This window comes from Lysinibacillus sphaericus, assembly GCF_006864135.1.
Taxonomy (GTDB): Bacteria; Bacillota; Bacilli; order Bacillales_A; family Planococcaceae; genus Lysinibacillus.
Genome location: NZ_SADV01000017.1, coordinates 1 through 57296 on the forward strand (window position 1 = coordinate 1; position 57296 = coordinate 57296).

Here is a 57296-nt window from a genome sequence, read left to right on the forward strand (position 1 = left end):
ACCGTCTTTCAGTATTTCACCATGAAGTGAAATAGATTATTCGGTATTAGCCCCGGTTTCCCGGAGTTATCCCAAACTATAAGGTAGGTTGCCCACGTGTTACTCACCCGTCCGCCGCTAACGTCAAAGGAGCAAGCTCCTTTTCTGTTCGCTCGACTTGCATGTATTAGGCACGCCGCCAGCGTTCGTCCTGAGCCAGGATCAAACTCTCCATAAAAAGAAATTTGATTAGCTCAAATTGTTTTGCTGGCATCATGTTTGATGTCCAAAATTTTGTTTCGTTCACTAACTCAAGGTTAGCTAGTAAAAACTTTATTGATTACGTTTTGCTTGTTCAGTTTTCAAGGTTCATTTTTTCATTTACTGCGTCACCTCTTGGCGACTTATACATAATAACATCGATTATTCATGAAAGTCAACACTAAATCATAAGTTTTTTTAGGAACTTATTTTTTCATATCAATTATGCCTCGGCTAATTGCGTCCGGAATCGGCTTTATGCTTAGGTCTGCAAATGTTTTTTGTGCGAAAGTGTAGCGTCTGTAGCACCGATGCAGGTCAGTTAGCCGTTATCGCATGGATGCGACGTGACAAAGCTTTGGGTCAACACGATGTTCTTAGACGTTTTCACAGGTAGTAGCTGAGATCCGCATTCATCTCACCGCCCAGGAAACATTTGTAGCTGACGTTTCACTTTCGCTACGAAAACATTTGCTGAAAGAAGTTAAAAATATAGAAACGAGGTCGTTAAGATGGTTCGTAAAACGTTGATTTCACTGTTTTTAATCGTAATACTATTTGTCTTTATAAAGCCGATAAATTCTACTATGATTTCTGTATTCAACATTGCTGATGCTCCAGCAGTTGTAACAAAAGGACATTATGGTACATCACTTATTGTCGAAATTTCTTTCTCTGATGACACCCTGTTGGACTGGCTTAAAACTGTAAAAGAACCTTATCCGCTTCTATTGTTAGATGCTGCATGGATTGAACGTTCACCTGAGCACCTAAAAATCATTCAAGAGCGAAAACTACCTACAGGATTATTAGGACCTGAGGATTCAGTAGATAAGCCAATTGATCTTGCCGTCGTTCAAAAAGATATTAAAATTTACGAAAAGCATTTTCAAAAAACACCACTTTGGTTTGCAACACGAAATCATCAGTATTCGCAGGATTTACAAAACAACTTATTTCAACAGCAGATGAATATACTTTCTCCCTCTCTCATCTGGAAAGGTGAAAAAACACCTAAATTACAAAAGGGAGATTTTGTTTTTATGTCTTTACACCAAAATAATAAGATCTCGTTTAAAGAGCTGAATACATTTCTACAACAAAATAAATTTATGTCGATTGAAGAAAATATATTCGGCTATAAAGTTCAAACTAAAAAATCACCATAAAAAAGAAGTTGCCTCCAAAAATAGAGGCAACTTCTTTTTATTATGCATTTTTAGCTTGTTCACGACGACGTGCTTTGCGGCGCGCTTCTAATTTTTGACGATCTTCTTCGGATTTTGCATTATATTTTGGTAATACTAATAATTGATAAGCATTTACAGCGAGAAGTGGGAATAGTAAAAGTGCAACATACTCGTTAATATTTTCATCACGACCCATTAATGCAATTGTCCATTCAAGTGTTGTAACGACAATCATAAAAAATAATGCCGAAATGAACACATGTTTTTTCCCTGTTAATTTTACTTTTTGAATGGCTGTTGCAATAGCACCTAATAGTAATACAATTAACAAACCAACATAGAATAACCAATTTTGACCATCTTTTACACCTGGTATAAAGCGGAAGAATATAATATCAAAAATAGTAATAGCAATTAATAACAGCTGTACCCAATTCCATAATGTAAGTGTTCTAAAAATATTTACTCCCACTTGATGAAGCGTTAAATAAGCAAAAAAGCCCGCTTGTGCAATAACACTCATCGTAAATCCTAAGAAAACCATCCATAAAAGCCCGGCAAAAAATTCGCCCCAGTGACCGTTTGTTATGTATGGTTGAAAGAAGTCCCATCGAATAAATAAACTGCAAAGTCCGTTGACTGCGCCACCAACGAGCATTGCAAAGAAGAAAAACTTTGCCCAATTTCGTATCGTCACAACTAAAAGTCCCCCAATTTCTAAATGTACATCTGTACTTATTTTAACAATGCATTGTTAAAAAAGCTATTTCTCATCGTAACCAATACATAAAGTCATCATAAATGTGAACAATAATTGAAAGAGTCTATTTATAGAAAGGACTGACGATTGATGCAAAAATTCTTCTTACTACTAATCCTAATGCTTTTTCTTTCTGCCTGTTCTTCACCAGATAAAGCCTCTACCATGTCCTATGATGAAATAAAAAAAATAATGATCGACTCTTTACAAACCGAGGATGGTAAAAAGGCGTTGCGAAAGCTTTTAGAAGAACCAAGTTTCCGTGAATTATTGGTTTTGGAGCATGATGAAGTGAAAAAAGCTACCGAAGCTACACTGCTTTCCAAAGAAGCAGAAGACTTTTGGAAGAAAACATTCGAAGATCCAAAGTTTAAAGAAACTGTAGCTAAAAGTATGCAAAAGCAGCAACAGGATATTATGAAGGAATTAATAAAAGATCCCTCTTTCCAAAAAGATATGGAAGCTTTCTTTGGCCAGCCAGATATGCAAAAGCAGTTAGAGACTATTTTAAAATCCTCCAATATGAGAAAACAAATGGAGGAAGTCGTCAAGGAAACGATTGAAAGTCCGCTTATGCAAACGAAATGGCAGGAGCTTATTAAGAAGAGCGGTGGCGAGACAGGTAAAGCTAGCGGCGGTAAAAAAGAGGCTGGTGGCAGTGGTGGAGGTAATGAGCAAAAAGGCTCTGAGTAACCACTCATATATGAAAAACGGATTTCCTCCATTGTTCGAGGAAATCCGTTTTCATTATTTATTTAATTTATTAATGATGTTCATCGCGATGTCTAAATAAATTTGTCCTGTTGTGTGTTTTTCAGCATAAACAGAAGGTGCAAAATCTTCCTCTGACCAGTCAGGCTGACCAAGAGGAATTTGACCAAGTAGCTCTGTACGTAATTCTTCTGCTAACTTAGGACCTCCACCTTGACCGAATACGAATTCACGATCACCTGATTTCGATTCATACCATGCCATGTTTTCAATAACACCTAAAATTTCATGATCTGTTTGTAAAGCCATTGCACCTGCACGAGCAGCAACGAACGCTGCAGTTGGATGCGGTGTTGTTACGACAATTTCTTTTGAAGAAGGAAGCATTTGGTGAATATCTAATGCAACGTCACCTGTACCTGGTGGTAAGTCCAATAGTAGATAGTCTAGTTCACCCCATTCTACATCACGGAAGAACTGATCTAACACTTTCCCTAACATTGGCCCACGCCATACAATCGGTGCGTTATTTTCAACAAAGAAGCCCATTGAGATCATTTTCACACCTAAACGATCAACAGGGAAAATTCGATTGTCTACCACTTTAGGCATATCTGTAACACCCATCATATCAGGCACACTGAATCCATAAATATCAGCATCAATTAAGCCAACTTTTTTACCTAGACGAGCTAATGCCACAGCTAAGTTAACCGAAACTGTAGATTTCCCTACACCGCCTTTACCAGAGGCAATTGAAATAACTTGGACTGTGCTAAGTGGAGATAAAATATCTTGTGCCTCAGCCTCAGTTGCTACACCACGGAAGCTTTGTAGTTTTTCTGCTGACAGCTCTTCGAAACGAATACCAACTGTACTTGCACCTGCTTCTTTCAGAGTTTCAACAATTTTCATTTGTAGCTGTAATTGTTCAGGTGTATTAGTTTTAGCAATCGCAATTTTTACACTGACATGATTCTTCTCTTCTTTTATTGCTACGTTTGTAATGCCGTCTGTTTCTGCAAATGATTTATGTAAAAATGGATCTTGTAGTTGTCCTAGTATTTCCCGTACTTGTTGTTCAGTTATCACGACGAACACTCCCCTTATATTATCTCAATGTTAGTATATCATATATGATTTGATTTACGTTGTGTTGTTGCTCTATTCAATTTTAGCTAATAAATACTCTTCTATACCTTCAACAATAGCATCTCCCATTTTTTCTTGGTATTTCTTATCAGTTAATAGTGCACGTTCCTCATCATTACTTATAAATCCTGTTTCTACTAGTGCAGCAGGTACCTCAGCTTTTTTCAGTAAATAGATTTGTTGTATAGACATTGCTTCTCGATCTGTATTTTTCAAATTAGTGCGAATGGAATCTTGAATGCTCTTTGCTAAAAATTCACTTTCAGCATGTCCTTCTTTATGATAAAACACCTGAGCTCCACGCCATTTTGTTTCAGGAATGGCATTTGCATGAATTGTAATAAAAATATCCGGTTTTTCTTTTTCTACTATGTCTTTTCTTAAAAAGATGTCCTGCTTTTTTCGTTCTCTCAATGTTCCAAACTTTTCTGATGTCGCGTGCTCATCAATAACATCGCCATCTTTTGTTCGTGTCATTACGACTGTTGCGCCTTTTTTCTTTAATTGCTTCTCCACATGCTGCGCAATTGCAAGTGTAATATCCTTTTCAATTACTTCGCCCTTTGAAGCACCTCCATCCTGACCTCCGTGTCCCGCATCAATGACAATTTTTATGCCACCAAGTGGGTTCGGTAAGAAGAAGTTACGGTTCGAAGCATTCGTTTCATATGCCACGACCACTATACTCATTAGCATAATTACTCCTAGTGCAAGCCAGCGCTTCACCCATATCCACCACCCTTTTACAGATAGTGTACGAAGTTAGTGATTGAACTATGCCAGAAAGTAAAAAAAACTCTCAAGTATTAAAGTTGAGAGTTTAAACTTGTAATGGAAGATACTTTATTAGTAATACTAAAACGGCATTACTCCATTAATAATACATGGACTAAAGCCGTTAATTTTTATTTTAGTGTAAATTCTGGTTTATACTTACCTGCATAAGGTTCATGCTCAACAAATACTGTTATATCCTTACCGTCTTTATCTTTACCAGTTCTGATATATGTGAATTTCTTATTATTTAGTTCAGTAATTTCGAGTACAACCCCATATTTATTTTCACCAATTGAAACATGAGCTCTTAATTTATTTCCATCGATCACATTAAAGTATCCATAGTCACCACGACTTTTACCTGTTTCAGGATTGAAAAATTCATATTTATTCGTATTAGCATCGTATTTCGCAATGCTAATAAAATTTGTATTATATTGTGTTACATCATTTTTACTTGTATCTAATACAACTGTTCCTTGCCAAAGTGTACCAGCTAAAATTTTATCTCCATCAACGTCCTGAACAATAGAGCCTGTAGAATTATTTAATTTTTTATCTGGTGCAGTAAATGTTAAATGTTTTTCCTTATAAGGGACATGCTCAACAAATACCTCTACATCGCTACCATTTGCATCTTTCCCCATTCGTTTATAAGTAAACATTGAATTTGTTAGCTTAGTAATAGCCACAATTTCTTGATAATTTTTCGTTTCTGAGATCAATATTCTACGCTTTCCATCATTCGTAATAAAGAAAATCCCTTTATCGTCGATGCTTCCAGCTGTATTCGGATCGAAGAATTCATAGCGTCCTGAATTAGCGTCATATTTCGCTAGGCCCATTAAATTTGAATTTTCCGCTGTTAAGTCTTTATTATTTTTATCGTAAACTTTTGTGGCTTGCCAATCTGAACTACTAAGAATTTCAGCATTTGCTTGACCGTCTGTTATTTCTACCTGTCTTTGGTCTGCCTTATTTCCTGTTCTTACTTCTTCAGTTTTTTTTACATCAGTCTTATTACCACATGCACCAAGAAGCGCCATTGCCGCAATGGATAATATTAATAGCTTTTTCATATATTGACCTCCATTTTCAGAATTACCAACTTGAAAATAGTATCAGCCATTTCTATATAAATTACACATCGTAATTGCTATTTATACAACAACAGTGCCACAGGATATTTTGAAACACTTGAACTTGAAGTATCAAAACATTAAAAAACCCCTTCTCGAAAATTCGAGAAAGGGCTTGTAAACGTTGATATAACAACGATATTAACGTTTTGAGAACTGAGGTGCACGACGAGCGCCGCGTAGACCTGGTTTTTTACGTTCTTTCATGCGTGAATCACGAGTAAGTAATCCAGCAGATTTTAATGCAGCACGGAAATCTGGGTCTACTTGAAGTAGAGCACGAGCGATACCGTGACGTACTGCACCAGCTTGACCAGTGTATCCACCACCGTTAACGTTTACGTGGATGTCATAGCTTCCTGTAGTTTCAGTAGCTACTAATGGTTGCTTAATTACTTCACGTAATGCAGCGAATGGTACGTATTCTTCGATTTCACGTTTGTTGATAACAATTTTACCTGTACCTGGTACTAAACGTACGCGAGCTACAGAGCTTTTACGGCGACCAGTGCCGATGTATTGAACTTGTGCCAAAGTAATATCCTCCTCTTAATTTATATTATCCGCGAAGCTCGTATGCTTCTGGTTTTTGTGCAGCATGTGGATGCTCTGTTCCAGTGTAAACGTTAAGTTTAGTGAACATTTTGCGACCTAAAGAGTTTTTAGGAAGCATCCCTTTAATTGCTAATTCGATCATTCTTGTTGGGTACTTGTCTAGCATTTCACCAGCAGTACGAGTTTTTAAACCACCCGCAAATTGAGTATGGTGACGGTATAGTTTACCCTCTAATTTGTTACCAGTTAAATGGATTTTGTCAGCGTTGATGATGATTACGTGATCACCTGTGTCAACGTTTGGTGTGAATGTTGGTTTATGTTTACCACGTAAGATAGCAGCTACTTCAGAAGCTAAACGTCCAAGAGTTTGGCCTTCTGCATCAACTACTAGCCATTTACGGTCTACTTCGTGACCTTTAGCCATGAATGTTGTACGCATGTATATATCCTCCTAATCGATTCGATTACCGTTATTTTTCATTAGACTACACTATAAGTTTTCGGGGCTTATTTGTGGTGGTAATGAAAATACCATCTGTTATCATATAATGAATGACTTTTAAAGTCAAGCAATTTCAATAAACACCTGGCGAAGTTGTTCAGATTCATTGATTGGTTAAATTAGGGCTTTTATGAGCCTTCATTTTTAAAATAATAATGTTATTTCGTGTCAAAAATTTTATACCATTATAATGGCTCATCACCAAAACGAGTGGTTGATTTCCGTTCCGACTGGGCGCTTTCCTGGGGGCGTCCGATGAGCCGCTTCGCTACGCTGCAGGGTCTCATCTGTGACGCTGATCCCCGAGGAGTCGCCCAGTCTCCACTCCAATCAACTTATCCTCATGATATACGTTAAACAAATGACAGCCCAACTTTGGATAAGCCATTTTAATAAAAGACTTTCTCAAGATATAGGCCTTGTGGAGGTGCAGTCTTACCCGCCTTATCGCGATTCATAGATTGAACGACTAACCCCACGTTCTCAATGTCACGACGTCCTATACCAACTTCCCAAAGTGTGCCTGCAATGATGCGTACCATATTATATAAGAAGCCATTTCCTTCAATCACCATATGAAGCTCTTCACCATACCACTCAAATTGTAGTGTAGTCACTGTACGGACCTTATCTTTGACACTTGTATTGGCTGCACAAAAGCATGAAAAGTCATGTGTACCGATAATAGCCTTTGCTGCCTCCTTCATTGCCTCAACATTTGGTTTCACACCATTTGTCTCTACAGTGTATTGTCTGCGGAATGGACTTTGTACAGGCTCACATGACCATATATATCGGTACCGCTTTCCTGTTACACTGTAGCGCGCATGAAAATCAGCAGCTACTTCTTCCATCGACATTACTCGAATATCTCTTGGCAGTTGAACATTTAATGCCTTCATGTATTTATCTACCGGAATCGCTAGTGGTGAATCAAAATGCAATGTTTGGCCTGTTGCATGTACCCTCGCATCTGTACGTCCACTAGCTGTTACCTTTATCTTTTCCCCTTTATGCATAATGGCTAGAACACGCTCAACCTCAGCCTGTACTGTGCGTTCTCCAGGCTGTACTTGATACCCAGAAAATTGCGTTCCATCATAACTTATAATTGCTTTTAATCGTCGCATAAAGCTTACTCCTTTTAACTTCTATAGAAGAATAGTAAAACGGCCATTGCTACTAATAACACAAGTGAAAATGTATCACTCATATCCCATTTTAGCTTGCGATACCTCGTACGCCCTTCGCCTCCACGGTAACCTCTTACTTCCATAGCTGTTGCTAAATCTTCGGCTCGTTTAAAAGCACTGACAAAGAGAGGAACCAGTAATGGCACAACCGCTTTAAGGCGATCTTTAATTGGCCCAGAAGATAAATCTGAACCACGTGCCATTTGTGCTTTCATAATTTTATCTGTTTCATCCATTAACGTTGGAATAAAGCGCAATGAAATAGACATCATCAAAGCCAACTCATGTACTGGCACTTTCACCGCTTTTAATGGATTTAACAGTACTTCAATACCATCCGTAATGGAAATTGGTGATGTTGTAAGCGTTAAAATAGATGTCATAAACACTAGAACTAGGAAACGTATCGAAATAAAGATCCCTTGACGAATACCTTCTTCGTAAATAGTAATAAACTTCCACTCAAATACTAATGCACCTTCTTTCGTCATAAATATATGAATTAAGAAGGTAAATGCCATTAAAAAAATTACTGGTTTTAGACCATTAATTAAAAAATATAAACGAATATTTGATATTAGCACAATGAGTAAAGTAAAAGCTAATAACAAGGCATATGTCACTGTGTTGTTTGCTAAAAAAACAATAATAATGAATGCAAACACAAATATAAGCTTTGATCGTGGATCGAGCTTATGAACTGGAGAATTTCCGGGAAGGAAGCGACCAAATATCATTTTCTCCATCATGACTGTCCACGCTCCTCTCTTAGTACCCGAGCAATTTCAGCTGCTAGCTCTTCTTCGGTTAAGCAGATCTTTGAGAAGGATTTGTTTATCATTGCTTCGATTTTTTGTTGAAAGCGTACGATACGGGGTGGTTCTAAGCGGAAATTTTTTAATGTCTCTACATCTTTAAAAATTTCTTGCGGTGTGCCACTTAGTACATTTTTCCCTTCATGCATAATGACAATATTGTCTGCATAACGAGCTGCGTCCTCCATACTGTGCGTTACAAGAATCGTCGTTAGGCCGCGTTCCTTGTGTAGCTTATAAAACATATTCATAATCTCTTTCTGACCGCGTGGATCAAGCCCTGCAGTTGGTTCATCTAAAACAATAACTTCAGGTTCCATCGCTAAAACGCCTGCAATTGCTACCCTGCGCATTTGTCCGCCTGATAAATCAAAAGGTGATTTTTCAAGTATGTTCTCTGGTAAGCCGACTAAGCCTATAAGTTCTTTTGCTCGTGCTTCTGCCTCTTGCTCTGATACACCAAAATTCATAGGGCCAAACATAATATCCTTTAATACGGTTTCTTCAAACAGCTGATGCTCCGGGAATTGAAACACAATACCAACCTTATGACGTACAGCCTTTAAATCCTTCGCCTTTTTCCCAGCTACAACAATACGATCTCCTATATGTACTTCCCCAGAGGTTGGTCTTAGAAGTGCATTGAAATGCTGAAGAATTGTCGATTTACCGGAACCTGTATGTCCGATAATTGCCTGATACGTATGTGAAGGGATTTCAAAATCCACATCGAATAATGCACGTTTTTCAAAAGGTGTACCCTGTGAATAGGCATAGCTTACTTGTTGAAGTTTGATGTCCATAAATCATTCACCAACTCTTCTTCTGTCATATGTTGTCCCATTAATGGAACACCTTCCTTTTGTAGTAACTTTGATAACTTCATGGCAAATGGTAAGTCTAGTCCAAACTCAACTAACTTGTCCCCAAGTGCAAAAATTTCACCAGGTGTACCCTCAGCAAATTTCTTTCCATCATTCATAAAGAGAACACGATCTGCAAGCATAGCTTCCTCTAAATCATGCGTAATAGATATTACCGTTAACCCTGTTTCAGCACGTAAAGTTTGAACAGTGTGTAATACCTCAGCACGCCCCTGTGGATCTAACATAGAAGTAGCTTCATCTAATATAAGGAGCTTGGGTTTCATCGCAAGTGCACCTGCAATAGCAACACGCTGCTTTTGACCACCTGATAAGTGATGTGGCTCATGGTCTAAAAAATCGCTCATTTTTACTTGCTCAAGTGCCGCATGTACACGTTCTACCATCTCTTCAAACGGTACTCCGTTATTTTCAAGAGCAAAAGCAACATCATCCTGCACTGTCGCTCCAACAAATTGATTGTCTGGATTTTGGAAAACCATGCCTATCTGTGAACGGCTTTCCCATAGGTTTTCTTCACTTAATGGTTCTCGTAATATACGTACATCGCCCTGCTGTGGGTATAACAAACCATTCATAAGCTTTGCAATGGTGGATTTACCAGAACCGTTATGGCCAACAATGGCAATCCATTCCCCTTCTTGAACCGCAAAGCTTACATTTTCAACAGCATTGCGACTTTCTTTTTCTTCTGGTGTATATGAAAATGTCACATTATTTAATGATAAAATTTCTGGCATTTCTAGAACTCCTCTCTACATGCTCAGCTCTACTAACTAACTTACACTTTTTTATGTATGAATTCTACTACAATCATTATGTCAATAAAAGAAAAGTGCTAAAATCACTTTTCATTTATTTTTTTAAAACAAATAGGACTAAATATAATTTATAGAATACATCAAATATTTGTGTGGAGCACCTCAAACATTACCGTAACTGCATTCTATAAATCAGCCTATAAAAAAAAGCACCACTAAATTGGCGCTATCATACTTCCCTAAAAAATAAAAAAGCGCGCACCTCATTCGAAATGCGCTAGTCGTTACATTTTCAAGAAACACGGGTGCTCAAGCCCTTGTTCCATTTGAATGAGGTACGGAGAGCTAAACGAGACGCCACACAACAGTGTCCGCTCATCATAACGCTCAGCTTAATTATTTGTCGTATAAATCGTTTATAAAGAAAGAGGGTGATGATTCCACCCTCTTCATCACTTGTCTTCTCTAATGATTAAACTAATTCAATCACTACAACAGGTGCACCGTCACCACGACGAGGACCTACTTTAAGAATACGAGTGTAACCACCTTGACGCTCTGCATAACGTGGTGCAACATCATCAAATAACTTTTGAAGTGCAAATGAAGTTGTTTCGTTACCTTCTGCATCAGTAGTTGTTACTAGTTCACGACGGATGAATGCAGCAGCTTGACGGCGTGCATGTAAATCACCGCGTTTACCTAAAGTAATCATTTTTTCAACAGCTTTACGTACTTCTTTAGCGCGAGCCTCAGTAGTTTCGATACGCTCGTTGATGATTAAATCAGTAGCTAAGTCACGTAACATCGCTTTACGTTGAGAACTTGTACGACCAAGTTTTCTGTAACCCATGGATGTTTCCCTCCTTTATAAAAAAATATCTGATCTTGTAAGTTTTGTTTAAATCGCTTAGTCTTCTTTGCGTAACCCTAAACCAAGCTCTTCTAACTTCGCTTTTACCTCTTCAAGTGACTTACGTCCAAGGTTACGAACTTTCATCATATCGTCTTCTGACTTATTCGCAAGCTCTAGTACTGTGTTAATACCAGCGCGTTTTAAGCAGTTGTAAGAACGGACAGAAAGATCAAGTTCTTCGATAGTCATCTCTAAAACTTTTTCTTTTTGATCTTCTTCTTTTTCGACCATGATTTCAGCTGTTTGTGCCTCATCTGTCATGCCAACGAAGATGTTTAGATGCTCGGTTAAAATTTTTGCTCCGAGCGAAATCGCCTCTTTCGGACCGATGCTACCATCTGTCCACACATCAAGAGAAAGTTTATCGTAGTCAGAAGACTGACCTACACGAGTATTTTCCACTTGGAAATTGACGCGTGATACTGGAGTGTAAATAGAGTCGATCGGGATCACGCCGATAGGAAGATCCTCACGTTTGTTTTGATCAGCAGGAGTGTAACCACGGCCGCGTTGTGCGTACATACGCATACGTAAATGACCGTTTTTAGCGATTGTTGCAATATATAGATCCGGGTTTAAAATTTCTACATCACTGTCATGTGTAATGTCAGCAGCTGTAACTGTACCATCGCCTTTTACATCAATCTCAATAACTTTTTCTTCGTCAGAGTAGATTTTAAGAGCTAGTTTTTTCACGTTCAAAATAATTGAAGCTACATCCTCTACAACGCCTTCTACAGTTGAGAATTCGTGAAGAACACCGTCAATTTGAATTGAAGTGACAGCAGCTCCTGGTAATGAAGACAGAAGGATACGACGTAAAGAATTACCCAAAGTGTTTCCATATCCGCGTTCAAGCGGTTCTACAACAAACTTTCCATATTTGGAATCTTCGCTGATCTCCACCGTTTCAATCTTTGGTTTTTCAATTTCGATCATTTTATTTACCCTCCTTCAAAACATCGAATGTATAGGTTCTTTCCATCATAGATTCGATCGTCAATGACGTATCGTTTATTATCTGCACAAGACAGTCTGTACAAAAAATGATGTTCTCATACAATATGAGACGCACCCATTACACGCGACGACGTTTTGGCGGACGGCAACCATTATGAGGAACTGGAGTAACGTCTTTAATAGCAGTTACATCTAAACCAGCAGCTTGAAGTGCACGAATTGCAGCTTCACGACCTGCACCAGGACCTTTAACAGTTACTTCCAACGTTTTCAGACCATGTTCAAGGGATGATTTAGCAGCAGTCTCTGCAGCCATTTGAGCAGCGAATGGTGTAGATTTACGTGAACCACGGAAACCAAGAGCACCAGCACTTGACCAAGATACAGCGTTACCTTGCATATCTGTAATCGTTACGATTGTATTGTTAAATGTAGAACGAATGTGTGCGATACCAGATTCGATATTCTTTTTCACACGACGTTTACGAGTTTGTTGTTTACGAGCCATGTTAAGAAGGAACCTCCTTTACTTATTATTTTTTCTTGTTCGCTACAGTTTTACGAGGACCTTTACGCGTACGCGCATTGTTCTTCGTATTTTGACCACGAACAGGTAAACCACGACGGTGACGGATACCACGGAATGAACCGATTTCCATCAGACGTTTAATATTTAATGAAGTTTCGCGACGTAAGTCACCTTCAAGTTTGTATGAGTCTAATTGTTCACGGATTTTGTTTAACTCATCTTCAGTTAAGTCGCGTACGCGTGTATCTTCTGAAATACCTGCGTCAGCTAATACTTTCTGAGCTGTAGTTTTACCAATACCGTAAATGTAAGTTAATGAAATTACCACGCGTTTGTCGCGAGGAATGTCAACACCAGCAATACGTGCCATGTACGTTGTGCACCTCCTTTAAAATTATCCTTGTTTTTGTTTGTGTTTAGGATTTTCACAAATTACCATTACTTTACCGCGTCGGCGAATTACTTTACATTTTTCGCAGATCGGTTTTACAGATGGTCTCACTTTCATCTAACCTAACCTCCTTAGTAGTCCGGAGCGCAAAAGATTATTTAAAACGGTATGTGATACGACCGCGAGTTAAATCATAAGGTGATAACTCGATAGTAACCTTATCTCCAGGTAGAATACGGATAAAGTGCATACGAATCTTACCAGAAACGTGTGCTAGAATTACATGTCCATTTTCTAATTCTACCTTAAACATCGCGTTTGGCAAAGTCTCAACAACTGTCCCTTCGACTTCAATTACATCATCTTTCGCCATCTACTCTGTCTCCTCTCTATATGCAAATTAAAGTTCTCATCGTTACATCAAACGGATATCTGCTGCAACTATAGAAGCAACCTCGTTTCAACATATGTTTGGATTGTATGAGAGATGTTTGAAAGACGCTCGTCTGGTTTCGCTTCACACAATCCACGGAACATACAGAACCATTAAGGGCACTGAACCTCCCATGTTTACACGAATACCGGAATGTCTTTGATGAGATATTCATACCCGTTACACAGATGCTTCCACGAAACCCATTATACTCTTTCAAAAGTCATGTTGCACTTTTTAAAAGAAATATATACCGGGCACAATATGCTTTTGCAACTCTCAAAAAATTATGTTTCGTTGTTGCTCCCGCATGCCTCCCGCGGAAGCAGTATTCTGCGCCCGGAGCCGGGTATCAGCTGCGGCTGCCCTGTAATAGAGCATCAAGATCAGCAAACACTTTGTTAATATCTTGCTGTCCATCAATATTTGTTAACACACCTTTAACTTCATAGTAGTCAAGTAAAGGTTGTGCTTGTTTCATATTTACTTCCAGACGGTTTGCAACCGTTTCAGGATTATCATCCGCACGTGTATAAAGCTCGCCACCATCTTTATCACATTTCCCTTCCTCAGCTGGAGGATTGAAAACAAGATGATAAGATGTACCGCAAGTTTTACAAATACGACGACCTGACAGACGAGCAACTAGCTCATCTTTTTCAACTTGAATGTTAATTGTATGCTCAATAGCTTTACCAAGATCAGCAAGAATGCTGTCTAAAGCTTCAGCTTGAGGAACAGTACGTGGGAATCCATCTAGTAAGAAGCCCTTTTCACAATCATGTTTAGCAAGTCGTTCTCGAACAATACCAATCGTTACTTCATCAGGTACTAGAGCACCTTGATCAATAAACGATTTAGCTTGCAAGCCAAGTTCTGTACCATCTTTCATAGCAGCACGGAACATATCGCCTGTAGAAATATGAGGAATCGCGTACTTCTCAACAATTTTATCTGCCTGTGTACCTTTACCAGCACCTGGCAGACCCATTAAAACGATATTCATACGGAAATAATCCTCCCACAAAAGGTTTGCTGATTTCAGGAAACGATAAAACGTTCCCTAAAAACCAACATTACTTCATAAAGCCTTTGTAGTGACGTTTAACAAGTTGAGATTCTAGCTGTTTCATCGTTTCCAGCGCTACGCCGACTACGATAATAATACTAGTACCACCGATCTGCACTGTGGCAGGTAGTTTCATAATGTTTATGAATATAACCGGCATTACTGAAATAACAGTTAAGAAAATCGCACCGACAAATGTCAGACGATATAACACGCTTGTTAAATACGTTTGCGTACTTTCACCCGGACGAATACCTGGAATGTAAGCACCTTGCTTTTTCAAGTTATCTGCCACATTTTCTGGATTCACTTGTACGAATGCATAGAAATATGTGAACGCGACGATCAATGCAATGTAAACAATCATCCCAACAGGTTTAGAATAATCAAACGTGTTCTCAATGAATGTTGTTACAGCACCTTCGCCAAAGAACGGAGCTAACGTACGTGGTGTCATCAGAAACGCTGATGCAAAGATTACCGGAATAACCCCTGCAGCATTTACTTTTAACGGTAAATGCGTTTGTTGAGCACCAGTTTGTTGGTTACGTCCAGTAACTCGTTTTGCATATTGAATTGGAATTTTACGTAGTGCTTGTTGCACGTAAATAACACCAACAACAACTGCAAGCAAAACTAAAATAAGTAAACCAAGAATTACTAGATTGATAAATAGCTTATCTCCAGCGCCCTCGATTTGCTGTGCATAGATTTGGTTAATGCCATTCGGTAATGCCGCAACGATACCTGCGAAAATTACAATTGAAATACCATTCCCAACACCATGCGCAGTAATTTGTTCAGCAAGCCATACTAGGAATGCTGTACCCGCCGTTAATACAATAGAAATCGTAACATACGTTAAAATTCCTTCTTCTTTAATCAATGATCCACCATACATTTTGTTAAAACCAAATGACATTGCAAATGATTGAATAAAGGCAAGAACAATTGTAAAGTAACGAGTAAATTGAGCAAGTTTACGTCTTCCGACTTCACCTTGCTTTGCCCACTCAGCAAATTTCGGTACTACGTCCATTTGCAATAACTGAACAATAATTGAGGCCGTGATGTATGGATATATTCCCATCGCGAAGATAGAGAAGTTTTTCAAAGCACCACCGCCGAAAGTATTTAGGAAACCAACGAGATTGAACTCATCAGTTACCTTTAATACATTAGCGTCAACGTTTGGTACCGGTACAAACGTACCAATACGGAAAACGATTAACATTAAAAGAGTGAAAATGATTTTATTTCGTATATCTCGAACACGCATAAAGTTAGAGATCGTCTGAAACATTAAATCACCTCAGTAGTTCCGCCGGCATTCTCGATTGCTTCTTTAGCTGAAGCAGAGAATTTATGAGCTTTTACTGTAAGCTTTTTATCAAGAGTTCCGTTTCCAAGAACTTTAATTCCAGCTTTTTCATTGCTCACTAAACCTGATTCAAGTAATAATGCAGTTGTTACTTCTGCACCATCTTCAAAACGGTTTAATGTGTCAAGATTAACGATCGCGTACTCTTTACGGTTAATGTTAGTAAAGCCGCGTTTCGGTAAACGACGGAATAAAGGGTTTTGACCACCTTCGAATCCAGGGCGTACACCGCCGCCAGAACGAGAGTTTTGACCTTTATGACCTCTACCTGCAGTTTTACCGTTACCAGAACCGATACCGCGACCTACGCGGTTACGTACTTTACGGGAACCTTCTGCTGGTTTTAACTCATGAAGTTTCATATTGGATGGCACCTCCTTGTTCGTTAATTAAAAATTAGTTTTCTTTTACAGTAACTAAGTGAGCTACTACATCAATCATACCGCGAGTAGCTGCATTATCAACTTTCTCAACAGTTTGGTTTAATTTACGTAAACCTAGTGCTTCAATAGTTTTGCGTTGTGCTGGTTTAGAACCAATCACAGATTTTGTAAGGGTGATTTCTAATTTGTTAGCCATTATCTTTCCCCCCTTATCCTAATATTTCTTCCACTGATTTACCACGTAATTTAGCTACGTCCTCTACGCGTTTTAATTCAGTTAAACCTTGAATAGTTGCACGCACCATATTGATTGGTGTGTTAGTTCCAAGTGATTTTGAAAGAATATCAGTAATACCAGCAAGTTCTAGTACGGCACGTACTGGACCACCAGCGATAACTCCTGTACCAGGAGCAGCAGGTTTAATTAGGATTTCTCCTGCACCAAAGCGACCTTGCACTAAGTGTGGAGTTGTTCCACCTACGCGTGGCACTTCGATTAAGTTTTTCTTCGCATCTTCAACAGCTTTACGGATAGCATCTGGCACCTCTTGAGCTTTACCAGTACCGAAACCAACGTGACCGTTTTTATCGCCAACTACAACTAACGCTGTGAAGCGGAAGCGACGTCCACCTTTAACAACTTTAGCAACACGGTTAATAGTAACTACGCGTTCTTCAAGTTCTCCAAGTTTGTTTGCGTCAATTCGACTCATGAAATGTGTCCCTCCTTTTTATTAAAATTCTAAACCGTTCTCACGTGCAGCTTCAGCTAAAGCTTTAACACGTCCATGATATAAGTAACCACCACGGTCAAATACTACAGCAGTAATATTTTTTTCCGTAGCGCGTTTTGCGATTGTTTCACCGACTTTAGTTGCAGCATCAACATTGCTACCAGCACTTTCAAAACCATTTTCTTGAGAAGATGCGCTAACGATTGTTACGCCTGCTACGTCATCGATTAGTTGCGCGTAGATGTTCTTGTTAGAACGGAATACGTTTAAGCGTGGACGCTCAGCAGTACCCGAAATTTTAGAACGTACGCGTGCATGACGTTTTTTACGAACCTGATTTTTATCTTGTTTCGTAATCACAAGGGTCACTCCTTTCTAATGCTTAAGCAGCATTATTTACCTGTTTTACCTTCTTTACGACGAACGTATTCGCCTTCATAACGGATACCTTTACCTTTGTAAGGCTCTGGTGGACGCACGTCACGGATGTTAGATGCAAGAGCACCAACACGTTCTTTGCTGATACCTTTAACGATGATTTTAGTGTTTGAAGGAACTTCAACTTCTAGACCATCTTCAGGTGTGAACTCAACTGGATGTGAATAACCTACGTTAAGAACAAGTTTTTTTCCTTGTAATTGCGCACGGTAACCAACACCGATAAGTTCTAATGATTTTTCGAAACCTGCAGAAACACCAGTAACCATGTTCGCTAATAGCGCACGAGTCGTACCGTGGTTTGTGCGGTGTTCTTTTGAATCAGAAGGACGAGATACAGTGATTACGTTACCTTCTTGCTCAATTTTCATATCTTGGTGGAAAGAACGAACAAGTTCGCCTTTAGGACCTTTAACGGTAACTGAGTTGTCAGCTGCAACAGTAACAGTTACGTTAGCTGGTACCTCGATAATTTTTTTACCTACACGAGACATTTAGTTGCACCTCCATTCATTTATTGCTAATTACCAAACGTATGCTAGAACTTCGCCGCCAACTTGTTTAGCGCGAGCTTCTTTATCTGTTAATAAACCTTGTGAAGTTGACACTAAAGCGATACCAAGACCGTTCAGTACTTTAGGAACTTCATTTGTTTTTGCGTATACTCGTAGACCAGGTTTAGAAATACGTTTTAAACCAGTGATAACGCGCTCGTTATCTTTACCGTATTTTAAGAAGATACGGATGATACCTTGTTTGTTGTCTTCCACGTATTCTACGTCACGTACGAAACCTTCACGCTTTAAAATTTCAGCGATTTCTTTTTTCACGTTGGAAGCTGGTACTTCTAACTTCTCGTGACGAACCATGTTCGCATTACGAATGCGAGTAAGCATATCTGCAATCGGATCAGTCATTGTCATTACATTTACCTCCTTCCCAAATTAGGGGATTACCAGCTGGCTTTTTTCACGCCAGGAATTTGTCCCTTATATGCAAGTTCTCGGAAACAAATACGGCAAAGTTTGAATTTGCGATATACAGAGTGTGGACGGCCACAGCGTTCACAACGTGTATATTCTTGCACTTTAAACTTTTGCTTACGTTGTTGTTTAACGATCATAGATTTTTTAGCCACGTTTTCGCCCTCCTTGTTTAATTACTTTTGGAACGGCATACCGAATTGTGTCAATAACTCGCGAGCTTCTTCATCAGAATTCGCTGTCGTTACGATCACGATGTCCATACCGCGTACTTTTGAAACTTTATCGTAATCGATTTCTGGGAAAATTAATTGCTCTTTAACACCTAAAGTGTAGTTACCGCGACCGTCGAATGCTTTTTTAGAAACACCACGGAAGTCACGTACACGAGGTAGTGAAATTGAGATTAATTTGTCCAAGAATTCATACATACGCTCACCGCGTAATGTAACTTTAGCACCGATAGGCATACCTTCACGTAGACGGAAACCTGCGATCGATTTTTTCGCTTTAGTTACAACTGGTTTTTGACCAGTGATAATTGTTAATTCTTCTACAGCTGCATCTAATGCTTTTGAGTTTTGAACTGCATCACCAACACCCATGTTGATAACGATTTTGTCAACTTTCGGCAATTGCATAACTGATTTATATCCAAACTTGCTCATAAGAGCAGTTGAAACTTCATTTAAATATTTTTCTTTTAGGCGGCTCATTTGTGTACCTCCCTTCTTTTATAGAAATTAGTCGATTACTGCACCTGATTTTTTTGCAACACGAACTTTTTTACCGTTTTCGATTTTATAACCTACACGAGTCGGCTCGCCAGATTTAGGATCGATTAGCATTACGTTCGAAACGTGAATTGCAGCCTCTTGGCTTACAATTCCACCTTGTGGATTCAATTGGTTAGGTTTTACGTGTTTTTTCACGATGTTTACACCTTCAACAAGAACGCGATCTTGTTTAGGGTAAGAAGCAAGAATAACGCCTTCTTTGCCTTTGTCCTTACCAGTGATAACCTTAACCTTGTCACCTTTTTTTACATGCATGCTGTCGCACCTCCTTGATTGGCACTATCATGAAATTAAAGAACTTCTGGAGCTAGAGAAACGATTTTCATGAAGTTGCTGTCACGTAATTCACGTGCAACAGGTCCGAAAATACGAGTTCCGCGTGGTGATTTATCATCACGAATAATTACACAAGCATTTTCATCAAATTTGATGTACGTACCATCTTTACGACGTACGCCTGATTTAGTACGAACGATAACAGCTTTAACAACGTCACCCTTCTTAACAACGCCACCTGGTGTTGCTTTCTTAACTGTACAAACAACGATATCACCGATGTTAGCAGTTTTACGGCCAGAGCCACCAAGGACTTTAATTGTAAGAACTTCACGTGCACCTGAGTTGTCAGCAACTTTCATACGACTTTCTTGTTGGATCACTTAGGTTACCTCCCTTCGGAAATTGGTTGTTCCGAAATAGTTATTAAATAATAACCGCTTTTTCTACAACTTCAACTAGACGGAAACGTTTAGTAGCTGATAGCGGGCGAGTTTCCATGATACGTACGATATCACCGATTTTCGCTGTGTTTAACTCATCATGAGCCTTAAACTTTTTTGAGTATTTTACACGTTTACCATAAAGCTTGTGCTTTTTGTGAGTTTCAACTAAAACAGAAATAGTTTTGTCCATTTTATCTGAAACAACGCGGCCCGTGTAAACTTTGCGTTGATTACGCTCAGTCATACTTGAAAACCTCCTTTATCAGTTGTTTGCACTGATTTCTCTTTCACGAATAACAGTTTTCATACGCGCGATTGCTTTACGCACTTCACGAATACGAGCTGTGTTTTCTAATTGACCAGTCGCCAATTGGAAGCGAAGGTTGAAAAGCTCTTCTTTCAGTGATTTCACTTTCAATTCTAATTCAGAAGTGGCAAGGTCACGGATTTCATTAGCTTTCATTAGATTCACCACCAGTTTCTTGACGTTTTACGATCTTACATTTAACAGGAAGCTTATGTGATGCTAAACGAAGTGCTTCACGTGCGATCTCTTCAGATACACCAGCGATTTCGAACATTACTTTTCCTGGTTTTACTACTGCAACCCAACCTTCAGGAGAACCTTTACCAGAACCCATGCGGACTTCTAGAGGTTTTTTAGTGTAAGGTTTGTGCGGGAAGATTTTAATCCAAACTTTACCGCCACGTTTCATGTAACGAGTCATCGCGATACGTGCAGATTCGATTTGACGGTTAGTAATCCAGCTAGCTGTTTGAGCTTGTAAGCCCCATTCGCCGAAAGATACTTCTTTACCGCCTTTCGCTTCGCCACGCATGTTTCCGCGGTGTTCACGACGGTATTTTACGCGTTTAGGCAATAACATATTATTTGCCTCCTTCCACAGATTTCTTCGTAGGAAGAACTTCACCACGGTAGATCCATACTTTAACGCCTAATTTACCGTAAGTAGTGTCAGCTTCTGCGTGTGCATAGTCGATGTCAGCACGTAGAGTATGAAGTGGAACAGTTCCTTCACTATAGTGTTCAGCACGCGCGATATCAGCGCCACCTAAACGACCAGATACTTGTGTTTTAATTCCTTTTGCACCAGCACGAATTGTGCGTTGGATCGCTTGCTTTTGCGCACGACGGAATGATACACGGTTTTCTAATTGACGAGCGATGTTTTCAGCTACTAGACGAGCGTCAAGATCAGCACGTTTGATTTCGATAATGTTGATGTGTACACGTTTACCAGTTAAATCGCTAAGGTATTTACGAAGATTCTCAACTTCAGAACCACCTTTACCGATTACCATACCTGGTTTCGCAGTGTGAATTGTAATGTTTACACGGTTTGCAGCGCGTTCGATTTCTACTTTAGAAACAGAAGCGTCTTTAAGAGCCGTTTCAATATATTTACGCACTTTGATGTCTTCGTGAAGTAGAGTTGCATAGTCTTTTTCAGCGTACCATTTTGACTCCCAGTCACGAATAATACCAACGCGCAGTCCTATTGGATGTACTTTTTGACCCACGGATTAACCCTCCTTCTTCTCAGATACCACTAGAGTAATGTGGCTTGTGCGTTTGTTAATTGCGCTTGCACGTCCTTGTGCACGTGGACGGAAACGTTTTAATGTTGGACCTTCATCAACGAATACTTCAGAAACTACTAAAGAGTTGATGTCAAGATCGTAGTTATGCTCAGCGTTAGCAACTGCAGATTTTAATACTTTTTCAACGACTGGAGACGCCGCTTTTGGAGTATGACGTAAAATTGCAACTGCCTCACCAACTTGCTTGCCTCGAATTAAGTCTACAACTAGACGGACTTTACGAGGAGCAATGCGAACAGTACGAGCGATAGCTTTAGCTTGTGTCATTAGGATTTACCTCCTCTCAAAATTAGCGTCTTGTTTTCTTGTCGTCTGCACCGTGACCTTTGTAAGCACGTGTTGGTGCGAATTCACCAAGTTTGTGGCCTACCATATCTTCTGTTACGTATACAGGAACGTGTTTACGTCCATCATAAACAGCAATCGTTAAACCGATAAAAGTCGGGAAAATTGTTGAACGGCGAGACCAAGTTTTAATAACTTGTTTTTTCTCAGAAGCCTCTTGCGCTTCCACTTTTTTCATTAAGTGGTCATCGACAAAAGGTCCTTTTTTCAAGCTGCGACCCATGTAGGAACCTCCCTCCGTGATTCCACCACGGCTCTCACATAGAACCGTAGTTTAACCACTTTATTTTTTACGACTACGGATGATGAATTTATCCGATTTGTTTTTCTTCTTGCGAGTTTTGTAACCAAGTGCTGGTTTACCCCAAGGAGTCATTGGTGATTTACGTCCGATTGGAGAACGTCCTTCACCACCGCCGTGTGGGTGATCGTTAGGGTTCATTACAGAACCACGAACTTCTGGGCGTTTACCTAACCAACGGCTACGACCTGCTTTACCGATGTGTACTAGTTCGTGTTGTTCGTTACCAACTTGACCGATTGTAGCGCGGCAAGTAGCTAACACTAAACGTACTTCACCAGATTGTAGACGAACGATTACGTATTTGTCTTCACGACCAAGTACTTGAGCAGAAGTACCTGCAGAACGTACTAATTGTCCACCTTTACCAGGTTTTAACTCGATGTTATGGATTGTAGTACCCATTGGAATGTTTGCTAATGGCAATGCGTTACCTACTTTAATATCAGCATCTGGACCAGATACGATTGTTTGACCAACCTCTAGACCTTTTGGTGCTAAGATGTAAGCTTTTGCTCCATCAGCGTAGTTGATTAATGCGATATTCGCAGAACGGTTTGGATCATATTCAATAGTAGCAACTTTAGCCGGAATGCTATCTTTTACACGTTTGAAATCGATAACACGGTATTGCTTCTTATGTCCACCGCCATGATGACGAACAGTGATTTTACCTTGGTTATTACGACCAGCTTTGCGTTTAGTTGGTTCAAGCAATGATTTCTCAGGCTTGTTAGTTGTAATTTCCGCAAAGTCTAAAGACGTCATATTACGACGACCATTAGAGGTAGGTTTATACTTTTTAATCGCCATTGTGTTTCCCTCCTTCTTGATTGTTCAAATCATAAATCCATAAAGGATTACATTTCGAATAATTCGATTTCTTTGCTATCAGCAGTTAATTTAACGATCGCTTTACGACGTTTGTTAGTGTAACCACCGTAACGGCCTACGCGTTTGAATTTACCTTTGTAGTTAAGAACGTTTACTTTCTCAACTGTTACACCAAAGATTTCTTCTACAGCGTCTTTTACTTGAGTTTTGTTAGCGCGAGTGTCTACTTCGAAAGTATACTTTTTCTCTGCCATAAGTTCTGAAGAACGCTCAGTAATGACCGGACGTTTTAAAATATCACGTGCTTCCATTATCCAAGCACCTCCTCAACTTTTTCTACTGCAGATTTTGTGAATACAACTTTTTCATGACCTAATAGATCAAGAACATTGATTCCATTTGCAGTTAAAACTGTTACACCAGGGATGTTACGAGCAGATAATGCTACGTTTTCATCTAGGTCAGCAGTTACGAATAAAGATTTTTTCTCTAGAGAAAGATCTTTAAGGATTTTTGTAAATTCTTTTGTTTTTGGTGCTGCTAATGTAAGAGCATCAAGAACTAAGAAGTTTTGTTCTACTACTTTAGCTGATAAAGCTGATTTAAGAGCTAAGCGGCGAACTTTTTTAGGTAATTTATAAGAGTAGCTACGTGGAGTTGGACCGAATACGATACCACCACCGCGCCATTGTGGAGAACGGATAGAACCTTGACGAGCACGACCAGTTCCTTTTTGACGCCATGGTTTACGACCACCACCAGCAACTTCAGAACGGTTTTTAACCTTGTGATTACCTTGACGAAGAGAAGCGCGTTGTGCTACTACAGCGTCGAATAATACTGCTTCATTTGGCTTGATTCCAAAAATCGCATCGTTTAATTCGATTTCACCAACTGAAGCACCTGTTTGACTAAGTACAGATACTTTTGTCATTCCTGTTTCCTCCTTTCCTTAGGTGATTACTTAGCTTTAATTGCAGTTTTAACTGTAACTAGAGCTTTTTTAGAACCAGGAACATTACCTTTAACAAGTAGTAAGTTACGTTCCGCATCAACTTTCACGATTTCTAAGTTTTGGATTGTAACTACAGTGCCACCCATTTGACCAGGTAATTTCTTTTGTTTGAATACGCGGTTCGGAGCAACTGGACCCATTGAACCAGGACGACGGTGGTAACGAGAACCGTGGGCCATAGGACCACGAGATTGACCATGGCGTTTAATTACACCTTGGAAACCTTTACCTTTAGTAACACCTGTTACATCAATTACATCGCCTTCTGCGAAAATTTCTACTTTGACTTCTTGACCAACTTCGTATTCTCCAACGTTTACGTTGCGGAATTCACGGATGAAGCGCTTAGGAGCAGTGTTCGCTTTTGCTACGTGACCTTGTTCAGGTTTGTTAGAAAGCTTAACACGCTTGTCTTCAAAACCAACTTGGATTGCTTCGTAGCCGTCTGTTTCAACAGTTTTCTTTTGAAGAACTACGTTTGGAGCAGCTTCGATAACTGTTACCGGGATTAAATCGCCGTTTTCAGCGAAAACTTGTGTCATACCAATTTTTCTACCTAAGATTCCTTTAGCCATTTGTCACACCTCCTGTAAGTTTTAAAAAAGTTATATTTTTTACCATTAAAGTTTGATTTCAATATCAACGCCAGATGGTAAATCAAGTTTCATTAACGCATCAACAGTTTGTGGTGTTGGGTTAACGATATCGATCAGACGTTTATGCGTACGCATTTCGAATTGTTCACGAGAATCTTTGTACTTGTGAACAGCACGAAGAATCGTGTACACAGACTTCTCAGTTGGAAGTGGAATCGGACCTGATACACTTGCACCTGAACGTTTTGCAGTTTCCACAATTTTCTCAGCAGACTGATCTAAAATACGGTGATCATACGCTTTTAAACGAATACGAATCTTTTGTTTTGCCATTATTTTCCCTCCTTCTCGCCTATTTTCTAGACATTCTCCACGAAAATTTTCCCACACACCGCCATGGCAAAGCGGCCGGGTGTGTCGGCAACCTCTCGTTTCATCGCAGTCAAAGACCAACATTCAACATTATACACAATAAAAAAAGAATAAGCAAGGCCTTTCGCTAAATTCTTTTTAAATGTTGCAGATATTCTTACTACTAATATTTCTCGCTTATCTAAGCCGTTTACTAGTATATAAAATTTCAATGTACTTTGCAACACATAAGGCAATTACACCAACGTTTTCGGACATTTCTAACAATTAAGTAGTACCAATATATAAAAAAAGCAGTCTCTACTATTTAGAAACCGCTCTTACTATTATTTTATAAGAAGAACACACATGCAATCCAGCCAAATATAATAAGTGGGATGTTAATAAAAATGAACGTTGGCACACATGTATCCCAAATGTGATTATGCTGTCCATCTACATTTAAACCAGCAGTAGGTCCAAGAGTAGAATCTGAAGCAGGAGAGCCCGCATCACCTAAAGCACCTGCTGTACCTATTAGACAAATAATCGCCAAAGGACTCAATCCCAGCCCTTGTGCAAGAGGAACAAATAAGGTCGCGATAATTGGTACTGTCGCAAAGGAAGATCCGATTCCCATCGTCACAATTAAACCAATGACCAACATAATAAATATAGCTAGACTCGTATTCCCTTGAAGAATGTTTATCGAACCATTAATTAAGCTATCTATTTGACCTGTGGCGTTAATAACAGATGCAAAGCCATTTGCTGCGATCATAACGAAACCAATAAAGGCCATCATCTTCATTCCTTCTGAAAGAATCTCATCTGCTTCTTTCCATTTAAGTGCACCAGTGAAATACATAATCATAATGCCTGCAAAAGCACCTACAATCATCGAATCAGTATAAATTTGTGCACATAGAGAAATAATTAAAGCCACAGTCGTAGAGACAATAACATACTTACTAACATTTACATTTAAAGACTCTGTCTCTACATCATTATTTTGATATTGTCGAGGCTTTCGGTAAACGAAAAAGGCTACACATAACCCAATTAGCATCCCTAGAACGGGTATAGCCATCGCTGCTGGTACATCACGTGAAGATACCTCCATACCAGCCTTAGATACTTGTGTAGATACTATGTCTTGGAATATAGCTCCGAAGCCAGCAGGAACGAAACTATATGTCCCTATTAAACCAACAGCAATTAATGTTGCGATAATTCGTCGATCAACTTCTAGCATATTTAAAACTTTTAAGAGTGGCGGTATCAATAATGGGATAAAGGCGATATGAATTGGAATTAAATTTTGTGAGAAAATAGACATCATAAAGATCAGTAAGAAGATTAACACCTTTACTAAACCTTTTCGATTACTTGTACCGTTTTTATTTAATATCTTTAAAATCCATGCAATCATTAATTCAGGAATTCCTGTTTTGGAAATGGCGATAGCAAAACCACCAAGCAACCCATAGCTTAAAGCAATCGTTGCGCCTGCCCCTAATCCTTCTGTAAATGATTTTACAGTTGCTTCTATACCCATGCCGCTTGTTAGACCTCCCGCAAAGGCCCCCAACACAAGAGAAAGAACAACATTAATACGGAGCAAGCTTAATATTAACATGACAGCTACTGCCACAATTACTGCGTTCATTTCAACACACCACTTTCGTACACTAGATTACTAATACGTTAAACTTTAACCGTCTAACAATTGAAAGTCAAGATATTTTTATAGCCCTATAATAATCTTCCAAATTTAAACGACACAAAAAAACAGTATGATCTTAAATAACCATACTGTTTTAGATTTCTTCCTATTATAATGATTCACGAATAACTTTTTTATAATAGCCGACGGACAGTATAGCGAAAATAGCGTATAACGCTATATAACAGCTCATAGCAATCCATAATGGTGCCGTTAACTCTGAGCCGAATAAAAACCATCCTGACTTTACAGCAAAGTAACTATGAAGCAGCCCTATTATTAATGGAACACCAAAATTAAAGGCTTGTTTCATATATATACCTTTCATAATATCTTTTTCAGCGAAGCCAATCTTTCTTAATATCGTATAAGAGCCTCGCTCCTCTTCAGCCTCAGACATTTGCTTAAAGTATAAAATACTACCTGTTGTCATTAAAAATGCTAAGCCTAAAAATGCTGCTGTAAAAATTGTTAAGCCTAAAGTTTCTAAATTTTCTTTACGTTGTTTTTCATAGGACTGTATATAAAAGGAAAAATCCACTCCATTTTTTTTCACATGCGAACTCTCTGCATATAAACTCTCCGCTTGAGCTAAATCACTTTTATTCTTTAGATTAATAGTGGTTTGTTTATGCAACAAATCAATTGCTTTGTAAGTAGCTAATTCTTCAAACAATGCATCTGGAACTACGAAAACTGGTCCCCCAGGCCCACTAGTTACAGCACCACTTAAAATACTCTCATGTCGAACATCTTTAACATGAAGCGTCTCTTTCTTATTTTCCTCTGATCCTCCTATAGTGACATCTACATCACGATCCTTTTCAAGCGGAAACATTTCTGCCATATAGCCACCATAGTTCGTTAATATAACATCATTATCCGAAATGGAAGCTTCAGGAACTATTTGTTGATAATCAGAAAGTGGAATTGTAGTAATGATTCCTTCTGCACCATAAAGGGGATTATCTTCATTTTGCTGACTTTCAGATAATAATTGTGAAAAAGAAGCTGAAACACTCTGTAATCGGTACTCTATTTTGTCAAAAGCAATATTATTTTCTTCAAGTTCCTTTAAAAACTCCTGACCGTGATCTTCAAGTAAAATATAATCTGCAGGCACTTGGCTATATGACGACGAGCCTGTTGAATAATAAGCTATATATGCTAATGTTGTAACCCCAAGTGAAACACCCGTTAAAACCGTTATAAGCGTTAAGGATTTCGCATTACCTTTCATACGATGCATAATTGGTGTTAATGCTAATACATCACGCACAGTCAAATGTCCATTTTTCTTAAGACGAATTGAATTCATAATAAATGCTACAGAGAAACGGAAAACAAGGAACGTTCCGCCAATGGTAGTTGCTAAAATAATAATCATATTAAGCGTTAAATTACCCTGAGAGTTAATATCGAAAAGCTTAGTTGATGCATAGTAGCCATATACAATAAATACAAGTCCTAAAAAACCAATAACCATTTGTAATGAGCTGAAACGTTTTACGCGCTCATCAGCTTGCTTGGAAGCACTGAATAATGACAGTAATGACACTCGGTATATCATCCAAGCCATTTGCACGAGTACAATGACTAGTAGAATGGCAAATACTACGATAGATTGCTGTAATGCCTCTATACTAAATGTCATCGTCACAAGCGCTTCTTTTTCGAGTACACGCAGTAAAATCATTGCAAATAAGCGCGAACTAAAGAACCCAGCAAGCATACCTAATACGATAGCGCCTACAAATAATAGAATACTTTCTACCGCTAATAAGCGAACAATAAGCCCCTTTGTCATCCCTATTAGCTGATATAAGCCTATTTCCTTACTGCGACGCTTCATAAATAGATGATTTGCATAAAGTACGAAAAACAAAACGATAAAGTACAGCATATAGGTTGCCGCAGCAAAACCCGCTGTGGCTGTACCGCTCTCCTGTACTGTTGCCAGCACTTCAGCATTATTTTGCAATGTCACAAAGGAAAAATATAAAGTAACGCTAAAAATAAGTGCGAAAAAATATAAATAATAATGCTTCATATTTTTCTTCATACTGCGCAATACGAGTTTACTAAGACTCATAGCCGTCACCGCCTAGCACACTTTGCGTATGCATGATTTCTTGGAAAAATGCCTGTCTCGTTTTATCTCCTTTATATAGCTCACTATAAATGAGTCCGTCCTTTAAAAATAAAACACGTGTACAAAAACTCGCTGCTACCGCATCGTGTGTAACCATCATAATCGTTGCTTTTTTTGACTCATTAATACTTTGTAGATTTTTTAAAAGTGCAGTAGCTGATTTTGAGTCAAGTGCGCCTGTAGGTTCATCAGCGAATACAAGCGACGGATTTGTAATTAGTGCACGCGCTGCTGATGTACGTTGCTTTTGACCACCCGATATTTCATTTGGATATTTATTTAAAATTTCAGTAATACCTAATAGATGAGTAAGCTCTTTTAAGCGACTCTCTGCCACAGCCTTTGGTAGCCGACCAATAGCTAACGGCAGTAAAATATTTTCTTTTACCGTCAGTGTATCTAACAAATTATAATCTTGAAATATGAATCCTAATTGTTCACGACGGAAATTAGCTAACGCCTTCTCCTTCATACCACGTAAGTTTTGACCATTTATTTCAATTACACCTTCTGTTGCAAAGTCAATCGAACACAAAACATTTAAAAGTGTTGTCTTCCCCGAGCCTGAAGGTCCCATAATACCAACAAATTCACCTTTACTAACTTCTAAATCAATACCCTTTAAAACCTCTTGGGCTGTTGATTTTTTTCCATATACTTTTTTAACTTTACGACCAATTAAAACTGCCACTTGTAAACGCCCCTTTCTATAGTTCAAGTGTATCCTGTCTTCTTCACTAATTCGTGTGTTTTACATGACAATATAAAAAGGTAGGTGACAATTTCGTCATCTACCTGTTAGTTTGACATATTCATTTTGTAATGGAAAACGTAATGTAAATATCGACCCTTCCTCAACATTGGATTGGACAGTTATACGAACGCCGATTTTCTGCGCCACGTTATGTGCTAAGTATAGACCCATACCTGTTGATTGTGCAGACTCTCTACCGGCTGTCCCAGTATACGACTTATGAAAGATTCGAGGTAAATCCTCCTTACGAATGCCAATACCTGCATCTTTTATATGTAGTAATATTGCTCCAGTAGCATCTACTTCCGTAAAAATCAGTACCTCTGAATTTGCAGGACTATATTTAATCGCATTGGACAGAATTTGTCGGATGATAAAGGCTAGCCATTTTCCATCTGTCATCACTGGCACTGTTAACGCTTCAACATCGAAACCAATACCTTTTTCAATACACCATGCCTGCATAGCTCTTATTTCCTTATAGACCACAGTTCTTAGCTCGATCTCTGTCATATAATTATCTTTTTCAATAGAGGCTAAACGTGTTTGGTGTAGCTGCTGATCGACCAATAAATGTAGTCTTAACCACTCCGTCTCTAATTTACGACGTAGTGTCAAATCTTCTACGTGATCCAGCATTAAATTAATTGAAGTTAAAGGTGCCTTAACTTCATGAACCCACGCTAGCAGTTCATCCGAATATTCCTGCAGCTGTACTTTTGCTTGATTTAACTCTGTATTCTTATCATAAAATACATCTTCAATTTTCGTCAGGTATGCTGCTTGAAAGGGTGATAACGTCATACTTTTGCCATGCACATCATCGAGTTGACTTTCCACATTTCCCAGGAAATCCTTTAACTGCCTTACTTCTAGTATATATCGCCAAATAAGAAAAATCATAAAACTAATAAGCACACTAATATTCATATACCAAATAGATATTCCCTCTAATCCAGCGTCTAAAGAGAATAAAACATTGATCATAACGATGATAAAAGCAAAAAAGCCTATCCAAGCGAGGCGTTCTCTTAAAAATAAAATTAGCATTGTCACTCACTTCCCTTGTGTTACAGCCATATAACCAAGTCCCTTTTTAGTTAAAATCGCTTCTTGTAAACCTATATCCTCAAGTTTACTACGTAACCGATTAACATTTACCGACAATGTATTATCATTAACAAAGCGCTCATCATCCCATAACTTTCTCATTAAATCATCTCTTGAAACTATTTGATCGGCCTTCTCCACTAAAATACGTAAAATAAAGAGTTCATTTTTAGTTAGCGAGGCAAGATTACCCTCATACATAATTTCACTGCGTGCATAGTCAATGACTGCACCATTAAACCGTGTGACATCCATAGATTCTTCTATATAATCATATGTACGACGTAAAATGGCTTGTACCTTTGCTAGTAATACTTCCATATGGAAAGGCTTTTGTACAAAGTCATCCGCACCCATTTGCATTGCCATGACCATATCCATTGGGTGGTCTCGTGAAGATAGAAAGAGAATTGGCACCTTTGAGATATAACGTATTTCGCGACACCAATGAAAACCATCATAGGCTGGAAGCTGAATGTCAATCAATACAAGCTGTGGCTTTTGTTCAATAAAATCATCCATTACCTTTTGAAAATCTTTAGGACCCACAACCTGAAGCGACCACTGTGCAAAACGTGTCTGAATCATTTCGAAAATTGATGGATCGTCTTCAATTAGCAATATTTTCATTTCCATATGCAAATTCTCCTTCCATGAAGTGTTCTTATGTATTAAATAGGCTAATCGTCATAACGTGAGGTCGATTTTCGCTCCGACTGGGCGCGTCCGATGAGCCGCCCAGCCTCCACTCCAACCAATTTATATATATCATACGTTTTTAACAAATATTATCCTAACTTTTTAAAGATGAATTATTAAACGGCTAATAGTAATTAAAAGGGGTGCGATTCTATACTCTACATGCTACACTGCCTTTTAATTTCAACTTTTTTAAGCAGCTGTCCAAACATCCGTTGAAAGAAGTTAAAACTTCCGGCGGGTGTCTCTGGTACTAGCTTTCACCTCTAGCGGTTTCGTAAAAAATCGATATGGTATTTCACCCATTATGTATACATAAAATAATCTCTAATTCAACTAAGATTACCAAATATTCTTTACATATTTTAACACAAAAAAACCAATCTGTAAGCGTCCCTACAGATTGGTTTGGAAAATTAGCTTGCGCTAAAATTATTTTTGGATAGAAGCAACTACGCCAGCGCCTACAGTACGGCCACCCTCACGGATAGAGAATTTAGTACCTTCTTCAAGAGCGATTGGAGCGATAAGTTCTACTGTCATTTCGATGTTATCGCCAGGCATTACCATTTCAACGCCTTCTGGTAAGTTACAGATACCTGTTACGTCAGTTGTACGGAAGTAGAACTGAGGACGGTAGTTAGAGAAGAATGGAGTATGACGGCCACCCTCTTCTTTTGATAAAACATAAACTTCAGCTTTGAAGTTAGTGTGTGGAGTGATTGAGCCTGGTTTAGCTAATACTTGACCACGTTGGATTTCTTCACGAGCTACACCACGAAGTAAAGCACCGATGTTGTCACCAGCTTCAGCGTAGTCTAATAATTTACGGAACATTTCTACACCAGTTACAGTTGTAGATTTAGCTTCTTCAGTGATACCGATGATTTCAATAACGTCACCAACTTTAACTTGACCACGTTCAACACGGCCAGTTGCAACTGTACCACGACCAGTGATAGAGAATACGTCCTCTACTGGCATCATGAATGGTTTGTCAGTTTGACGTTCTGGAGTTGGGATGTAAGAATCTACAGCGTCCATTAATTCAATGATTTTTTCTTCCCATTCTGCTTCACCTTCAAGAGCTTTAAGAGCAGAACCTTTGATTACAGGAAGATCGTCGCCTGGGAAGTCATATTCAGAAAGTAGGTCACGGATTTCCATTTCTACTAATTCTAATAATTCTTCGTCGTCAACCATATCACATTTGTTCATGAATACTACTAAGTATGGAACACCTACTTGACGAGATAAAAGGATGTGTTCACGAGTTTGTGGCATTGGGCCGTCAGCAGCAGATACTACTAAGATACCGCCGTCCATTTGTGCAGCACCAGTGATCATGTTTTTAACATAGTCAGCGTGTCCTGGGCAGTCAACGTGTGCATAGTGACGAGTATCAGTTTCGTATTCTACGTGAGAAGTATTGATTGTGATACCACGTTCTTTTTCTTCTGGAGCGTTATCGATATCAGCGTATGATTTAGCTTCTCCACCCATTTTTTTAGAAAGAACTGTTGCGATAGCAGCAGTTAAAGTAGTTTTACCATGGTCAACGTGTCCGATTGTACCAATGTTAGCATGCGTTTTTGAACGGTCGAATTTTTCTTTAGCCATTAGAGATTGCCTCCTCAAAATTATATGTTTATATTTTTTAAAAATTTATAGAATGATTGCTGATGGTGGATGGGCCCATCCACCATCCCACAATCATAGCTTACAAATTAGTTATACTTTATGCAAGATGAAAATTCAATTATTCACCTTTATTTTTTTTGACGATTTCAGCAGCAATTGATTTTGGTACTTCTTCATAATGATCAAATGTCATTGAGAATACACCACGACCTTGTGTTGCTGAACGAAGAGTTGTTGCATAACCAAACATTTCCGATAGTGGAACCATTGCACGAACAACTTGAGAGTTACCGCGAGCTTCCATACCCTCAACGCGTCCGCGACGAGAAGTAATGTTACCCATGATATCACCAAGGTATTCTTCTGGAATTACAACTTCTACTTTCATCATTGGTTCTAAGATAACTGCGTCACATTGTTTAGCAGCTTCTTTAAGAGCCATAGATGCAGCAATTTTGAACGCCATCTCATTCGAGTCAACGTCATGGTAAGAACCGAATACTAATTTCGCTTTAATGTCGATAAGTGGGTAACCAGCTACTACACCGCGGTCAAGAGAGTCACGAAGACCAGCTTCTACTGCAGGAATGTATTCACGAGGTACTACACCACCAACGATAGCGTTTTCGAATTCAAAGCCTTTACCTTCTTCATTTGGAGAGAACTCAATCGTTACGTCACCATATTGTCCACGACCACCAGATTGGCGAGTGAATTTACCTTGAACTTTTGCAGAGCCACGGAATGTTTCACGGTAAGATACCATTGGAGCACCTACGTTAGCTTCTACTTTAAATTCACGGCGCATACGGTCAACTAAGATATCAAGGTGAAGCTCACCCATACCTGAGATGATTGTTTGACCAGTTTCTGTGTCAGTGTGAGCACGGAAAGTTGGATCCTCTTCTTGAAGTTTTTGTAAAGCTTGACCCATTTTATCTTGGTCAGCTTTTGATTTTGGTTCTACAGAAAGAGAAATTACTGGCTCAGGGAATTCCATTGATTCAAGAATAACTAGGTTTTTCTCGTCACATAGAGTATCACCAGTAGTAGTATCTTTAAGACCTACTGCTGCTGCGATATCCCCAGCAAATACTTTAGAAATCTCTTCACGAGAGTTTGCGTGCATTTGTAGGATACGGCCTACACGTTCACGTTTACCTTTAGAAGAGTTTTGTACGTATGAACCTGATTCTAAAGTTCCAGAATACACACGGAAGAAAGTTAATTTACCTACGAATGGGTCAGTCATAACTTTGAATGCAAGAGCTGAGAATGGCTCTTCATCTGAAGAATGACGTTCTAATTCCTCGTCACCATCAACATCAGTACCTTTGATTGCTGGTACATCTAATGGAGATGGTAAGTAATCAACTACTGCATTTAACATTGGGCGTACGCCTTTGTGTTTGAATGCTGTACCACAGATTACTGGGTAAAATTCTACTGCGATCGTAGCACGACGGATAGCCGCTTTAAGTTCAGCAACAGAAATTTCTTCGCCTTCTAAATATTTTTCCATGATTTCTTCATCAACACTTGCAACAGCATCGATTAATTTTTCACGGTATTCTTCAGCTTGTGCGCGGTGTTCTTCAGGAATTTCGCCTTCAGTCACTGCTGTACCTTTTTCGTCGCCGTAGAAAGTAGCTTTCATTTCAACTAAGTCAATGATTGCTGAGAACTGATCTTCAGCCCCGATAGGTAATTGGATAGGGTGAGCGTTTGCTTGTAAACGTTCGTGTAGAGTTCCTACAGAATATAGGAAATCTGCACCTGTTTTATCCATTTTGTTAATGAACACGATACGTGGAACGCCATAAGTTGTAGCTTGACGCCATACTGTTTCAGTTTGAGGCTCAACACCAGATTGAGCATCAAGAACTGTTACAGCACCATCAAGTACGCGTAGTGAACGTTCAACTTCTACAGTGAAGTCTACGTGTCCAGGAGTATCGATGATGTTTACACGGTTGCCGTTCCATTGAGCTGTTGTCGCAGCAGAAGTGATTGTAATACCACGTTCTTGCTCTTGTTCCATCCAGTCCATTTGAGAAGCGCCTTCGTGAGTTTCACCGATTTTGTGAATCTTACCTGTGTAATAAAGGATACGCTCAGTAGTTGTTGTTTTACCAGCATCAATGTGAGCCATGATCCCAATATTACGAGTATTCTCTAGAGAGAATTCGCGTTTCATAAGGTATTTCTCCTTCCATATTGGGCTTATGCGATGTTTAGATTACCAACGGTAGTGAGCGAATGCTTTGTTCGCTTCTGCCATTTTGTGCATATCTTCACGTTTTTTAACTGATGCACCAGTGTTGTTAGAAGCATCAAGGATTTCGTTAGCTAAACGCTCTTCCATAGTTTTTTCACCACGAAGACGAGCGTAGTTAACTAGGTAACGAAGACCTAAAGTTGTACGACGTTCTGGACGTACTTCTACTGGCACTTGGTAGTTAGAACCACCAACACGGCGAGCGCGTACTTCAAGAACTGGCATTACGTTATTTAGAGCAGCTTCGAATACTTCAATTGGATTTTGACCAGAACGTTCTTTAACTAAATCGAACGCACCGTATAAAATCTTTTGAGAAGTACCTCTTTTACCATCAACCATCATTTTATTAATTAAACGAGTTACTAGTTTTGAACTATAAATTGGATCTGGTAACACGTCACGTTTGGAAACAGGACCTTTACGAGGCATGTGTTTTCCTCCTTTCGAATAATTATCGATTTATTTTATAAAAATTGTCTTGTCATATTTGCCGCAAAAAATCCCAATCTGCTAGCAAGATTAGAAATTTGCGACAACTACTCAAGCTCATTATTAAGCAACGCTCAATAATGTTAAATTATTTTTTTTCTTTAGGGCGTTTTGTTCCGTATTTAGAACGTGATTGTAAACGACCGTTTACACCAGCTGTATCAAGAGCTCCACGTACGATATGGTAACGAACACCCGCTAAGTCTTTTACGCGTCCGCCACGGATAAGAACAACACTGTGCTCTTGTAAGTTGTGGCCTTCACCTGGGATATAAGCTGTAACCTCGATTTGGTTAGTTAAACGTACACGAGCGTATTTACGTAACGCTGAGTTTGGTTTACGAGGTGTCATTGTACCCACACGAGTACAAACTCCGCGTTTTTGTGGAGACTTAACATCAGTTAAAGATTTTTTAAATGAGTTATATCCTTTGTTTAACGCTGGTGATTTTGATTTCGTGATTTTAGATTGACGAGGCTTACGTACTAATTGGTTAATTGTAGGCATCGATATTTCCTCCCTTCATTTATTCCTTGTTAATACCACACATCCAGGTGGTTCATTTTTTGGGTAAAAACAAAGTCTTTGTGTTTAATACACAAAAACTACTCTACAGTAATCGCAACTACCGCAGCTCCAACATGGATTCCACAGGCCTTGCCCAGTTCCTTTTTGGACTCAACAAGAATAACTGGTATACCGATTTCTCTCGCGAAAGATATGGCCGAATCGGTTACCCAATTGTCTGCATCAAGTGCCACGAAAAGTTCTTTCACTGAACCAGCTTGCATTGCTTTTACTGCTTGCTTTGTACCTATGATTGTTTGACTATCCCTTACTCTATCATAAGACATTTTCATATCCTCCGAAGTACAGACAGTTAACTATCAACCTTCAATATATTATCATTACCAATTTCGGCTGTCAACTAATATCTTTAAAAAGCCCGAAGAGATGATCAAAATACATCTCTTCGGCACTTATTTTAATGATTATTCAGCAGAAATTAGGTCTTCTGTGTCAAGCTCATCTTTTTCAATACGGATTTGACGGTAACGTTGCATACCAGTACCTGCCGGAACAAGTTTACCGATAATTACGTTTTCCTTCAGACCAAGAAGTTCATCACGTTTTCCTTTAATAGCAGCATCCGTTAACACACGAGTTGTTTCTTGGAATGATGCAGCGGATAAGAATGATTCTGTTTCAAGAGATGCTTTTGTAATACCTAGGATAACAGGACGACAAGTTGCAGGGTTTTTGCCATTTAGCACAGCATCTGCATTTGCTTCTGAGAATTGGTGAATATCTAGTAATGAGCCTGGTAATAATTCTGTATCACCAGCTTCGATCACACGAACTTTACGAAGCATTTGGCGAACCATTACCTCGATATGTTTGTCTCCAATTTCTACCCCTTGCATACGGTATACTTTTTGTACTTCTTTTAACAGGTATTCTTGAACTGTTGAAACGTCTTTAACTTTTAATAATTGTTTTGGATCAATAGAACCTTCTGTTAATACTTGACCACGTTCAACAAAGTCGCCTTCTTGTACTTTCAGACGAGCATTGTAAGGTGCTGCGTATTTACGTGTTTCTACTTCACCTTCAATTGTAATCTCTTTTAGACCTTCACGGATTTCGGTGATGTCTGAAACAGTACCTGCGATATCAGAAATAACTGATTGACCTTTAGGATTACGTGCTTCAAAAATCTCTTGGATACGTGGAAGACCTTGTGTAATATCATCCCCGGCAACCCCACCTGTATGGAATGTACGCATTGTTAATTGTGTACCTGGTTCACCGATTGATTGAGCCGCAATAATACCAACTGCTTCTCCAACTTCAACCTCTTCACCTGTTGCTAAGTTCATGCCGTAACATTTTTTACATACACCATGTTTTGTATTACATGTGAATGCTGAACGGATTGTTACTTCCTCGATACCAGCCTCGATAACCGCACGAGCGATATCTTGATCGATTAAGCCATCTTTTTCTAAGATAACTTCAGCTGTTTCTGGATGCATAATTGTTTTCTTCGTATGACGACCGATAATACGTTCATCTAACGCTTCAATTAACTCTGTGCCTTCCATTAACGCACCAATTGTTAAACCGCGGTCAGTTCCACAGTCATCCTCACGAACGATAACATCTTGTGCTACGTCAACAAGACGACGTGTTAAGTAACCTGAATCGGCAGTTTTTAGGGCTGTATCGGCAAGACCTTTACGAGCACCGTGAGTTGAGATGAAGTACTCTAATACCGTTAAACCTTCACGGAATGAAGATTTAATTGGAAGTTCGATGATCCGACCAGCCGGGTTGGCCATCAGACCACGCATACCAGCTAACTGTGTAAAGTTAGATGCGTTACCACGGGCACCTGAGTCAGACATCATAAAGATTGGGTTTGTTTTCTCAAGCGACTTCATCAGCTTCGATTGAATTTCATCTTTCGCAGCACTCCAGCTTGAGATAACGCGATCATAACGCTCCTCTTCCGTGATGAAACCACGACGGAATTGCGCTTGAACTTTATCTACTTTTTCTTGAGCTACCGCTAAAATTTCACCTTTGTCTGGTAATACGACGATGTCAGAAACACCTACAGTGATACCAGCACGTGTTGAATATTTGAATCCTAAGTTCTTCATGCGGTCAAGCATTTTAGATGTTTCAGTGATGTGGAAACGTTTAAATACTTCAGCAATGATATTACCTAAGAATTTTTTGCGGAATGGGTTTACAACTGGTACAGATGCAAAGTGTTTACGCAGTACAGCTGTGCGTTGTGCATCAACTTTACCTTTTTCATCAAGCCCATTATAAGTAGCATCTGCTTCAAGTTCTTTTAACGTTTCTTCATCAATTGTTAAATTAACAAAGTATTTGTCTGGTGTTTCTTGTTCTAAGTTGAATGCAGTTGGCTCATTAATGTATGGGAATGATTTAGGCAAGATTTCGTTAAAGATTACTTTACCAACAGTCGTTAATAGGAACATATTATTTTGTTCCTCAGTAAATGTTGGGTTATTTAACGAACTTGCTTTAATCGCAATACGAGTATGCAAATGAACATGACCTGTATCATATGCAATTAATACTTCGTTTGGTCCATAGAAAGTTGTTCCTTCGCCGCGAGCTGTTTCACGCTCAAGTGTTAAGTAGTAGTTACCTAATACCATATCTTGAGATGGTGTTACAACCGGTTTCCCGTCTTTCGGATTCAGGATATTTTGTGCAGCAAGCATTAGAAGACGAGCTTCTGCTTGTGCTTCTGCTGATAATGGTACGTGAACCGCCATTTGGTCACCATCGAAGTCAGCGTTATAAGCTGTACATACTAATGGGTGAAGACGAATAGCACGACCCTCAACTAGTGTTGGTTCAAACGCTTGAATACCAAGACGGTGAAGCGTAGGTGCACGGTTTAGTAATACTGGATGCTCACGAATGACATCTTCTAAAACGTCCCATACATCGTTGTTTAAACGCTCGATTTTACGTTTAGCAGATTTAATATTATGAGCAAGACCACGTTCTACTAACTCTTTCATTACGAAAGGCTTAAATAGCTCAATTGCCATTTCTTTCGGTAGACCGCATTGATACATTTTTAAGTTTGGACCTACTACGATAACCGAACGACCAGAGTAGTCAACACGTTTACCAAGCAAGTTTTGACGGAAACGACCTTGTTTACCTTTCAGCATATGTGAAAGTGATTTTAATGGACGGTTACCAGGACCTGTAACAGGACGACCACGACGACCGTTATCGATTAATGCATCAACAGCTTCTTGTAACATACGTTTTTCGTTTTGTACGATGATACTTGGAGCACCAAGATCTAGTAAACGTTTTAAACGGTTATTACGGTTGATTACACGACGATATAAATCATTTAAGTCAGAAGTTGCAAAACGACCACCATCTAATTGCACCATTGGACGTAGCTCTGGCGGAATAACCGGTAGTACATCTAAAATCATCCATTCAGGAGAGTTACCTGAGTTACGGAATGATTCAACAACTTCAAGACGTTTAATTGCACGTGTACGACGTTGACCTTGTGCTGATTTCAACTCTTCTTTTAAAGAATGAGTTTCATCTTCAAGATCAATTTTGCCTAGCAATTTCTTAATTGCTTCCGCACCCATAGCTGCTTCGAATGTGTTGCCGAATTTTTCACGATATGCACGGTACTCTTTTTCAGAAAGCAGTTGCTTACTTTCTAAGTTTGTAGCACCTGGCTCGATTACAACGTAAGAAGCAAAGTAAATTACTTCTTCTAGTGCACGTGGGGACATATCTAAAATAAGTCCCATACGGCTAGGAATACCTTTGAAGTACCAGATATGAGATACCGGTGCTGCTAATTCGATGTGGCCCATACGTTCACGACGAACTTTAGCGCGTGTTACTTCAACTCCACAACGATCACAAACTACGCCTTTATAGCGTACACGTTTGTATTTACCACAATGACACTCCCAGTCCTTAGTTGGACCAAAAATACGCTCACAGAATAAACCATCTTTTTCTGGTTTTAAAGTACGATAGTTGATTGTTTCAGGTTTTTTGACTTCACCGTATGACCAAGAACGAATCTTGTCAGGAGAAGCTAAACCGATTTTCATATATTCAAATTCATTAACGTCTATCAAGGAGCCTACCTCCCTCTAGTATAGGTCTTTATAAAGACTCTTTTACGCAGCTCGATAATCGTTTGCAAGAATCATGTCTCTTTAGCAAAAGATTAAAAATAGAATGATTTAATCAATTATGCCTCGGCATAATTGTGTCCGGAATCGGCTTTGTGTTTAGGCCTGCACGATGCAGGTCAGTTAGCCGTTATCGCATGGATGCGATGGTTTTAGGCTAACATCCCCTAAGAATTCCTTTCCGATTCCGTGACATCCGCCGGAGGCTTTGGGCCAACGTGATGTTGGTCACTCAGTCGTTGCCACAGGAAGTGGCGTTCTTAGACTGAGTTCCTCTGTTCAGCAAGTGTTTTTTGTAGCGAAAGCGAAGCGTCAGCTACAGGCATTTGGACTTCTGCTGAAAGAAGTTAAAAGAAAAAGTCGGACAGGGCGTTAAATCCTGCCCGACTAATTTGAAAAATAACTTTGACCGTGTTCACAAAGTTGTGAACTAACGTTTTCCATTATTCAAAAGACTCTACTGGCTCTTCTTCTTTTTCTTGCTGTGGTGCAATGTTAAGTGCGTCAGCTGGTTGAAGATCTTCTTCTTCGTCTAAGTCGCGAAGCTCTACCTCTTCATCATTAACTGTTAACATTTTGACATCCATACCAAGAGATTGAAGTTCTTTAATCAATACTTTGAATGATTCAGGAACGCCTGGCTCTGGTACACTTTCACCTTTAACGATTGCTTCGTATGTTTTCACACGACCAACAACGTCATCAGATTTAACTGTTAAGATTTCTTGAAGTGTGTAAGCAGCACCGTATGCTTCAAGTGCCCATACTTCCATCTCACCAAAACGTTGTCCACCGAACTGTGCTTTACCACCAAGCGGCTGTTGAGTAACAAGTGAATAAGGACCTGTTGAACGAGCGTGAAGTTTATCATCAACCATGTGAGCAAGTTTGATCATGTACATGACACCAACTGATACACGGTTATCGAATGGTTCACCTGAACGTCCATCATACAGGATTGTTTTACCATCACGGTTCATGCCTGCTTCTTCCATTGTTTCCCAAACATCTTCCTCGTTGGCACCATCAAATACTGGAGTTGCCATATGAACGCCTAAGTAACGAGAAGCCATACCTAAGTGTAGTTCTAAAACTTGTCCGATGTTCATACGAGAAGGTACACCAAGTGGGTTTAACATGATATCAACAGGAGTACCGTCTGGCATGAATGGCATATCCTCTTCCGGTAAGATACGAGAGATAACCCCTTTGTTACCGTGACGTCCGGCCATTTTGTCCCCTACGCGAATTTTACGTTTTTGAACAATATAAGCACGAACTAATTGGTTAACACCCGGTGGTAATTCATCGCCATCTTCACGGTTAAATACTTTAACGTCAAGAATAATACCGCCAGCACCATGTGGTACACGTAATGAAGTATCACGAACTTCACGAGCTTTTTCACCGAAGATAGCATGTAATAAACGTTCTTCAGCAGTTAATTCTGTAACCCCTTTAGGTGTTACTTTACCTACAAGAATGTCACCATCACGTACTTCTGCACCGATGCGGATAATACCGCGTTCGTCTAAGTTACGAAGCGCATCTTCCCCAACGTTTGGAATATCACGAGTGATTTCTTCAGGTCCTAATTTTGTATCACGAGACTCTGATTCATATTCTTCAATATGAACAGATGTATAAACATCGTCTTTTACAAGGCGTTCGCTCATGATAACAGCATCCTCATAGTTAAAGCCGTTCCAAGTCATGAACGCAACAAGTACGTTACGACCAAGAGCAAGTTCACCATTTTCCATAGATGGACCATCTGCTAAAATGTCACGAGGTTTCACACGTTCGCCAACTTTTACAAGTGGACGTTGGTTGTATGAAGTACCTTGGTTAGAACGAATGAATTTCTGTAATTTATATTTTGTTAAATCGCCTTTTACCTCTTTACCGTCAACGACTTCAATGCGGCGAACATGGATAGAGCGAGCTTCAACGTGCTCAACAATACCATCATATTTCGCTACTACAGCCGCACCTGAGTCACGCGCATCAACGTGTTCCATACCAGTACCAACGAATGGAGCTTCTGGGTTAAGAAGAGGAACTGCTTGACGTTGCATGTTGGCACCCATAAGTGCACGGTTCGAGTCATCGTTTTCTAAGAACGGGATACATGCAGTCGCAGCTGAAACTACTTGTTTAGGAGATACGTCCATGTAGTCCATTTGCGATTTGTTAAATACTGTATTGTCCCCACGGAAACGACCTACTACTTCGTCTTTAGCAAATGTACCATCAGGATTTAATAGTGAGTTCGCTTGTGCTACATAGTAGTTATCTTCTTCATCAGCTGTTAAGTAATCAATTTGATCCGTTACTTGACCTGTTTCATGGTCAATACGACGATAAGGTGTTTCAATGAATCCGAATTTATTTACTTTGGCAAATGAAGATAGCGAGTTAATTAAACCAATGTTTGGACCCTCTGGTGTCTCGATTGGACACATACGACCATAGTGAGAATAGTGAACGTCACGTACTTCGAAACCAGCACGCTCACGTGTTAAACCACCAGGTCCTAATGCAGATAGACGACGCTTATGCGTTAACTCTGCCAATGGGTTTGTTTGGTCCATGAATTGTGATAATTGAGAGCTACCAAAGAACTCTTTAATTGACGCAATTACCGGACGAATATTAATTAATTGCTGTGGTACGATCGCAGCTGTATCGTTAATAGACATACGCTCACGCACTACACGTTCCATACGGGATAAACCGATACGGAATTGGTTTTGTAAAAGCTCACCAACAGAGCGTAGACGACGGTTACCTAAGTGGTCGATATCATCTGTTGCCCCTACTTGGTAAAGTAAGTTGAAGAAATAACCTACTGAAGATAATACGTCAGCCGGCGTAATATTCTTCACTTCTTCATCGATGTACGCATTACCAATAATATTGATTTCTTTTTGCGCTTCATCTTTTGGTGCATAAATTTTAATAGACTGGATTGTTACATCGTCTTCTAGTACCCCGCCAACTTGTGATAAAGTGCGGTAACCGATTCCTTTTGATGAATCTTCTAAATACGGTAAGATTTTATCTAAAGTACGACGATCAAGAACTGTACCCTTCTCTACTAAAATTTCGCCTGTTTCTGGGTCTACAAGCGTTTCAGCAATCGTTTGGTTAAATAAACGATTTTTGATATGAAGCTTTTTATTCATTTTGTAGCGACCAACATTCGCTAAATCATAGCGTTTTGCATCGAAGAAACGAGAGTATAATAAACTCTTCGCACTTTCAACTGTTGGTGGCTCACCTGGACGCAAACGTTCATAGATTTCTAAAAGTGCTTTTTCAGTACTTTCAGAGTTATCTTTTTCTAACGTATTACGTAAATACTCGTTATCACCGATAATATCGATAATTTCTTGGTCTGAACCGAAGCCTAATGCACGAAGTAACACTGTTACTGGTAGCTTACGAGTACGATCAATACGCACGTACACTACATCTTTCGCGTCAGTTTCATATTCTAACCAAGCACCACGGTTCGGAATAACTGTCGCTCCGAAACCTTTCTTACCGTTTTTATCAGTTTTATCATGGAAATACACACTTGGTGAACGAACTAATTGTGAAACGATAACACGTTCAGCACCATTGATAATGAACGTACCTGTCTCTGTCATTAATGGGAAGTCACCCATGAAGACATCCTGTTCTTTCACTTCGTCTGTTTCTTTGTTGTAAAGACGTACTTTCACACGTAATGGAGCTGCGTAAGTAACATCTCGCTCTTTACACTCATCAACATCATACTTAGGATCTCCTAATGAATAATCGATGAATTCTAATGAAAGATTGCCTGTAAAGTCCTCGATCGGCGAAATGTCACGGAACATTTCACGTAAACCTTCTTCAAGGAACCACTCGTAAGACGCCGTTTGAATCTCAATCAGATTTGGAAGCTCAAGCACCTCGTTAATACGCGCAAAGCTTCTACGCTGGCGGTGTTGTCCATACTGAACTAGTTGACCTGTCAACTCATTCACCCCTCAATAAAGCGATATTAGGTCTTTGCAAAATCATACAAATAGTGTATGATTTCGAAAGACAAAAAGAAAACGAGTCTTCAAAAAGATCTCATTTTCGGTTAACTAAACTTATCTTGGCAAGTATACCCACATTATAACAATCATATTCAAAAAGGGCATACGACCTCAAAATAATATTTTTGCATTGTATCATGTTATCATAGCCGATTTGTCAAGTCAATAATTTATGCATATTTCACTTATTTTTTCGCGCGTACTATCCAGTACCCTTTTTTCTTCTCCACAACATCGACTTCAGAAAATTTTTCTTCTAAGTAACTTACCGTTGATGGTGCACCTTGCTTCTTCTGTATTACTACCCACAGCTCACCAGATGACACTAACTTATCATAAGCTCCATCGTAAAAGCGGAAAATTGTTTCCTTTCCTGCGCGAATTGGAGGATTGGTTAAAATAGCTGCGGCGTTTACATTATTGTCAACCATCGATAGTCCGTCACTCACAAATATCCGTACATTTTGAACACCGTTTACTTGCGCATTTTTTTGTGAGAGTGCAACAGCACGTTCATTGATATCCATCATAAGAACGGTACGGTCTGGGTTTGTTTTGGCAATCGATAATCCGATTGGTCCGTACCCACACCCCACATCAAAAATCGCACCATCAATATCAGGCATTTGAAAAGCATCTATTAAAACACGGGATCCAAAATCTACTTCGCTTTTACTAAATACACCTGCATCCGTTTCAAAGGAAAACGTATGCCCTAACAACTTGAATGTCCAGTGACGAGGTTTACTCTCGGTTTGAGGCTTACTCGTATAATAGTGATCTGACATTTCCACGCCTCCTCAGAATGAAGAAAAAAGCTCGCCACAATGACGAGCTTCCCTTTTGTTTAAAAGTAATGCGAGATTACTTAACTTCTACAGATGCGCCAACTTCTTCAAGTTTAGCTTTGATTTGTTCAGCTTCATCTTTAGAAACGCCTTCTTTAAGAGCTTTAGGAGCGTTATCTACTACTTCTTTAGCTTCTTTAAGACCTAAACCAGTGATTTCACGAACCACTTTGATTACTTTGATTTTTTCTGCACCAGCAGATGCTAATACTACGTCAAACTCAGTTTTTTCTTCAGCAGCGCCAGCAGCAGCACCTACTACTGCTACAGGAGCAGCAGCTGTTACACCGAATTCTTCTTCGATAGCTTTTACTAAATCGTTTAATTCAAGAACTGTCATAGCTTTGATAGCTTCTAAGATTTGCTCTTTATTCATTATAATTTCCTCCTAATTGGATAATGTTTTATTGTTGCGGTCAGGCCGCGGAAGTTATAGTGCGTATATTACGCGCCTTGTTCTTCTTTTTGTTCTGCAACAGCTTTTGTTGCAAGTGCGAAGTTGCGCACTGGAGCTTGAAGTACAGATAAAAGCATAGAAAGAAGACCTTCGCGCGATGGAAGTTCTGCAAGTGCTTTAACATCTTCAACAGATGAGATTGTACCTTCAATAATACCCGCTTTAATTTCTAAAGCTTCGTTCTTCTTAGCGAACTCGTTGATGATTTTAGCAGGAGCTACAACATCTTCATTTGAGAACGCAATTGCGTTAGGACCAACTAATACGTCATTGATTCCTTCAAGACCAACAGCTTCAGTAGCACGACGTGTTAAAGTGTTTTTGTAAACTTTGAACTCAACGCCAGCTTCACGAAGTTGTTTACGAAGTTCAGTTACTTGCGCAACGTTAAGACCACGGTAATCCACAACTACTACGGAAGCAGCGTTTTGGAATTTCTCAGTAATCTCTTGAACTTGTGCTTGTTTGTTTTCGATAACTTTGCTCATGATGACACCTCCTATTAGAATGGGTCATTTATACCGACAAAAGAAAAGCCTCTGGGTCACATAGACACAGAGGCTGAAAGTCATCATCTTTAAAATAAGATTCCGAATTCCGCTGTCCTCGGTAGGATCATTAAGTGACAAGTCACTCCTACTGTCTACGGTACAAATGGATGATTCACAACAGCAACCATCTTATCATAGATAGACAGCGCCGTCAACAGATTTACATAAAAACTTTAATTATTTTACTACTACACTTGAAGCGTCAACTTTAAGAGCTGGACCCATTGTAGTTGTAACGTTTACAGATTTCATGTAAGTACCTTTAGCTGCAGCAGGTTTAGCTTTTTGCACTACATCAAATACAGTTAAGAAGTTTTCTACTAATTTTTCTGTAGAGAAAGAAACTTTACCGATAGGTGCGTGGATGATACCAGCTTTATCAGCACGGTATTCTACTTTACCAGCTTTAATTTCGTTGATAGCTTTTGTTACATCGAAAGTAACTGTACCAGTTTTAGGGTTTGGCATTAAACCTTTAGGTCCTAATACGCGACCAAGTTTACCAACTTCGCCCATCATGTCAGGAGTTGCAACGATTACATCGAAATCAAACCAACCTTGTTGGATTTTTTGGATGTATTCTGCATCGCCTACATAGTCAGCACCAGCAGCTTCAGCTTCTTTAAGTTTTTCACCTTTAGCGAATACTAATACGCGTTGAGTTTTACCAGTACCGTTTGGTAACACTACTGCACCACGGATTTGTTGGTCGTTTTTACGAGTATCGATTCCTAGACGGAAAGCAACTTCTACAGTAGCGTCGAAGTTCACTGTGCTAGTTTTTTGAGCAAGTTCGATTGCTTCTTGAGCGCCGTATAATGCGTTACGGTCGATTAATTTTGCTGCATCTTGCAGTTTTTTACCTTTTTTAGCCATTATATAATTCCTCCTTGATTGTGGTTATAGCGGATTTTACCTCCCACGAATAAAGGTTGCGCGTTCACAAAGAAACTCCGCAACCTTCCAAAAAACAAATACATCATCAAGTAATGGGATTAGTCTTCGATAACAATACCCATGCTTCGTGCAGTACCTTCAACCATTAACATTGCAGCTTCTACTGAAGCAGCGTTAAGGTCTGGCATTTTAGTTTCAGCGATTTCGCGAACTTTATCACGTTTAACCGTTGCCACTTTTTTACGATTTGGTTCACCAGATCCAGATTGGATACCAGCTGCTACTTTAAGCAGTACTGCTGCAGGTGGAGTTTTTGTAATGAAAGTGAATGAACGGTCCTCGAATACTGAAATTTCAACTGGAATGATAAGACCAGCTTGATCTGCAGTACGCGCGTTGAATTCTTTACAGAATCCCATGATGTTCACACCTGCTTGACCTAATGCAGGACCAACCGGTGGAGCTGGGTTTGCTTTACCAGCAGGGATTTGAAGTTTAACAACTTTAATAACTTTTTTAGCCACGAGACACACCTCCTTAAGTCCGTGATGTGGTAATTGGGTTGCCCCTCCCACTCAATATCTGTCTGTCAGCTAATTGCCGATAACATTAAAATTATCATTGCAGACGTCAAACCAAAGTATGACAATCTGACCTAGAAATGATACCACTTTTAATTTTTTTAAGCAAGTAGTAATTAACAAAATCTGCGACATACGTCTTAGACATATGTACTTTAGTTACTAGAACTACATTTTTTGTATTTGCTCAAAGTCTAGTTCCATAATTGTTTCGCGACCAAACATATCGACAGAAACTTTCACTTTTCCTTTTTCAGTGTCAATTTCTTCAACACGTCCTTGGAAGTGAGCAAAAGGCCCTTCCAATACTTCTACTGCTTCTCCAACAGAAATATCAATCTCGACAATTTTGTCAGTCATTCCCATTTGTTGAAGTAGACGATCCGCTTCTTCAGGTAATAAAGGTGTCGGTTTTGCACCACCGCCAGATGAACCGATAAAGCCAGTTACACCTGGCGTATTACGTACAACATACCATGAATCATCTGTCATAATTAGCTCTACTAAAACATAACCAGGGAAAACTTTACGCATCATAGTACGCTTTTTCCCATCCTTCATTTCTGTTTCTTCATGTTCAGGTACAATAACACGGAAAATCTTATCCTGCATACCCATTGTTTCTACACGTTTCTCTAGGTTTGCTTTTACGCGGTTTTCATACCCTGAATACGTATGAACAACATACCAATTTTTCTCCATAACTACTAGGACTCCTCGTCCGTCCCTCCCTTACAAATAAGAGTGAAAATGATTCACGATATGCTAAGTGCATTCTTTACTCTTTTCACAAACTGCTCATTAGAAAAACATAGCTTTCGCTAACAGCTAGCGAAAGCCTGATGATATATACCAAATCTAGCATAGTCATCTATCGCTACCCTCATACTATCCCTAGTAGCATACTAATCATATTGAGAATATTTTATTGCTGTTCACTTCTTCAATTTCGCCTTGGCGTAATTGTAGCTGACGCTTCACTTTCGCGCAGATAAACAATGCGTCCGGATTTTCAATTGTGCCCAGGCCTGCAGGATGCAGGTCAGTTAGCCGTTTTCGCAGGACGCGAAGACTTTAGGCTAACATCCTTATATTCATTCCTTTAAAAATCCGTGACATCCGCCGGAGGCTTTATCTTCAACGAAGATAAAACAAACGAAAAAACCCGTTTATTGTAATGACGGGCTATTTCAGAAGTATTAACATGCTATTTACTAAATTATAACTCTAAGTACCAGCGGAATAATGATGAAATACCTAAGTCTACTAACACAAAAAATAAAGCCATAATTACAACAGTTGAAATTACAACGACTGTATATTTCGTCAGTTCTTTACTTTTTGGCCAGCTTGTTTTGCGCATTTCCGACATTACATTGCTGAAAAAGCCTTTAATCTTGCCCATTCTAGCCTAACCTCCGAATCAATCATATCTGTCTATTTACAAATTATTTTATAGCGTTTGTTTATGCACTGTATGTTCATTGCAATGCGAGCAAAATTTCTTTAATTCGAGGCGTACAGTTGTATCTTCCTTAGCTGGAAACGTATAATTTCTCGATCCGCATTTTTCGCAATTTAGAACGACTTTTTTTGCCATATAATCACCTTTTCGGCACTTTGTCTTTTCAAGACTAACACCTATATTTGTCAATGTCAATAAAGGCATACAACCGCTAAGACATTTCTTCAAGAACTAAATGTCGCTCTAATTTACGCTTTACTCGTTGCAAAGCATTGTCAATAGACTTCACATGGCGATTTAATTTCTCAGAAATTTCATGGTAAGATTGCCCGTCTAAGTAAAGCGCTAACACTTGTAGCTCTAATTCACTTAAAATCTCACCCATCTTTTCTTCTAAGTAGCCAAACTCTTCTCTATGAATCATTAATTCTTCCGGATCATCCATAATAGCACCGGTTAACACATCCATTAATGTACGGTCTGACTCTTCATCAAAAATAGGCTTGTCCAAAGAAACATAAGAATTTAGTGGTATATGCTTTTGTCTTGTAGCTGTTTTAATAGCCGTAATAATTTGTCTTGTAATACATAATTCAGCAAAAGCTCGAAAAGAAGCGAGCTTATCTCCCTTAAAATCACGAATAGCTTTATACAAACCAATCATGCCCTCTTGCACAATGTCTTCTTTATCTGCACCAATTAAAAAATAAGATCTAGCCTTCGCTCTCACTAACAAACGGTATTTCGTAATTAAATAATCCAACGCATCTGTATTACCTTGATGCACCATTTCAATAAGTTCTTCATCATTGAATCGTTCAAAATCTTGTGTCACTTGTACAATACTATTTTTAAACATGGTATCACCTCAGCCACAACAGATAATTAGGAACAGTATAACGGAATTGGAAAATATGAGTCAATCAATCATTTCAAACCACGCCGCCATTTTTCGAAGGCCAAAGCAACATCAGGCTTTAGCGCTATGCGAGAAGGCGGCTTGCTATCCTGTTTTTGTTTCACATCATGAGAAATTTTATGTTGAATAATACCCATCTCAATTTCTAGCTCTCTCGCCGACTTTCGGAGAGCACCATTACCAAAAATAACATTTTGCTCTGCCATATCAGAGGTTGCTACGTGAATCTGTACATTTCTAGCTTTTAGTTCGTGTGTCATTTTTTCGATACGTTCATCTGCTGTTTCGTTTTTCCGTGTATAAATGACTTCAACATCATTTTCTAAATAAGTTTGCTCCACACCCGATACAAGATGTGCGTCAAAAACTATAATTACGCGCCACCCTATAGCTGCCTTATACTCAGCCATAAGCTCAATTAATCTCCTACGGGCATCTTCAAAATTAGTATCACGTAATGGTCGAAGCTCTTTCCAAGCTCCTATCATATTATAGCCGTCAACAAGCAAAATGTTGTTCATCGTCAATCATTCGCTTCTTGACGTTTACGATACACTTCGTACATTAAAAGTGCAGCAGCTACTGATGCATTTAGTGATGTGACATGCCCAATCATCGGTAAATGATATAAAAAGTCACATTTCTCTTTTAATAAGCGGCCCATCCCTTTACCTTCACTACCAATAATAATCGCAAGTGGCAATGTTGCATCCATTTTACGATAGTCTGCAGAACCTTTTGCATCTGTACCCGCAATCCAAACTCCTCGCTCTTTCAGCTCATCTACCGTCTGCGCTAGGTTATTAACACGCACGACAGGTACATGCTCAATTGCTCCCGTTGATGACTTTGCCACTACAGCTGTCAAACTCACAGAACGGCGCTTCGGAATAATAATACCATGCGCACCTATCGCATCAGCAGTTCGCATAATAGAGCCTAGATTATGAGGGTCTTCTAGCTCATCTAAAATTAAAAAGAATGGATCTTCTTGTTTTTTTGCCGCTACAGCAAATAAATCCTCTAGCTCTGCATATCTATATGCTGCAACAGAAGCAACTATTCCTTGGTGGTTGGCATCTGATAATTGATCCACCTTTTTTTTCGGGACAAATTGAACGATGATGCCACGTTCTCGTGCTAAATCTAGAAGTTCATTGACCCCTGATTTTTTCACACCTTCTGCAATCCATACTTTATTCATATCGCGGCCTGAACGAAGTGCTTCTAACACTGGGTTTTTACCGGCAATAATTTCACCATTTTGCTCTGCCATTAATTCGACACTCCTTTTGATTCCTCGATGATTTGAATAGCGTATGCAATGATTGCATAAACGCGTTCTAATTCATTTAATAAATACAAACTACCAAGCACAGCCTCAAAGCCTGAGCTATTACGGTATGTTTGAACATCTGTATTTTTGGGCACAGAGCCGGATTTGGCATTGCGTCCACGACGGAACACAGCCAACTCCTCCTCTGTTAAAAAGCCTTCATCCATCATTCGATGTACAATCATAGATTGTGCTTTCGCTGATACGTAACGTGTTGCTTCTCTATGAAGTGTGTTAGGTTTGACACGGCCAGCACGTAGTAAATGCTCTCGTATCTTTTGTTCTAAAACTGCGTCTCCCATATAGGCTAACGCTAATGCATTCAATTGCTTAACATCTTCGTTGCGGAGTTTATCCAAGTTACTTACCCTCGTTTCCATCTAGTTCCTTGTCGCGTATCTTCTAAAATGATACCTTGCGCTTGCAAATGGTCACGAATTTCATCCGAACGAGCAAAATCACGATTTTTACGTGCATTTACACGTTCCTGTAACAGTGCTTCAATTTCTTCGTCTAATAGCTCTTCTTCTTTTGCAAATTCAATACCTAAGACGTCACCTAACACCTCAAAAGTTTCAGTAAAACTTACTAATACTTTTTCATCAGTATTCGTTTCATTTAGATAAATATTTGCGATACGCGCTAATTCGAATAATACAGAAATGGCATTGGCTGTATTAAAGTCATCATCCATCGCTTCTTCAAAGTGAGCTTTTTGTTCAGCAATTTTTCCAAGCCATTCTGCTGAGTGATCACCTAAGTTCGCAGTTGCTGTTAAACGGTGTTTCACATTGTTGTAGGCAGTACGAATTCGTTCTAACCCATTTGCGGCTGCATCTACTAAATCCTTTGCAAAGTTAATCGGATGACGATAATGTACAGAAAGCATAAAGAAGCGTAAAACTTGTGGGTCGATTTGTTTACGAATATCATTTACGAGTATAAAATTACCAAGGGATTTGGACATTTTTTCATTATCAATATTAATATACCCATTGTGCATCCAGTAACGCGCAAATGTTTTATCATTATGAGCTTCAGATTGTGCAATTTCATTTTCATGATGCGGGAATGTTAAATCTTGCCCACCAGCATGAATATCAATAGTATCTCCTAAATGCTCACGTGCCATTACGGAGCACTCAATATGCCAACCCGGACGTCCTTTGCCCCAAGGACTTTCCCAGTAAATTTCACCTGGCTTTACAGCTTTCCATAGAGCGAAATCTAACGCATCATCTTTTTTCTCGCCTGCTTCTATACGAGCACCAATTTTTAAATCATCCACCGATTGGTGAGATAATTTACCGTAACCATTAAATTTACGAGTTCGATAATAGACATCACCAGCTGATTCATAAGCGTAACCCTTATCGACTAAAACTTGAATAAATTGAATGATATCATCCATATGCTCTGTTACACGCGGATGTACATCTGCTTTCTTACAACCTAGCGCTGAAACATCTTCAAAGTATGCGGCAATAAAGCGCTCCGTTAATTCATGAACTTCTTCTCCAAGTTCATTTGCAGCCTTAATAATTTTGTCGTCCACATCTGTAAAATTTGAAACAAATTTTACATCATAGCCTTTGTATTGGAAATAACGACGCACTGTATCGTAGACAATTACAGGACGTGAATTCCCAATATGAATGTAGTTATAAACTGTCGGACCGCAAACGTACATTTTTACTTTGCCTTCTTCCAACGGCACGAAAGTTTCCTTTTGTCGTGTTAATGAGTTGAAAATTTGAATACTCATTGTGTTTCTCTCTCCTTTTGTAAGCGTTCGATTTCCTGATTCAATGCTGCAATCTGCTTCTCGAAAGCTTGACAACGTTCTTCTACAGGGTCAGGTATATTTTGGTGGTCTAGTTTTTTCTCTAGACGAACTCCATCCTTAATCACTATTTTACCAGGAATACCGACAACTGTAGCATTTGGTGGCACTTCTTTTAAGACAACTGAACCTGCACCAATTTTACTATTTTCGCCAATTGTAATAGAACCTAACACTTTTGCACCTGTCGCAACTAGTACATTATCCTCTAACGTCGGATGGCGTTTCCCCTTTTCTTTTCCTGTACCACCTAAAGTTACACCTTGATACAACGTTACATTATCACCAATCTCACATGTTTCACCAATTACAACGCCCATCCCATGGTCAATAAAGAAACGTCGGCCGATTTTCGCTCCAGGATGAATTTCAATTCCAGTAAAGAAGCGACTAATTTGTGAAATGGCACGGGCTATAAAATAAAAACGCTTTTTAAAGAACCAATGGGCAACTCGGTGTGACCAAGTAGCGTGCAAACCTGAGTATGTTAATATAACTTCGAATACACTACGCGCCGCTGGATCATTCTCAAAAATTGTTTCTACATCTTCCTTCATTCTTTTAAACACAAAAGCTCCCCCTTTTCGTTTTGATCTGCTTTAATTCCACACAACCACTTGCATCCCTGGCCATTGAAATATTATAGCTGACGTTGATCTCACCGCAGAGTCAGTGAAGTAGAATCCGGCGCATCCATCGCTTCAAGTCACCTGTCCAGAAAATAAAAAAGCGCCCCTATCATCCCAAAAAGGAATGACAGAGACGCTAAATTTGCGCGGTTCCACTCTGATTGAAGGCGTATGCCTTCCACTTTGGACGTTCTGTAACGGGAACGAATCGATAAAGCCTACTAGTTGTTCAGCTTTATGCTCAAAGGTGCATTTCAGTTTTACCTAGGCTCAGACCACTTTCAGCCGGTGATGGTCCTCTCTAAAGAGCATGCGCCACTTACTTCTCCTTATCAACGCTTTCTCAATGTAAATACATTTTACAACGAACTAATAAATTGTCAATCAATTTCTACTTATTGTGCAAATTTTTCTACACGGCCAATTGTTTTCTGTTTGCCAATTAAGCAAATCGCGTTAGGAAGTTCTGGACCATGCGTTTCACCCGTCGTAACGACACGGATTGGCATAAATAGATTTTTACCTTTGTGACCTGTTTCTTTTTGAACAGCTTTAATAGCCGCTTTGACAGCTTCAGGCGTAAATTCTTCTAAACCTTCAAGCTGTGCTTTAAATGCAGCCATTACCTCAGGTACCTGCTCACCTGCTAAAACTGCTTTTGCTTCTTCATCATATTCAATATGATCATTAAAGAATAGGCGAGATAGTTCTACAATTTCAGCACCAAAGCTCATTTGATCATGATAAAGTGCGATTAAATCTGTAGCCCATACACGTTCTTCTTCTGTTAACTCTTCTGGTAATAAACCAGCTTTTTGTAAGTGCGGTAAAGATAATACCACTACTTCTTCTAAAGATAATTTTTTAATGTATTGGTTATTCATCCAAGTAAGCTTTTGTTTATCAAACATAGATGGTGATTTTGAAAGACGTTTTTCATCAAAGATTTTAATAAATTCCTCTTTTGAGAAAATCTCTTCTTCTCCTTCAGGAGACCAACCAAGTAATGCAAAGAAGTTGAACATTGCTTCAGGTAGGTAGCCTAAATCTTTATATTGTGTGACGAATTGAATAATGGATTCATCACGTTTTGATAATTTTTTGCGGTTTTCATTAATAATTAATGTCATATGACCAAAGCGTGGATATTCCCAGCCGAATGCATCAAAGATCATCATTTGTTTTGGTGTATTCGATAAATGCTCTTCACCACGGAACACATGCGATATTTCCATAAAGTGATCATCTAGCACTACCGCATAGTTATACGTAGGGATACCGTTCGCTTTTACAAGAACCCAGTCACCAATATCTTTTGACTCAAACGCTACTTGTCCACGTACTAAGTCTTCAAATTTATATGTTACATTTTCAGGTACGCGCATACGAATTGTATATTGTTCACCAGCAGCTTCTTTAGCCGCAACTTCCTCTGCTGATAAATGACGACAAGTACCATCATAAGTTGGAGCTGCAACACCTCGTGCTTTTTGTTCTTCACGAGACGCTTCTAATTTCTCAGAAGAACAGAAGCATTTGTAAGCTAAACCTTGCTCTAGTAGCTTCTCAGCGTGCTCTTTATAAATATCAAGACGCTCCATTTGACGGTAAGGTGCATATGGTCCACCAATATCGATCGACTCATCATACTCTATACCTAACCATTTTAAATTATCTAGCTGAGATGCTTCTCCGCCCTCTACATTACGCTCAATATCTGTATCCTCAATACGTACGATGAATTTACCGTTATGATGTTTTGCATATAAATAGTTAAATAACGCTGTACGCGCTCCACCGATATGTAAGAAACCAGTAGGGGATGGCGCGTAACGAACACGAACTTCTTTCGCCATAATTAAAAGCCTCCTAAATTTTCGATCAAAAAATTGACTTTGTTCATTTTACCACTCTGTTACAGGAAATAAAAGCGCTTTAGAGCCTGCTTTTATTTCTTAATCAATAGGATTGTCGCCATCGCAGCAATCCCTTCCTCGCGACCTGTAAAACCTAAACGCTCAGTTGTTGTTGCTTTTACATTCACTTGAGAAGGCTCTGCATGAAGCAATTCAGCAATACGATTTTGCATTTGTTGAATATACGGCGCCATTTTCGGACGCTGTGCCATAATCGTACAATCCACATTACCTAGAACATAGCCCTTATCCTCAACAATATTCCAAATATACGCTAATAATTTCGCTGAATCAGCATCCTTGAACGCGGGATCTGTATCTGGGAAATGACGACCGATATCTCCCTCACCAATTGCCCCTAACGCCGCATCTGTTACAGTGTGCAATAAAACATCAGCGTCGGAATGCCCTACTAACCCTTTTTCATGAGGAATTGTTATACCACCAATAATTAAAGGACGTCCTTCTTCAAATGCATGCACGTCAAATCCTTGTCCCACTCGAAACATATGATTTTGAAACTGTCTAATAAGATAAATAAAACAGGAAAATCCACCAACTGAAGCTCATTCACTTCAAAAAATATGCAGACTTAAAAAGCTTCTACTCAGCTTATAAGGCAGCCTCATTCACCTTCCTTCACTTATATATTTACTCTATATTATACCCTCACATTTTAACATATTTCCTAGGAAATTGAGTCGGT

The 57296-nt window shown here is 39.2% G+C and carries 70 protein-coding genes, 1 rRNA gene, 1 pseudogene and 2 other annotated features; of the genes and pseudogenes, 3 read left to right on the forward strand and 69 right to left on the reverse strand.

From position 1 onward, the window contains the following. Positions 1-217 (reverse strand): 16S ribosomal RNA (locus tag C7Y47_RS17065); the annotation flags it as partial. Positions 218-752: 535 nt separating this feature from the next. Between C7Y47_RS17065 and C7Y47_RS17070 the strand changes: the two genes are divergently transcribed. Further along, positions 753-1409, forward strand: a complete 657-nt coding sequence (locus C7Y47_RS17070) for a hypothetical protein (RefSeq protein WP_142509878.1) — start codon at positions 753-755, stop codon at positions 1407-1409. 40 nt (positions 1410-1449) lie between these two features. Here the strand turns inward: C7Y47_RS17070 and C7Y47_RS17075 are convergent, their stop codons facing one another. Beyond that, complete coding sequence (locus C7Y47_RS17075) at positions 1450-2127, reverse strand: KinB-signaling pathway activation protein (protein WP_142509879.1); 678 nt, start codon at positions 2125-2127, stop codon at positions 1450-1452. 153 nt (positions 2128-2280) lie between these two features. Here C7Y47_RS17075 and gerD point away from each other — a divergent pair, with 153 nt between their 5' ends. After that, positions 2281-2883: a spore germination lipoprotein GerD gene (gene gerD / locus C7Y47_RS17080; protein ID WP_142509880.1), complete on the forward strand. Its 603-nt coding sequence runs from the start codon at positions 2281-2283 to the stop codon at positions 2881-2883. 54 nt (positions 2884-2937) lie between these two features. On the opposite strand, the gene C7Y47_RS17085 is transcribed toward gerD, so the two are convergent. From C7Y47_RS17085 to rpoC, 50 genes and pseudogenes are all read right to left on the reverse strand, one after another. Further along, on the reverse strand, positions 2938-3993 hold the full coding sequence (locus C7Y47_RS17085) for a P-loop NTPase (protein WP_142509881.1): 1056 nt from the start codon (positions 3991-3993) through the stop codon (positions 2938-2940). 72 nt (positions 3994-4065) lie between these two features. Beyond that, positions 4066-4779 (reverse strand): N-acetylmuramoyl-L-alanine amidase, encoded by a 714-nt coding sequence (locus C7Y47_RS17090; protein WP_142509882.1) that lies wholly within the window; start codon positions 4777-4779, stop codon positions 4066-4068. A gap of 179 nt (positions 4780-4958) precedes the next feature. Further along, positions 4959-5909: a DUF4822 domain-containing protein gene (locus C7Y47_RS17095; RefSeq protein WP_142509883.1), complete on the reverse strand. Its 951-nt coding sequence runs from the start codon at positions 5907-5909 to the stop codon at positions 4959-4961. Positions 5910-6110: 201 nt separating this feature from the next. Continuing rightward, on the reverse strand, positions 6111-6503 hold the full coding sequence (gene rpsI / locus C7Y47_RS17100; RefSeq protein WP_004233744.1) for a 30S ribosomal protein S9: 393 nt from the start codon (positions 6501-6503) through the stop codon (positions 6111-6113). A gap of 25 nt (positions 6504-6528) precedes the next feature. After that, positions 6529-6966 (reverse strand): 50S ribosomal protein L13, encoded by a 438-nt coding sequence (gene rplM / locus C7Y47_RS17105; RefSeq protein WP_049662886.1) that lies wholly within the window; start codon positions 6964-6966, stop codon positions 6529-6531. A gap of 452 nt (positions 6967-7418) precedes the next feature. Continuing rightward, the gene (truA, locus tag C7Y47_RS17110) at positions 7419-8159 is read right to left on the reverse strand and encodes a tRNA pseudouridine(38-40) synthase TruA (RefSeq protein ID WP_142509884.1); all 741 of its coding nucleotides are present in this window, start codon (positions 8157-8159) and stop codon (positions 7419-7421) included. 14 nt (positions 8160-8173) lie between these two features. Further along, on the reverse strand, positions 8174-8971 hold the full coding sequence (locus C7Y47_RS17115; protein ID WP_142509885.1) for an energy-coupling factor transporter transmembrane component T family protein: 798 nt from the start codon (positions 8969-8971) through the stop codon (positions 8174-8176). Beyond that, positions 8968-9840 (reverse strand): energy-coupling factor ABC transporter ATP-binding protein, encoded by an 873-nt coding sequence (locus tag C7Y47_RS17120; protein WP_142509886.1) that lies wholly within the window; start codon positions 9838-9840, stop codon positions 8968-8970. Before C7Y47_RS17120 ends, C7Y47_RS17115 begins: the two co-directional genes overlap by 4 nt. Then, positions 9816-10661 carry an energy-coupling factor ABC transporter ATP-binding protein gene (locus C7Y47_RS17125; protein ID WP_142509887.1) on the reverse strand — a complete coding sequence of 282 codons (846 nt, stop codon included), beginning with the start codon at positions 10659-10661 and terminating at the stop codon, positions 9816-9818. Before C7Y47_RS17125 ends, C7Y47_RS17120 begins: the two co-directional genes overlap by 25 nt. Positions 10662-11154: 493 nt before the next feature. Then, entirely contained in the window at positions 11155-11535 is a 381-nt protein-coding gene (gene rplQ / locus C7Y47_RS17130) for a 50S ribosomal protein L17 (RefSeq protein WP_012296051.1), read from the reverse strand. Positions 11536-11592: 57 nt separating this feature from the next. Beyond that, a complete protein-coding gene (locus tag C7Y47_RS17135) occupies positions 11593-12537 on the reverse strand; it encodes a DNA-directed RNA polymerase subunit alpha (RefSeq protein ID WP_004233733.1) in 945 nt (314 codons plus the stop codon). A gap of 139 nt (positions 12538-12676) precedes the next feature. After that, the gene (gene rpsK / locus C7Y47_RS17140; protein ID WP_142509888.1) at positions 12677-13066 is read right to left on the reverse strand and encodes a 30S ribosomal protein S11; all 390 of its coding nucleotides are present in this window, start codon (positions 13064-13066) and stop codon (positions 12677-12679) included. Between the two features lie 25 nt (positions 13067-13091). Further along, on the reverse strand, positions 13092-13457 hold the full coding sequence (gene rpsM, locus C7Y47_RS17145; RefSeq protein WP_049662875.1) for a 30S ribosomal protein S13: 366 nt from the start codon (positions 13455-13457) through the stop codon (positions 13092-13094). A 24-nt stretch (positions 13458-13481) separates the two neighbouring features. After that, the gene (gene rpmJ, locus C7Y47_RS17150; RefSeq protein WP_000868344.1) at positions 13482-13595 is read right to left on the reverse strand and encodes a 50S ribosomal protein L36; all 114 of its coding nucleotides are present in this window, start codon (positions 13593-13595) and stop codon (positions 13482-13484) included. Positions 13596-13632: 37 nt separating this feature from the next. Next, complete coding sequence (gene infA, locus C7Y47_RS17155; RefSeq protein ID WP_004233690.1) at positions 13633-13851, reverse strand: translation initiation factor IF-1; 219 nt, start codon at positions 13849-13851, stop codon at positions 13633-13635. Positions 13852-13937: 86 nt separating this feature from the next. Beyond that, positions 13938-14015, reverse strand: a pseudogene (locus C7Y47_RS17160) (type I methionyl aminopeptidase); the annotation flags it as partial. 248 nt (positions 14016-14263) lie between these two features. Continuing rightward, positions 14264-14917, reverse strand: a complete 654-nt coding sequence (locus tag C7Y47_RS17165) for an adenylate kinase (protein WP_142509889.1) — start codon at positions 14915-14917, stop codon at positions 14264-14266. A 70-nt stretch (positions 14918-14987) separates the two neighbouring features. Further along, positions 14988-16283 carry a preprotein translocase subunit SecY gene (gene secY, locus C7Y47_RS17170; protein ID WP_142509890.1) on the reverse strand — a complete coding sequence of 432 codons (1296 nt, stop codon included), beginning with the start codon at positions 16281-16283 and terminating at the stop codon, positions 14988-14990. After that, the gene (gene rplO / locus C7Y47_RS17175; protein WP_142509891.1) at positions 16283-16723 is read right to left on the reverse strand and encodes a 50S ribosomal protein L15; all 441 of its coding nucleotides are present in this window, start codon (positions 16721-16723) and stop codon (positions 16283-16285) included. The genes secY and rplO overlap by 1 nt, the downstream gene beginning before the upstream one ends. 34 nt (positions 16724-16757) lie before the next feature. Continuing rightward, on the reverse strand, positions 16758-16940 hold the full coding sequence (gene rpmD / locus C7Y47_RS17180) for a 50S ribosomal protein L30 (RefSeq protein WP_142509892.1): 183 nt from the start codon (positions 16938-16940) through the stop codon (positions 16758-16760). 13 nt (positions 16941-16953) lie between these two features. Next, entirely contained in the window at positions 16954-17457 is a 504-nt protein-coding gene (gene rpsE, locus C7Y47_RS17185) for a 30S ribosomal protein S5 (protein ID WP_053482806.1), read from the reverse strand. 21 nt (positions 17458-17478) lie between these two features. Next, entirely contained in the window at positions 17479-17838 is a 360-nt protein-coding gene (gene rplR, locus C7Y47_RS17190; protein ID WP_142509893.1) for a 50S ribosomal protein L18, read from the reverse strand. Positions 17839-17870: 32 nt separating this feature from the next. Further along, a complete protein-coding gene (rplF, locus tag C7Y47_RS17195) occupies positions 17871-18410 on the reverse strand; it encodes a 50S ribosomal protein L6 (RefSeq protein WP_053482808.1) in 540 nt (179 codons plus the stop codon). Positions 18411-18440: 30 nt separating this feature from the next. After that, positions 18441-18839, reverse strand: coding sequence for a 30S ribosomal protein S8 (gene rpsH / locus C7Y47_RS17200; RefSeq protein WP_008181717.1), 399 nt, complete (start codon positions 18837-18839; stop codon positions 18441-18443). A gap of 29 nt (positions 18840-18868) precedes the next feature. Continuing rightward, positions 18869-19054, reverse strand: a complete 186-nt coding sequence (locus C7Y47_RS17205; protein ID WP_004233656.1) for a type Z 30S ribosomal protein S14 — start codon at positions 19052-19054, stop codon at positions 18869-18871. 21 nt (positions 19055-19075) lie between these two features. After that, positions 19076-19615, reverse strand: coding sequence for a 50S ribosomal protein L5 (gene rplE, locus C7Y47_RS17210; RefSeq protein WP_079562362.1), 540 nt, complete (start codon positions 19613-19615; stop codon positions 19076-19078). Between the two features lie 27 nt (positions 19616-19642). Then, positions 19643-19951, reverse strand: coding sequence for a 50S ribosomal protein L24 (gene rplX, locus C7Y47_RS17215; RefSeq protein WP_053596063.1), 309 nt, complete (start codon positions 19949-19951; stop codon positions 19643-19645). Positions 19952-19986: 35 nt separating this feature from the next. Continuing rightward, entirely contained in the window at positions 19987-20355 is a 369-nt protein-coding gene (rplN, locus tag C7Y47_RS17220; protein ID WP_004233650.1) for a 50S ribosomal protein L14, read from the reverse strand. Positions 20356-20398: 43 nt separating this feature from the next. Beyond that, the gene (gene rpsQ, locus C7Y47_RS17225; RefSeq protein WP_053482810.1) at positions 20399-20662 is read right to left on the reverse strand and encodes a 30S ribosomal protein S17; all 264 of its coding nucleotides are present in this window, start codon (positions 20660-20662) and stop codon (positions 20399-20401) included. A gap of 18 nt (positions 20663-20680) precedes the next feature. Beyond that, the gene (gene rpmC / locus C7Y47_RS17230; protein ID WP_049662852.1) at positions 20681-20881 is read right to left on the reverse strand and encodes a 50S ribosomal protein L29; all 201 of its coding nucleotides are present in this window, start codon (positions 20879-20881) and stop codon (positions 20681-20683) included. Beyond that, positions 20871-21305 (reverse strand): 50S ribosomal protein L16, encoded by a 435-nt coding sequence (gene rplP, locus C7Y47_RS17235; RefSeq protein WP_010860599.1) that lies wholly within the window; start codon positions 21303-21305, stop codon positions 20871-20873. Before rplP ends, rpmC begins: the two co-directional genes overlap by 11 nt. 1 nt (position 21306) lies before the next feature. After that, positions 21307-21960 (reverse strand): 30S ribosomal protein S3, encoded by a 654-nt coding sequence (gene rpsC / locus C7Y47_RS17240; RefSeq protein WP_049662850.1) that lies wholly within the window; start codon positions 21958-21960, stop codon positions 21307-21309. 3 nt (positions 21961-21963) lie between these two features. Beyond that, the gene (gene rplV, locus C7Y47_RS17245; protein ID WP_004233639.1) at positions 21964-22308 is read right to left on the reverse strand and encodes a 50S ribosomal protein L22; all 345 of its coding nucleotides are present in this window, start codon (positions 22306-22308) and stop codon (positions 21964-21966) included. Between the two features lie 22 nt (positions 22309-22330). Next, positions 22331-22609 carry a 30S ribosomal protein S19 gene (rpsS, locus tag C7Y47_RS17250; RefSeq protein WP_049662848.1) on the reverse strand — a complete coding sequence of 93 codons (279 nt, stop codon included), beginning with the start codon at positions 22607-22609 and terminating at the stop codon, positions 22331-22333. 60 nt (positions 22610-22669) lie between these two features. Beyond that, a complete protein-coding gene (rplB, locus tag C7Y47_RS17255; RefSeq protein WP_142509894.1) occupies positions 22670-23500 on the reverse strand; it encodes a 50S ribosomal protein L2 in 831 nt (276 codons plus the stop codon). Positions 23501-23547: 47 nt separating this feature from the next. Then, on the reverse strand, positions 23548-23832 hold the full coding sequence (gene rplW, locus C7Y47_RS17260; RefSeq protein ID WP_053482811.1) for a 50S ribosomal protein L23: 285 nt from the start codon (positions 23830-23832) through the stop codon (positions 23548-23550). Further along, positions 23832-24455: a 50S ribosomal protein L4 gene (rplD, locus tag C7Y47_RS17265; protein ID WP_142509895.1), complete on the reverse strand. Its 624-nt coding sequence runs from the start codon at positions 24453-24455 to the stop codon at positions 23832-23834. The genes rplW and rplD overlap by 1 nt, the downstream gene beginning before the upstream one ends. A gap of 26 nt (positions 24456-24481) precedes the next feature. Further along, positions 24482-25111, reverse strand: a complete 630-nt coding sequence (gene rplC / locus C7Y47_RS17270; RefSeq protein ID WP_142509896.1) for a 50S ribosomal protein L3 — start codon at positions 25109-25111, stop codon at positions 24482-24484. 45 nt (positions 25112-25156) lie between these two features. Then, a complete protein-coding gene (gene rpsJ / locus C7Y47_RS17275; protein ID WP_004233624.1) occupies positions 25157-25465 on the reverse strand; it encodes a 30S ribosomal protein S10 in 309 nt (102 codons plus the stop codon). Between the two features lie 370 nt (positions 25466-25835). After that, positions 25836-27152 (reverse strand): Na+/H+ antiporter family protein, encoded by a 1317-nt coding sequence (locus C7Y47_RS17285; RefSeq protein ID WP_142509898.1) that lies wholly within the window; start codon positions 27150-27152, stop codon positions 25836-25838. 166 nt (positions 27153-27318) lie between these two features. Then, entirely contained in the window at positions 27319-29301 is a 1983-nt protein-coding gene (locus C7Y47_RS17290) for an FtsX-like permease family protein (RefSeq protein ID WP_142509899.1), read from the reverse strand. Continuing rightward, positions 29291-30052, reverse strand: coding sequence for an ABC transporter ATP-binding protein (locus C7Y47_RS17295; protein ID WP_142509900.1), 762 nt, complete (start codon positions 30050-30052; stop codon positions 29291-29293). The genes C7Y47_RS17290 and C7Y47_RS17295 overlap by 11 nt, the downstream gene beginning before the upstream one ends. A 96-nt stretch (positions 30053-30148) precedes the next feature. Continuing rightward, positions 30149-31165: a sensor histidine kinase gene (locus tag C7Y47_RS17300; RefSeq protein WP_142509901.1), complete on the reverse strand. Its 1017-nt coding sequence runs from the start codon at positions 31163-31165 to the stop codon at positions 30149-30151. A gap of 6 nt (positions 31166-31171) precedes the next feature. Then, on the reverse strand, positions 31172-31861 hold the full coding sequence (locus C7Y47_RS17305) for a response regulator transcription factor (protein ID WP_142509902.1): 690 nt from the start codon (positions 31859-31861) through the stop codon (positions 31172-31174). A gap of 495 nt (positions 31862-32356) precedes the next feature. Beyond that, positions 32357-33544: an elongation factor Tu gene (tuf, locus tag C7Y47_RS17310; RefSeq protein ID WP_142509903.1), complete on the reverse strand. Its 1188-nt coding sequence runs from the start codon at positions 33542-33544 to the stop codon at positions 32357-32359. A gap of 139 nt (positions 33545-33683) precedes the next feature. Then, the gene (gene fusA / locus C7Y47_RS17315) at positions 33684-35762 is read right to left on the reverse strand and encodes an elongation factor G (protein ID WP_142509904.1); all 2079 of its coding nucleotides are present in this window, start codon (positions 35760-35762) and stop codon (positions 33684-33686) included. Positions 35763-35804: 42 nt separating this feature from the next. Beyond that, the gene (rpsG, locus tag C7Y47_RS17320) at positions 35805-36275 is read right to left on the reverse strand and encodes a 30S ribosomal protein S7 (protein WP_132362681.1); all 471 of its coding nucleotides are present in this window, start codon (positions 36273-36275) and stop codon (positions 35805-35807) included. Positions 36276-36423: 148 nt separating this feature from the next. Continuing rightward, a complete protein-coding gene (gene rpsL, locus C7Y47_RS17325; RefSeq protein WP_010860613.1) occupies positions 36424-36843 on the reverse strand; it encodes a 30S ribosomal protein S12 in 420 nt (139 codons plus the stop codon). A gap of 98 nt (positions 36844-36941) precedes the next feature. After that, complete coding sequence (locus C7Y47_RS17330) at positions 36942-37190, reverse strand: ribosomal L7Ae/L30e/S12e/Gadd45 family protein (protein ID WP_142509905.1); 249 nt, start codon at positions 37188-37190, stop codon at positions 36942-36944. Between the two features lie 138 nt (positions 37191-37328). Further along, positions 37329-41015 carry a DNA-directed RNA polymerase subunit beta' gene (rpoC, locus tag C7Y47_RS17335; protein WP_142509906.1) on the reverse strand — a complete coding sequence of 1229 codons (3687 nt, stop codon included), beginning with the start codon at positions 41013-41015 and terminating at the stop codon, positions 37329-37331. A gap of 265 nt (positions 41016-41280) precedes the next feature. Between rpoC and C7Y47_RS25020 the strand changes: the two genes are divergently transcribed. Continuing rightward, positions 41281-41448 carry a hypothetical protein gene (locus C7Y47_RS25020; protein WP_185903522.1) on the forward strand — a complete coding sequence of 56 codons (168 nt, stop codon included), beginning with the start codon at positions 41281-41283 and terminating at the stop codon, positions 41446-41448. A gap of 67 nt (positions 41449-41515) precedes the next feature. Here the strand turns inward: C7Y47_RS25020 and rpoB are convergent, their stop codons facing one another. The 17 genes from rpoB to ispF form a co-directional block, all read right to left on the reverse strand. Further along, positions 41516-45091: a DNA-directed RNA polymerase subunit beta gene (rpoB, locus tag C7Y47_RS17340; protein ID WP_185903523.1), complete on the reverse strand. Its 3576-nt coding sequence runs from the start codon at positions 45089-45091 to the stop codon at positions 41516-41518. A gap of 242 nt (positions 45092-45333) precedes the next feature. Beyond that, positions 45334-45936 carry a class I SAM-dependent methyltransferase gene (locus tag C7Y47_RS17345; protein WP_142509908.1) on the reverse strand — a complete coding sequence of 201 codons (603 nt, stop codon included), beginning with the start codon at positions 45934-45936 and terminating at the stop codon, positions 45334-45336. Between the two features lie 76 nt (positions 45937-46012). Then, complete coding sequence (gene rplL, locus C7Y47_RS17350; RefSeq protein ID WP_132362671.1) at positions 46013-46372, reverse strand: 50S ribosomal protein L7/L12; 360 nt, start codon at positions 46370-46372, stop codon at positions 46013-46015. A 68-nt stretch (positions 46373-46440) separates the two neighbouring features. Next, complete coding sequence (gene rplJ, locus C7Y47_RS17355; protein WP_134022296.1) at positions 46441-46941, reverse strand: 50S ribosomal protein L10; 501 nt, start codon at positions 46939-46941, stop codon at positions 46441-46443. A 32-nt stretch (positions 46942-46973) separates the two neighbouring features. Further along, positions 46974-47120: a sequence feature (ribosomal protein L10 leader region), on the reverse strand. A gap of 61 nt (positions 47121-47181) precedes the next feature. After that, positions 47182-47880: a 50S ribosomal protein L1 gene (rplA, locus tag C7Y47_RS17360; protein ID WP_142509909.1), complete on the reverse strand. Its 699-nt coding sequence runs from the start codon at positions 47878-47880 to the stop codon at positions 47182-47184. A gap of 119 nt (positions 47881-47999) precedes the next feature. Then, the gene (rplK, locus tag C7Y47_RS17365) at positions 48000-48425 is read right to left on the reverse strand and encodes a 50S ribosomal protein L11 (RefSeq protein WP_004233593.1); all 426 of its coding nucleotides are present in this window, start codon (positions 48423-48425) and stop codon (positions 48000-48002) included. A 225-nt stretch (positions 48426-48650) separates the two neighbouring features. Continuing rightward, a complete protein-coding gene (nusG, locus tag C7Y47_RS17370) occupies positions 48651-49184 on the reverse strand; it encodes a transcription termination/antitermination protein NusG (protein ID WP_049662801.1) in 534 nt (177 codons plus the stop codon). Between the two features lie 517 nt (positions 49185-49701). Next, positions 49702-49887: a preprotein translocase subunit SecE gene (gene secE, locus C7Y47_RS17375; protein ID WP_053596042.1), complete on the reverse strand. Its 186-nt coding sequence runs from the start codon at positions 49885-49887 to the stop codon at positions 49702-49704. Between the two features lie 48 nt (positions 49888-49935). Then, the gene (gene rpmG, locus C7Y47_RS17380) at positions 49936-50082 is read right to left on the reverse strand and encodes a 50S ribosomal protein L33 (RefSeq protein WP_132362667.1); all 147 of its coding nucleotides are present in this window, start codon (positions 50080-50082) and stop codon (positions 49936-49938) included. Positions 50083-50158: 76 nt separating this feature from the next. Beyond that, entirely contained in the window at positions 50159-50806 is a 648-nt protein-coding gene (gene sigH, locus C7Y47_RS17385; protein WP_049662792.1) for an RNA polymerase sporulation sigma factor SigH, read from the reverse strand. A gap of 68 nt (positions 50807-50874) precedes the next feature. Beyond that, positions 50875-51387, reverse strand: a complete 513-nt coding sequence (locus tag C7Y47_RS17390; RefSeq protein WP_142509910.1) for an NYN domain-containing protein — start codon at positions 51385-51387, stop codon at positions 50875-50877. Between the two features lie 2 nt (positions 51388-51389). Beyond that, the gene (gene rlmB, locus C7Y47_RS17395; RefSeq protein WP_142509911.1) at positions 51390-52142 is read right to left on the reverse strand and encodes a 23S rRNA (guanosine(2251)-2'-O)-methyltransferase RlmB; all 753 of its coding nucleotides are present in this window, start codon (positions 52140-52142) and stop codon (positions 51390-51392) included. Continuing rightward, positions 52142-52561 carry a Mini-ribonuclease 3 gene (locus C7Y47_RS17400; protein WP_053482829.1) on the reverse strand — a complete coding sequence of 140 codons (420 nt, stop codon included), beginning with the start codon at positions 52559-52561 and terminating at the stop codon, positions 52142-52144. The genes rlmB and C7Y47_RS17400 overlap by 1 nt, the downstream gene beginning before the upstream one ends. Before the next feature lie 5 nt (positions 52562-52566). Beyond that, positions 52567-53967: a cysteine--tRNA ligase gene (gene cysS / locus C7Y47_RS17405; RefSeq protein WP_142509912.1), complete on the reverse strand. Its 1401-nt coding sequence runs from the start codon at positions 53965-53967 to the stop codon at positions 52567-52569. Next, complete coding sequence (gene epsC, locus C7Y47_RS17410) at positions 53964-54614, reverse strand: serine O-acetyltransferase EpsC (protein ID WP_142509913.1); 651 nt, start codon at positions 54612-54614, stop codon at positions 53964-53966. Before epsC ends, cysS begins: the two co-directional genes overlap by 4 nt. A 186-nt stretch (positions 54615-54800) precedes the next feature. Further along, positions 54801-55019 (reverse strand) — a binding site (T-box leader). Between the two features lie 50 nt (positions 55020-55069). Beyond that, positions 55070-56530 (reverse strand): glutamate--tRNA ligase, encoded by a 1461-nt coding sequence (gene gltX, locus C7Y47_RS17415; RefSeq protein WP_142509914.1) that lies wholly within the window; start codon positions 56528-56530, stop codon positions 55070-55072. Positions 56531-56622: 92 nt separating this feature from the next. Further along, positions 56623-57099 (reverse strand): 2-C-methyl-D-erythritol 2,4-cyclodiphosphate synthase, encoded by a 477-nt coding sequence (gene ispF / locus C7Y47_RS17420; RefSeq protein ID WP_142509915.1) that lies wholly within the window; start codon positions 57097-57099, stop codon positions 56623-56625. Positions 57100-57296: the final 197 nt, after the last annotated feature.

Bases quoted from the DNA above. Each gene is read 5' to 3' on its own strand.
- rplF (WP_053482808.1), bottom strand. From the start codon at position 18,410: ATGTCTCGTGTAGGTAAAAAAATTATCGAGGTACCAGCTAACGTAACT.
- C7Y47_RS17330 (WP_142509905.1), bottom strand. From the start codon at position 37,190: ATGTCTTATGATAGAGTAAGGGATAGTCAAACAATCATAGGTACAAAG.
- C7Y47_RS17070 (WP_142509878.1), top strand. From the start codon at position 753: ATGGTTCGTAAAACGTTGATTTCACTGTTTTTAATCGTAATACTATTT.
- rplO (WP_142509891.1), bottom strand. From the start codon at position 16,723: ATGAAACTTCATGAGTTAAAACCAGCAGAAGGTTCCCGTAAAGTACGT.
- secE (WP_053596042.1), bottom strand. From the start codon at position 49,887: ATGGGCAAGATTAAAGGCTTTTTCAGCAATGTAATGTCGGAAATGCGC.
- sigH (WP_049662792.1), bottom strand. From the start codon at position 50,806: ATGTTTAAAAATAGTATTGTACAAGTGACACAAGATTTTGAACGATTC.
- truA (WP_142509884.1), bottom strand. From the start codon at position 8,159: ATGCGACGATTAAAAGCAATTATAAGTTATGATGGAACGCAATTTTCT.
- rpmD (WP_142509892.1), bottom strand. From the start codon at position 16,940: ATGGCTAACAAATTAGAAATCACCCTTACAAAATCTGTGATTGGTTCT.
- rplA (WP_142509909.1), bottom strand. From the start codon at position 47,880: ATGGCTAAAAAAGGTAAAAAACTGCAAGATGCAGCAAAATTAATCGAC.
- secY (WP_142509890.1), bottom strand. From the start codon at position 16,283: ATGTTTCAGACGATCTCTAACTTTATGCGTGTTCGAGATATACGAAAT.
- rpsE (WP_053482806.1), bottom strand. From the start codon at position 17,457: ATGAGTCGAATTGACGCAAACAAACTTGGAGAACTTGAAGAACGCGTA.
- rpsK (WP_142509888.1), bottom strand. From the start codon at position 13,066: ATGGCTCGTAAACAACAAACTCGTAAACGTCGTGTGAAAAAGAATATC.
- rplL (WP_132362671.1), bottom strand. From the start codon at position 46,372: ATGAATAAAGAGCAAATCTTAGAAGCTATCAAAGCTATGACAGTTCTT.
- rplC (WP_142509896.1), bottom strand. From the start codon at position 25,111: ATGGCTAAAGGAATCTTAGGTAGAAAAATTGGTATGACACAAGTTTTC.
- rpsG (WP_132362681.1), bottom strand. From the start codon at position 36,275: ATGCCTCGTAAAGGTCCTGTTTCCAAACGTGACGTGTTACCAGATCCA.
- rpsJ (WP_004233624.1), bottom strand. From the start codon at position 25,465: ATGGCAAAACAAAAGATTCGTATTCGTTTAAAAGCGTATGATCACCGT.
- C7Y47_RS17390 (WP_142509910.1), bottom strand. From the start codon at position 51,387: ATGAACAACATTTTGCTTGTTGACGGCTATAATATGATAGGAGCTTGG.
- C7Y47_RS17125 (WP_142509887.1), bottom strand. From the start codon at position 10,661: ATGCCAGAAATTTTATCATTAAATAATGTGACATTTTCATATACACCA.
- C7Y47_RS17290 (WP_142509899.1), bottom strand. From the start codon at position 29,301: ATGAGTCTTAGTAAACTCGTATTGCGCAGTATGAAGAAAAATATGAAG.
- rpmJ (WP_000868344.1), bottom strand. From the start codon at position 13,595: ATGAAAGTGAGACCATCTGTAAAACCGATCTGCGAAAAATGTAAAGTA.
- C7Y47_RS17300 (WP_142509901.1), bottom strand. From the start codon at position 31,165: ATGCTAATTTTATTTTTAAGAGAACGCCTCGCTTGGATAGGCTTTTTT.
- rpsL (WP_010860613.1), bottom strand. From the start codon at position 36,843: ATGCCTACAATTAACCAATTAGTACGTAAGCCTCGTCAATCTAAAATC.
- rplE (WP_079562362.1), bottom strand. From the start codon at position 19,615: ATGAGCCGCCTAAAAGAAAAATATTTAAATGAAGTTTCAACTGCTCTT.
- C7Y47_RS17285 (WP_142509898.1), bottom strand. From the start codon at position 27,152: ATGAACGCAGTAATTGTGGCAGTAGCTGTCATGTTAATATTAAGCTTG.
- ispF (WP_142509915.1), bottom strand. From the start codon at position 57,099: ATGTTTCGAGTGGGACAAGGATTTGACGTGCATGCATTTGAAGAAGGA.
- cysS (WP_142509912.1), bottom strand. From the start codon at position 53,967: ATGAGTATTCAAATTTTCAACTCATTAACACGACAAAAGGAAACTTTC.
- tuf (WP_142509903.1), bottom strand. From the start codon at position 33,544: ATGGCTAAAGAAAAATTCGACCGTTCAAAAACGCATGCTAACATTGGT.
- rpmG (WP_132362667.1), bottom strand. From the start codon at position 50,082: ATGGCAAAAAAAGTCGTTCTAAATTGCGAAAAATGCGGATCGAGAAAT.
- gerD (WP_142509880.1), top strand. From the start codon at position 2,281: ATGCAAAAATTCTTCTTACTACTAATCCTAATGCTTTTTCTTTCTGCC.
- rplW (WP_053482811.1), bottom strand. From the start codon at position 23,832: ATGGAAGCACGTGATATTTTAAAACGTCCGGTCATTACTGAGCGTTCT.
- nusG (WP_049662801.1), bottom strand. From the start codon at position 49,184: ATGGAGAAAAATTGGTATGTTGTTCATACGTATTCAGGGTATGAAAAC.
- rpmC (WP_049662852.1), bottom strand. From the start codon at position 20,881: ATGAAAGCTAATGAAATCCGTGACCTTGCCACTTCTGAATTAGAATTG.
- C7Y47_RS17165 (WP_142509889.1), bottom strand. From the start codon at position 14,917: ATGAATATCGTTTTAATGGGTCTGCCAGGTGCTGGTAAAGGTACACAG.
- C7Y47_RS17345 (WP_142509908.1), bottom strand. From the start codon at position 45,936: ATGTCAGATCACTATTATACGAGTAAGCCTCAAACCGAGAGTAAACCT.
- C7Y47_RS17115 (WP_142509885.1), bottom strand. From the start codon at position 8,971: ATGATGGAGAAAATGATATTTGGTCGCTTCCTTCCCGGAAATTCTCCA.
- rplX (WP_053596063.1), bottom strand. From the start codon at position 19,951: ATGCATGTAAAAAAAGGTGACAAGGTTAAGGTTATCACTGGTAAGGAC.
- rplM (WP_049662886.1), bottom strand. From the start codon at position 6,966: ATGCGTACAACATTCATGGCTAAAGGTCACGAAGTAGACCGTAAATGG.
- rplJ (WP_134022296.1), bottom strand. From the start codon at position 46,941: ATGAGCAAAGTTATCGAAAACAAACAAGCACAAGTTCAAGAGATTACT.
- gltX (WP_142509914.1), bottom strand. From the start codon at position 56,530: ATGGCGAAAGAAGTTCGTGTTCGTTACGCGCCATCCCCTACTGGTTTC.
- fusA (WP_142509904.1), bottom strand. From the start codon at position 35,762: ATGAAACGCGAATTCTCTCTAGAGAATACTCGTAATATTGGGATCATG.
- rplB (WP_142509894.1), bottom strand. From the start codon at position 23,500: ATGGCGATTAAAAAGTATAAACCTACCTCTAATGGTCGTCGTAATATG.
- rplQ (WP_012296051.1), bottom strand. From the start codon at position 11,535: ATGGGTTACAGAAAACTTGGTCGTACAAGTTCTCAACGTAAAGCGATG.
- rplP (WP_010860599.1), bottom strand. From the start codon at position 21,305: ATGTTATTGCCTAAACGCGTAAAATACCGTCGTGAACACCGCGGAAAC.
- rplD (WP_142509895.1), bottom strand. From the start codon at position 24,455: ATGACAAAAGTATCTGTACTTAGTCAAACAGGTGCTTCAGTTGGTGAA.
- rpsH (WP_008181717.1), bottom strand. From the start codon at position 18,839: ATGACAATGACTGATCCGATTGCAGATATGCTTACTCGCATTCGTAAT.
- C7Y47_RS17135 (WP_004233733.1), bottom strand. From the start codon at position 12,537: ATGATCGAAATTGAAAAACCAAAGATTGAAACGGTGGAGATCAGCGAA.
- C7Y47_RS17305 (WP_142509902.1), bottom strand. From the start codon at position 31,861: ATGGAAATGAAAATATTGCTAATTGAAGACGATCCATCAATTTTCGAA.
- infA (WP_004233690.1), bottom strand. From the start codon at position 13,851: ATGGCGAAAGATGATGTAATTGAAGTCGAAGGGACAGTTGTTGAGACT.
- rpsM (WP_049662875.1), bottom strand. From the start codon at position 13,457: ATGGCACGTATTGCTGGTGTTGACATTCCTCGCGACAAACGCGTGGTA.
- rpsS (WP_049662848.1), bottom strand. From the start codon at position 22,609: ATGGGTCGCAGCTTGAAAAAAGGACCTTTTGTCGATGACCACTTAATG.
- C7Y47_RS17120 (WP_142509886.1), bottom strand. From the start codon at position 9,840: ATGGACATCAAACTTCAACAAGTAAGCTATGCCTATTCACAGGGTACA.
- rlmB (WP_142509911.1), bottom strand. From the start codon at position 52,142: ATGGCAGAGCAAAATGGTGAAATTATTGCCGGTAAAAACCCAGTGTTA.
- C7Y47_RS17095 (WP_142509883.1), bottom strand. From the start codon at position 5,909: ATGAAAAAGCTATTAATATTATCCATTGCGGCAATGGCGCTTCTTGGT.
- rpsQ (WP_053482810.1), bottom strand. From the start codon at position 20,662: ATGACTGAGCGTAATCAACGCAAAGTTTACACGGGCCGCGTTGTTTCA.
- rplV (WP_004233639.1), bottom strand. From the start codon at position 22,308: ATGACACAAGCTAAAGCTATCGCTCGTACTGTTCGCATTGCTCCTCGT.